Consider the following 48564-nt stretch of genomic DNA (forward strand, 5'->3'; position numbering starts at 1 on the left):
CAATCTGGAATGAATTTTGGCTACGTTACTGTGAACGGAGTGAACAGTAACACAATTATTTTTTTAGAATTGCTATAATCCCGGAGTACATTTCCATAACAAAAAATGCTATAATATCAGGGACAGCAAATTATAAAGATATCTATCAGGAGATTTAAACAGACAATGAATCAGAAAGCATATAAAGCACTTGAATATTATAAAATCATCAATATGCTGACAGACAAGGCTTCCTCTTCCATGGGAAAAGAAATCTGCCGGAAGCTGGAGCCATCCACAGATATTGATGAAATCCGACATATGCAGACTCAGACCAGAGATGCCCTTACCCGTCTTTTCCAGAAAGGAAATATTTCCTTTGGCAGCGTCAAAGATGTGCGTGGTTCTCTGAAACGTCTGGAAATCGGAAGTTCTCTGGGGATTGGTGAACTTCTTGCCATCTGCAGCCTTCTTGAGAACACCAATCGTGTCAAAGCTTATTCCAGAAGTGAGCGCGGTGATTCTCTCCCGGACTCTCTGGACGGGATGTTCGAGGCACTGGAACCACTGACTCCTCTTACAACAGAGATCCGCAGATGCATCCTCTCAGAAGATGAAATCAGTGATGATGCAAGCAGCAACCTCCGCCAGATTCGAAGAAACATGAAGATTACCGGAGACAGAATCCATACACAGCTCTCCTCTCTTGTAAACGGAAGTGCCCGCAATTATCTGCAGGATTCCGTTATTACCATGAGAAACGGACGCTACTGCATTCCGGTCAAGGCAGAATACAAAGGACAGGTTCCGGGTATGGTACACGATCAGTCCTCCACAGGTTCTACTTTATTTATCGAACCTATGGCAATCGTAAAACTAAATAATGACATCCGCGAGCTGGAACTGGAAGAACAAAAAGAGATTGAAGTGATCCTTTCCACCCTGAGCCAGCAAACTGCAGAACAGACCGACTCTATCCGCGCAGATCTTAATATCATGGTACAGCTTGACGTCATTTTTGCCAGAGCATCCCTTGCCATGGATATGAATGCAACAGAACCAATCTTCAATGATGAAGGACGCATCCGTCTGAAACAGGCACGCCACCCTCTCATTGATAAGAAGAAAGCTGTTCCCATTGATATCCGTCTCGGCGATGATTTCGACTTGCTTGTTATCACCGGTCCGAACACCGGTGGTAAAACTGTATCTTTAAAGACTGTCGGACTTCTCACTCTCATGGGCCAGTCCGGTCTTCATATTCCCACACTGGACCGCTCAGAGCTTGCACTGTTTGAAGAAGTTTATGCTGATATCGGTGATGAACAGAGTATTGAACAGTCATTAAGTACATTCTCCTCACATATGACCAACGTGGTTTCTTTCCTGAAAAAAGCCAACCGTCACTCTCTTGTCCTTTTCGATGAGCTTGGTGCAGGTACAGATCCGACAGAGGGTGCTGCCCTTGCCATTGCGATCCTTTCCCATCTTCATGAACAGGGAATCCGCACTATGGCAACCACCCATTACAGTGAGCTGAAGGTATATGCACTCTCCACCTCAGGTGTAGAAAATGCCTGCTGCGAATTTGACGTGGAAACGCTCCACCCGACCTACCGCCTGCTGATCGGTGTTCCCGGGAAAAGTAATGCATTCGCCATTTCTTCCAAGCTTGGACTTCCGGACTATATCATCGATAAGGCCAAAGAACAGATCAGTGAACAGGATGAATCTTTCGAAGATGTTCTCAGTTCCCTGGAAAGCAGCCGTATAACTATTGAAAATGAACGCCGCGAGATTGAACAGTATAAACAGGAAATTGCCTCTCTGAAATCCGAAATGGAATCCAAGCAGGAGAAGTTGAACGAGCAACGAGACCGCATCATCCGTCAGGCCAATGAGGAAGCTCATGCAGTTCTCCGCGAAGCCAAGGAATATGCAGACCAGACTATGAAGATGTTCCACAAATTCCAGAAAGACCATGTGGATCTCTCTGCTGTGGAAAAAGAACGCCAGAATCTGCGCAAACATATGAATAAAGCAGAGAAAGGCATGACTCAGAAAACTGCTGCAAAGAAACCGAAGAAGGAACTCACAGCCAAAGATATCTCCCTCGGCGATGCAGTTAAGGTTCTCAGCATGAATCTGAAAGGTACTGTCAGCAGCCGTCCGGACAACAAAGGTTTCCTCTTCGTGCAGATGGGTATCATCCGTTCCAAGGTTCACATCTCTGATCTGGAACTGATCGATGAAGCAGAGATCACCACCCCAACCATGCAGCGTACAGGTGCAGGTAAAATCCGCATGTCAAAAGCAGCCCATGTATCCACAGAGATCAACCTGCTTGGCAAAACGGTAGATGAAGCAGTTGCAGAGCTTGACAAATATCTGGATGATGCTTATATCGCTCATCTGAAATCTGTCCGTATTGTTCATGGTAAAGGAACCGGTGCTCTAAGAAAAGGTGTACACAATTATCTGAAGCGCCAGAAGCATGTGGAATCCTTCCGCCTTGGAGAATTCGGCGAAGGAGATGCAGGTGTTACTATTGTAGAATTTAAGAAATAGGAGGGACCGCCATGGTTTCCAAACAGAAAATCCTTATTGTTGATGATGATAACAATATCGCAGAGCTTATTGCCCTGTATCTTACCAAAGAATGCTTCGAGACAAAAATCGTAAATGACGGAGAAGAAGCGTTAAGGGAATTTGCCTCCTTCCGCCCGGATCTGATCATTCTGGATCTGATGCTTCCCGGAATTGACGGTTATCAGGTATGTCGTGAAATCCGACATACCTCTGATGTTCCCATCATTATGCTTTCAGCAAAAGGCGAAACCTTTGACAAGGTTCTCGGACTTGAACTGGGTGCAGATGACTATATGATCAAACCCTTTGATTCCAAGGAACTGGTTGCCCGTGTACGTGCTGTCCTGCGCCGTTTCCAGGTTAAACAGCCAGCGCCTTCTTCCAGTGAAAAATGTGTTACTTACCCGGATCTGACCGTTAATCTGACAAACTATGCAGTCACATATATGGGTCGTCAGGTTGATATGCCGCCAAAGGAACTGGAACTTCTCTATTTCCTTGCAGCATCACCAAACCAGGTATTTACCCGTGAACAGCTTCTGGATCATATCTGGGGTTACGAATACATCGGTGATACCCGTACTGTAGACGTTCATATCAAACGTCTTCGTGAAAAGATCAAAGACAATCCTCACTGGTCCATTGCCACCGTATGGGGAATCGGATACAAATTTGAGGTAAAAAATCCATGAAACAGCATCATCTTTCCACAAAATTCCTGAGATTTTATATTCTCATCGGAATTTTGGGATTTTTCCTCATAACCCTCGGCGGTTCTTATATGGTGGAAAAGCATCTGGAACACTCTTTAAGTGCCGCACTCTATACAGAAGCGCACAATATTGCATCTAACGAAGCAGTTAAAGGCAATATCTCTTCCAGTACAGTAGATACTCTTCAGGAACACTTATGTGCAATTTCCGATTTTCAGGATGCTGTATTGTGGATCATCAACAGTAACGGTGAAATCATTGTAAGTACACAGAAAAATATTGATGTCCGGGATCCAATCCCACTGGAAGAATTCGATGCTTCCAAATGGGGAAGCAACTATTATCAGATTGGAAAGTTTTATGGTTTCTTTAAAACAGATCATTTGAGTGTTATTGCCCCGATCACCTCTGATATGGAAACCAAAGGTTACGTGGCAATCCATTATTCGATGACAAACCTTTATCAGAGCCGAAGCAGTATTCTTTTTATCATGCAGGTAATCTTTCTCCTGTGCTATGCAGCCACCAGTCTTCTGCTCTGGGCTTACAGCCACTACATACGTAAGCCCCTGGCCAGGATCATGAAAGGTGCCAGTGAATATGCAGGAGGTAATCTTGCATATAAAATAGACGTTACTTCTGATGATGAAATGGGATATCTTGCCAAAACTCTGAATTATATGTCCGATGAACTGAACAAAAACGGAGAATATCAGCGTAAATTCATTGCAAATGTCTCTCATGATTTCCGTTCTCCCCTTACCTCCATCAAGGGATATGTCAATGCCATACTGGACGGTACCATCCCCTATGAGATGCAGGAACGGTATCTGAAGATCATCGCTTTTGAATCTGAACGTCTTGAAAAACTCACCCGCAGTCTTCTGACTCTGAATGAACTGGATATGAAAAAACGGATGATGCACATTCAGCGTTTTGATATCAATGATACCATCAAAAACACAGCAGCTACATTTGAAGGCATCTGCACCAGCCGCCAGATCCGTCTGGAGCTGCTTCTCTCCGGACATGAACTTTATGTCAGAGCTGATATGGAACAAATTCAGCAGGTTCTTTACAACCTTCTTGATAATGCCATTAAATTCAGCAATGATAATTCCTCTGTTCAGATTGAAACAACTGTAAAAAGCGGTAAGGTCTTCGTTTCTGTAAAAGATTACGGAACCGGCATTCCCAAAGAAAGTCTGGGCAAAATCTGGGATCGTTTCTACAAAATTGATGCATCCCGCGGAAAAGACCGTAAAGGCACCGGACTTGGACTTTCTATAGTCAAAGAGATCATCAATGCACATAACCAGAATATTGATGTGATCAGTACAGAAGGTGTGGGAACCGAATTTATCTTTACTCTGGAGAAAACGAAATAAATTTCTTTCACTTGAAAAATATTGTCTTAAATATACCTGTAACAACCCTCTTACCTGGAGCGTGTCTGAGAGGACTGCTATAAAAAATACCGTAACAAAAGTATATATCATTTACTTTTATTACGGTATTTTTTTTATTCTATGGCAATCCTCGTAAATAATGCATTTAAGACATTTCACCCACCTTAACTAAACGGTGTTCTCAGCATTCTGTCTTCATTTACGAGATAGATTCCTCTCGGTGTGATCCTGATTTCAGGAATCACAGGAAGTGCCATAAATGACAAGGTGATAAACGGATCAAATCCTTCTTTCACTCCCATCTCATGGGCCTTCGGAATCATTTTTGCAAGTGCTTCGTTTACACTCTCGTAGCCGGCATCGCTCATCAGTCCCATGACAGGAAGTGGTAAGGTTCCATAAATCTCTCCATTGCATACCAGAGTATAACCACCTTGCGTCCGCATCATTTCTTTTACAGCAACAGCCATATCACGATCATTATCTCCTACTACAATAATATTGTGGGAATCATGAGAAACACTGGAAGCAATAGCTCCGCCGCGGATTCCATAGCCTTTTATAATGCCCACTCCCATCTTGCCCGTATTCTTATGACGCTCTATTACTGCAATCTTCTGATATTCCCCGTCCGGAGCAAAATATTTCTCACCATCCGATTCTATCCATGGAACCTCTTCCAGAACATCCCTTGTCACAATCTGTTTCTCAAGCATCTGAATCACTCTTGCCTTTGTTCCCGGATGTTTCAGTTTCAGACGTTCCTCACTGAAACCTGATACATGAACTGTATTTTTCAGATATGGAGGACATGGTTTCAATTCTGCTTTCTCATCTTTAATGATCTTCTTACCACAATGATATACATCTACAACATTCAGATCTGCCACATTATCCAGAATGACAAAATCTGCCTGTCTTCCGGGTGCGATCATTCCAAGTCTGTATAAACCATAACATCTTGCAGGCTGGATCGTTGCCATCTGCAGTGCTTTCTCAACAGGAAGTCCAAGCTGTACTGCACGCTTTACATTATAATTGATATGCCCCTCTTTACGGATTTCTTCAATATGCTTATCATCAGTACAAAAGCAGAAACCTGACGTATCTGTATGGTGTTCCACAATCCCCTTCACAATAGCATCCAGATTTCTCGCTGCACTTCCCTCACGTATCAGTACCTGCATTCCATTTCTTGCCTCAGCCATTGCATACTCATAATCCACACACTCATGATCTGTATCAATTCCGCCAAGTACATATGCAGCCAGATCCCCAGGTGCCAGAAACGGTGCATGACCATCCTTCACTCTGTCCTGAAACAGCTGGAGCTTTTCATGCATGGCAACACTTCCGTTAATCACAGAAGGCGCATCCATTACTTCACCCAGTCCCAGAATTCTCGGATGTTCCAGATATCCTTTCATTTTTCCTGCTGTAAGAATACACCCGTTATCATCCACATGAGTCGCCGGAACACAGGAAGGCATCATCACATATACATTCGCCGGTGCATCTTCTGTCTGATCCAGGATATAATCAATTCCATCCGTACCGGATACATTTGCAGACTCATGAGGATCTACAATAAATGTTGTAGTTCCACACTGTGCAGCCTGCCGGACCAGCTCACCCGGCGTCACCAGAGTAGATTCCAGATGCAGATGACTGTCGATAAATCCCGGACAGATTACTTTTCCTTCCAGATCAATCTCTGTCTCTCCTTCGTATGTACCGACTCCGATCACAATTCCATCTGCAACAGCCACATCACCATCAATAAATTCTCCTGTACCAGAGCTGAACACACGCCCATTTTTAAACACCAGCTCAGCCTTCTCAATACCTCTTGCCATCTGCGAATACCTGCGATACATCTCAAGTTCCATAAAAAAACCTCCCTTCACACCCTTGAAAGCCCTCCTGCGCCACACATTCATTATTACAGTAAAGCTTCCAATATATTATCATATTTACTTGTTTTTTCAGACTTTTTTATTGTCCCAATCATTTTTTTCTATATATTTCATTATATATTATCATCTGTCTTTTTAATTTGCAACCTGTTTTTTCTTTACCAAAGCAACTTTCCATCAACTTTTAACGGCTTTACAAAAAGGCTGCCGGATATCTCCTGCAGCCTTTTCATATCACTTACATCTCTATATTTACATCATATAATCTTTGATCACATCATGATCTCTGAGTACTTTCTCGACCACAGTTCCCTTAACAGCTTTCAAAAGCGGTTTCTTCAGCATATCCAGTGGTCCCGGAAGTTCGATCTCCAGTGGAGATTTTCCATCCATCAGCTTCACACTGCTATCCAGTAATTCTCTGATATCATAAACACTGCCCCATACTTCCGGCACACCTCTGTCAACACCAAGAAGTCCATATACAGCCTCCATAGCAGTTCTTACGGAATATTCAGTAGTAAATACAGTATCTCTTGGTGTATCGGCAAACTGTCCGAGGAATGCGAAGTTTACACAGCCATCCGGAATAACATCAGGTCTGTCACCCTTTGTTCTCGGCATAAAGAATGCTGTAATATAAGGCATCATGGTCGGTACACAAACTGCACTGTTCTCAGCCATGTCTTCAATCTGGTCAACCGGAACACCAAGATGATAGAGCCACTCTTCTGTGATTTCCTTACCTGTACACTCCTTCATAGGCTTCTTGATATAATCACCAGGTACATCTGTAAACAGACCATATACCCATACACAAACCTTGTCTTTGTCCTGATCCTTGAACTGTCCCTGTCTGTTGATCGTCCAGCTTAATAACCAGCTGGAATCCTGACAGCTTACAATACCGCCTGTAACAACCTTGCCTGTTCTCGGATCACGTTTGCAGATATCTGTAATATAAGGAATGATCTTATCATCCAGAGTAGTCACTGTTGCTGACTCCCAATTTGTCTTAGCAATATCAGAACAGAATTTCTCAGGATGTCCGAAGGACGGATCCTGTTTTGCGATATTTTTCCAGAGACTCCAGCATCCACTTGTACGAACTTCTGCATCTCCGTTCGGTGCATGATTCTGATCGCCATAGATGGTTCCCTCTGTACAGCTTCCGTTTGTCACAAATACAAAGTCGTTTTCTGTAAGAACAATTCCCTTTTCTACGCCATTCACCTTACACTCGATTGCTTTTGCAATCTTCTTATTGCCTTCAAACTCAAAGAGTACGTTTGTAACCTCTGTATTGAACTGGAATTCAACGCCTGCTTCTTCCAGATATTTCTGCATTGGAAGAATCAGGGATTCATACTGATTGTATTTAGTAAATTTCAGGGCGCTGAAATCCGGAAGTCCGGAAATGTGATGGATAAATCTCTGGAAGTACAGTTTCATTTCCAGTGCACTGTGCCAGTTCTCAAATGCGAACATGGTTCTCCAGTATAACCAGAATGTGGAATCAAATACTTCATCGTCAAATACATCTTCAATTGTCTTGTCATAAAGATCTTCATCCTTTGTCATGAACAGCTTCATGATCTCCATGCAGCCCTTCTGGCTCAGATTGAATTTACCGTCTGTATGAGCATCCTTGCCTCTCTCTTTTGTTGCACGACAGAGAGAATAGTTGGGGTCTTCCTTATTCAGCCAGTAATATTCATCAAGTACAGATACACCAGGTGTTTCAATGGATGGAATACTTCTGAAAAGATCCCATAAGCACTCGAAATGGTTTTCCATCTCACGTCCCCCACGCATCACATATCCGCGGCTCGGATCAAAAATACCGTCACATGCACCGCCTGCAATATCCATTGCTTCCAGAATGTGGATATTCTTTCCGGGCATCTGTCCGTCACGTACAAGGAAACAGGCTGCTGCAAGAGAAGCCAGTCCGCTTCCTACGATATAAGCATGTTTATCATCTACGCCTTCCGGCTTTCTCGGACGTGCAAATGCTTCATAGTTACCGTTTGTATAATAAATTCCCTTACTGTTTTTCTCATATTTTCCACGTTCTGTATTGCGATATTCACTTGTATTATGAAGTGCGTCATAATCTTCTTTTTTCTTTGTCTCAGCTGTTTTATACTTCTTTCCTGCTGCCACTGCTGCCACGCCTGCTCCAACTGCCAATGCGGATACAAGTCCTAAACCTTTATTTTTACTCATAATACACATCCACCTTTCTTCAATTCTTCTTTAGAAGTTCTTTCAGCTCTGTGATTTTAAATGCTTTTCGTTCTCTCTGCTTTACCCATTTCCCGTCAAGACATCTTCATGACTTTTACATTCTTATCTGTATGTTTCCCATATCATAAGCATTTCATCCGTCTGAATGATTTGTTTGTTGCTATGGCTGTATATTAACAGTTAAAATATGATTCTACAATTTACAAAAGCCGCCGAATGATAAGTTTTTTATCACCCTGCGGCTTTTGTAAAGAATTTTTATATGATTATTTTTCCATATTATTTTTCTGAAAGTTATGAATGGATGTAGTCACTGTATCGTGAAGCGTCAGATCCATCATTCTTACCAGATCTTCAATATTTTCTTTCATTCCTTCCCTGATCCACTCAAGCATGATTCCCACAAAACCATATTTATAGAAGTCTGCAATAAATTTCTTATCCTCTTCTGTGATATTCAGACCCTTGCTTTTTTCTTCCACCACACCCACGATCAGATCATAGGTTAATTTAAAAAGATAATTTTCTATCCGCTCCCTGTCCACATTTCTGTAAACATTCATAATAAACGGTTTGTTTTCCAGCACTGCCTCAAATATCTGGGTCAGCCCTTCTGTCCAGGACTCAGAAGTCTTTTTGCCCTGAAGGGCTTTTGTCCCATCTTCCACACAGGACCATTCAACCAGATCATAAATATCCTTGAAATGATAATAAAAAGCCATGCGGCTTATTCCACAGTCTGTGGTAATATCTGTTATCGTGATCTTGTCCAGAGGTTTCTTCAGAAGAAGCCGTTTCAGGGATTCTTCCAGAGCTGCTTTTGTGGTATTTGGCATATAACTCCTCCTGTCTGCTTACTGTGATTATTTCCAGTCGTAGTTTCTCAGGTGTCCTTCCAGATTCATGTGGTCAAAATTATTCTGGCGCAGTGCCTCGTACAGAACAATTGCTACGGAATTGCTCAGGTTCAGAGAACGGATATCTCCGATCATAGGGATTCTTACACAGGTTTCCTGATTATTGACCAGAATGTCCTCCGGGATTCCTGCGCTCTCTTTTCCAAACATAATGTAGCAGTCTTCTTCATAATGAACATCTGTATAAGTCTGAGGTGCTTTTGTTGTTGCATAGTAAATTTTTGCCCCGGGATTCTTCTCCAGAAAGTCCTCAAAGTCCAGATATGTAGTTACATCCAGATCTTTCCAGTAATCCATTCCTGCTCTCTTTAAGGCTTTCTCACTTAAGGAAAATCCCAGAGGCTCGATAAGATGGAGCCTGGTTCCTGTTGCCACACAGGTACGGCCGATATTTCCTGTGTTTGCAGGAATCTCCGGCTCGTGAAGTACAATATTTAATTTTGCCATTTTGTTTTTATTCCTCTTGTTATTAATCGTCTGTCTTTTCTTAGAAAATTGTCTCTTAAGTTTCCTGCAGTTACTCTTTGAGAAGTTGCTGCAGTTCATCCTCTGCCGGGCGTTCCAGATATCGGGCACTGCCGCCACTGTAGAGAAGTCGGTCATTGCCACTGTTTGTCTGACCGATGACCTCTGCCATAAATCCCTCATTGCGAAGTCTCTGTACCAGTGCTTCACCTCCGCGGATTCCAATCAATACTGCTCCATCTGCCTGAAGCTTATATGGATTCAGGTCAAAAATCTCGCACACTTCTATGGTCTCCTGACGAATCGGTACCTTACGGAAGTCTGCTTCCAGTCCTACTTCTGAAGCTTCTGCCATCTTCCAGAGCGCACTTAAAAAACCGCCCTCGCCCATAGCATATAATGCGCTGGCATCTGCCTCCTGCGCAATTTTCCAGACAATACTGCCGGCTCCATAAGCATCCCAAAGTGAAACGCAATTCTGAATAAAACCGGCAGAGAATCTCTCTGCCAGTTTGTCCTTTTTATTTTTTGCTATTACAGAGGTTCCTTTCAAAGCCACCGGGCATGCCACTACCAGTTCATCTCCCGGTTTCAGGCATCCGGTTATTTCTGCCCTCAGAGCCTCCATTGCCGCCTGTCCCAGTCTCATTCTTTTCCTCCGAAAATTTATTATACGATCAGAGACAGAACTGTCGGCACTACCATTGCCAGTACCAGAATGATTGCAATAATTGCTGTGATCACTTTACGGTTCTTTGGATTAAACATTCCCATTTCTCTTCACCTCTTTAATCTCTGTTCAGGTTCTCAAACACATCTTTCGTCACATCTGTCACATGAGCATTGTTAGTCAGCGGATCACGGTCTGCATAGTTAAACAGCAGCACTGTTCCATCTGCAAATACTTCCACATGTGCATTCTTTGCCACTTTTTCCCGTTTTCTGAAGTCCCATACCTGTCTCTCAAAAGGCTTCTGATCTCTGGCAAAGCCAGGACGGCTTTTCAAGTTTTCTCTCAGATAGAGATCATATACCATCTGGTCTTTTACCTGATCCATGGAAATCTCCGGCACATCCTCCAGAAATTCCAGCAGGATCTCATATCTTCTCATTCTTGTGTGAGAAACATCACCATAGCCCTTTTCCATGTAAAAGCTGCCCAGTCTCTCATAAATCGAGAAAGCATCCTGGAAAAAGTTTTCCAGATATTCAAGTGTATTCTGGAATTGTCCACTATTATAATACACTTCCACCATATTTTCCACAGTTTTCAGCTTCAAAACATGGTCATAATCCAGCCACTTCGTGGAAAGTACCTCATAAGGCTCCTGTGTTTTGTATACAATGCCATATTCCTTGCACATCTCCATCATATGGGAACCCTTTAACACCTTCAAAAAGCCCAGCTGAAGCTGCTGTGGTTTCAGTGCATAAACATCATTAAAGGAATGCCGGAAGCTGTCGTAATCTTCATAGGGAAGTCCTGCAATCAGGTCCAGATGCTGATGGATATTTCCAAAGCTATGGATTCTGTCAACAATTCCTTTCAATTTTTCAAAATCCATAGTTCTGTGAATTGCCTTAATCGTGTCCGGATTTGTTGACTGTACTCCGATCTCCAGCTGAATCAGACCCGGGCGCATGGTGGACATTTCCTGCAGTTCCTCTTCTCTTAACAGATCTGCTGAAATCTCAAAATGGAAGTTTGTCACACCATTATCGTGTTCATTAATATACTTCCAGATTGCCATTGCATGGTCATGTTTACAGTTAAAGGTACGGTCTACAAACTTTACCTGCGGAACCTTATTGTCTATAAAAAACTGCAGCTCTTTCTTTACTGTCTCTGTATCTCTGAAACGCAGTTTCTTATCAATGGAAGAAAGACAGTAACTGCAGGAGAAAGGACATCCTCTGCTGCTTTCATAATAAATGATCCTGTTCTTAAACTCAGACAGATCTTTGTAAATGAACGGAATACTGCTTAAGTCCATGATCTGGCGCCATCCATTATGTATGATCTGATCTCCGTCTCTGTAACAGATTCCTGTCATATCTTTCAGGTTCTGCGGATTTTTTTCCACATAATATCCGGCAAGTTCTTTAAATGTTTCTTCACCTTCTCCGACCATAACACCTTTAAATTCTGAGTTTTCTGTCAGGAATTTCTCCGCATCATAAGAAACTTCCGGACCGCCGGCCCAGAAGTCGGCGCCCGGAAGAATCTTTATCAGATCTGCCATCAGTTCTTTTACAAAAGAAAGGTTCCAGATATAACAGGACACGCATACCACATCAGGATGCTCCAGATAAATATCACGCATGATATCATCTTTCTGCTGGTTGATGGTATATTCCTTTAATACAATATGATCTGCGTAATCAGATGCATATGCCTGCAGATCATAAACAGCAAGATTAGAATGAATATATTTTGCATTGCATGCCACTAATAAAATCTTCATAAATCTTTAGCCTTCCAATGCACTCTTAAGCTCTTCTTTGGACGTAAGACCTACGAAGCGTTTCACTTCCGCACCGTCTTTGAACAGGATCAGTGTCGGAATGCTGACTACACGAAACTGCTGTGCAAGTGCCATATTCTGATCTACGTCTACCTTACCCACTGCATAGCCTTCTTCAGCCAGTGCTTCTACAATTGGTCCCTGACGCATGCAAGGTCCGCACCATGTTGCCCAGAAATCAATCAGAACCGGTTTCTCAGATTTTAATACTTCTGTTTCAAAATTTGCTGTTGTAATCTCTTTTGCCATGATTTATATCTCCTTTGCTTATTCTTTATAAAAATTTGTAATGTAAGTTCTCTGGTTTTATAATATCAACACTATAACTCTGTTAGATTTTCAGTTTTTATTTTAGATTTTTTGCTTTAAAGATCTTACATACTTCCCTGCATTAATACCTGCCTGTGCTCCCTCATATACAGCTTTCGCCACTTGAAGAAGTCCGCCTGTACAGTCACCTGCCGCATAGAGTCCCGGGATGGTTGTTTCCATATTTTCGTTAACTTTAATGTTTCCTTTTTCAGTAAGTTCAGCTCCCATCTGGCGGGCAATCTCAGTACTGCCTGCAGTTCCCATTGCAATAAATACACCCTCTGCAGGACAGAAATCATTTGCCTGCTGACCTGCTTCTGCCTTTATTTCCTCTGCCTGCACATCAGGTTCAAGACGGATTCCGGATACCAGATCATCGCCCTCTACAGACTGGATCTTCATTGTGTTTACACTGATATTTTCTTCAGGTGTAAATTTCGGTTCTTCACCGTTTGTATAAATGGTTACTGTAGAAGCAGTATTTGACAATTCCTTTGCTTCATGCATGGCGAAATCACCGTTTCCCAGAACTGCTACATCCTTGCCTCTGTAAAAGAAAGCATCGCAGATTGCACAGTAGCTGACACCTTTTCCCTCAAATTCTTTAACACCCGGGATCTTCGGTGCAGCGCGCTTACTTCCTGTTGCAAGAATCAGACTCTGAGTCTCGAATTCACCTTCTGTAGTTTTTACCACAAAAGTATCAAACCCGCCGACTCCCAGAACCTGTGCATCCAATATTCGTACGCCCAGTGCTTTCGCCTGAGCGATTCCTGTATCATATAATTCCTGACCGGACAGCGGATGTTCCAGTCCGTAATAGTTTTCTATTTTCTCTGCTTTTTCCAAAGCACCGATCCCATTATTGATCACTAGGGGATCCAGATTTCCACGAACTGCATAAAGCGCAGCGGAAATTCCTGCAGGTCCGGCACCTATGATTATCACTTTTTCCAAATTCTGTCACCTGCTCTCTGTTATTGTTTTCAATATACTGTGATATATCATCGTTACTGTTCACTCTGTTCTCAGTAACTTATTATCAGCTATTGTTACTATACTACGTTTTCTGAAAAAAATCCATGATTTTATTTGGATAATTTTTGTATAATTTATCTTTTTATAAGTATCCTATCTGTCATTGCAGCTGTTCGATATAAAAAGCCATTTTCAATTATAATTTCTCATAATTGAAAATGGCTTTACACGTCTTATTTTTATCCAACCAGCGGATATTTGTCTGTAAGTTCTTTGACAATAGCTTTTGCTTTCTCCTGGCTGCCTTCTTCTTTTAAGGTCATAGCAATTGCTTCTGCAATCTTGTCCATATCTTCCGGTTTCATGCCTCGTGAAGTAACTGCTGCTGTTCCGAGACGTACACCGCTTGTAACAAATGGAGACTGTGGATCATTTGGAATTGCATTCTTATTGCAGGTAATGTTTACTTCATCAAGAAGATTCTCCATCTGCTTTCCTGTAACACCCAGACTTCTGAGATCTACAAGCATCAGATGATTGTCCGTACCACCTGAAACAATATCAATGCCTCGCTTCTGAAGTCCTTTGCAAAGTGCCTGCGCATTCTCAACGATCATCTTTGCATAGTCCTTAAATTCCGGCTGAAGTGCTTCTTTAAAACATACTGCCTTGGCAGCGATCACGTGCATCAGAGGACCGCCCTGGATTCCCGGGAATACTGCTTTATTAAAGTTAAATTTCTTTGCATTCTCTGCGCTGCTTAAGATCAGGCCGCCTCTTGGTCCGCGCAGGGTTTTGTGTGTGGTTGTTGTTACAACGTCTGCATAAGGAATCGGGCTTGGATGCTGTCCACCTGCTACCAGACCGGCGATATGCGCCATATCCACCATCAGATAAGCCCCAACTTCATCTGCGATCTCACGGAATTTCTTAAAATCAATAACTCTGGCATAAGCACTTGCACCTGCTACGATCAGCTTTGGTTTATTCTCAATTGCAATTCTTCTGACTTCTTCATAATCGATCACGCCGTCATCATTTACTCCATAATATACTGGCTTGAAGTAGGTTCCGGACATATTCGCAGGGCTTCCATGTGTCAGATGTCCACCGTGGTCCAGATTCATACCCATTACAGTATCTCCCGGCTGCAGCATTGCAAAGAAAACCGCCATATTTGCCTGTGCTCCGGAGTGCGGCTGTACATTTGCATATTCACATCCGAATAATTCTTTCGCGCGTTCAATGGCAAGAGTTTCTACCTCGTCTACGCAGGAACATCCGCCGTAAAATCTCTTCCCCGGATATCCTTCCGCATATTTATTAGTAAGAGGGCTTCCCATTGCTGCCATAACAGCTTTACTTACCCAGTTCTCTGAAGCAATCAGCTCAATATGGGAATTCTGGCGTGCAAGCTCCGCCTCGATCAGATCTGCGATATCCTTGTCTGTCTTTGCTACGTCGTCGATTGAATACATCTTCGTGCTCCTCCTTTGTTATACGCTCAGTAATTATTCCGATTATAACCAATTCTATCCATCATGTCAATCACCAAAAGACATTTGTCCGCGCACCAAAATATTTTATGATATAAATTAGGATACCACATATTATGTTTCTCTGCTGAGCTCTGTAGCAAATAACAGATTCGATTCCATCAAAACGCTTTTTTTATCTGTTTTACCAGTGCATCCACATCTTCCGCTTTCACAAGAAATCTCTCGGTTCCATTGATTTCCAGACTATCATAAGTATCATCATATGTATAATATTTCAAAGTTACTTCCGGAGCTTCTTCTGTGTTTCTGTGGAATGTTACAGTCAGCACTTCTTCCTTATCTGCTGCATCTTTTGTTTCTTCGACTTCCGAATCAAGCATTATACTTTGAAGCGCCTGATACAATTCAGTAAATTTCTCTTTCTTTACAGTTTTCTTTCCGAATTTATAATCGCTGCCGTCCAGCTTCATGGTATAGGTTTTCTTTCCAATGCTCATATCCACACTGTCAAGTGTATCAATATTTACCAATGCCGGAATCTTCAGAATCAAATTAAATGGTTTCAGCTCCAGAAGACTGTTCACTGACTCTTTTGAAAGCAGATAAACAGCCTCTTCGTATCCTTTTACACATGCATAATAGTCACCATTCTCATCTGTATTTCCTATAAGAATTGTTGCTGTTGCATCTGCATCCTGCGTTTCTTTTGCTGTGTCATCGTTAACTGTATTTACAAAATCTACTGTAAAATATGTCTTTGTGTTATCCAGTCCGGTATCTGTATTTGCTGCATCGACGCCGTTGCTGAGATCAAAAGCAGCCAGCACTCCAAACATTTCATACATATTCTCTGTGTTTACTGTTGCAGTCTCATCATACGGATTGGTAATTTCCCAGTAGTCGAAATCCATCTTATAATCTGCCGGTTCCTGTTTGATCTGAAATACTTCTTCGCCGTCCTTTACAATGGAAAATCTGCGGATGGAATAGACAGACATTCTTGGATGTTCTACAGTTTTTAAATCTGTATTTTCTGTTTTATCATCTGTCTGATCAGCAATTTCTTCTTCCACAGCTGCATCTTCTGCTTTTGGCTCTTCTGCAGTCTCAGAGTTTTGTTCTGCTTCATCTGCCCATACAGGACAGGATATAACTGCTGTGCCTGCTGCACCGGCAGTAAACATGGCTGTCATTCCAAGAAGTAATATTTTTTTAATTTTGTTTTTCATGTCTGTGTTCCTCCTGTCCATATATAATATGGTTTTTATTTTATGTTACTTTTCGCAATTGAAACAGAATACTTACTCCGTTCGGTTAAAGTGCAATTTCTACCTCAGCAGGCTTATGTCCTGTCAGTTCTGCACTTCTTGTATCCGGCTGGGATACTCCTGCAAATAAACGGAAATGTTTTCCTGCGATGTAACGATTTCCATCTTCATCAACTATATTCATTGCTTTATTAGAAATTGTAAATTCTACAGATTTCTCTTCTCCCGCTTTCAGAGATACTCTCTTAAATCCGCAGAGACTGTAGTTACGAACTGCAAGCGGAGAATCAAGGTCTTTGATATACACCTGAACAACTTCATCTGTATCTACTGTTCCATTGTTCTTAACAGTTGCTTTTAACATGATATCGGACTCTGCTGATACTTCACCGACAACCTCTGCTTCTGTTACGCAGGTATCACTGTATGTAAGTCCGTATCCAAATGGATAAAGTGCCTCTTTTTCCATATAACGGTAAGTTCTGTTTTTCATAGAGTAATCTGTGAATTCCGGCATTCCTTCCAGGTCTTTATAGAAGGTTATCGGAAGTTTTCCTGATGGAGATTCTTTTCCGAAGAGAAGATCTGCTATTGCACGTCCGCCTCTTGCTCCCGGATACCATGCAAGAAGGATTCCATTACAGTTATCCTGCGCATAATTCAGGTCAATCGCACTTCCTGCCATCAGAACTACGATGGTAGGTTTTCCTACTGCTGTTACTTTCTCGATCAGTTCTTCCTGTACTTTCGGAAGATGAAGATCAACTTTGTCCCCGGATGCATCACTGTTTCCGGTATCTCCTTCTTCTCCCTCCAGAGTCTCATCAAGACCTACGCAGAGTATGACTACATCGCTGTTTTCCGCTGTAATTACTGCCTCAGAAATTCTGTCCTGATCCCATGCCAGATTTTCAACTTTGTCTTTATATAAATCACATCCCTGAGAGTAAAGGATCCTTACATCGTCACCTGCTTCTTCACGGATTCCTTCAAGAACAGTAATATATTCTGAAGATGTTCCATGATAATTTCCAATAAGAGCTGCACGGCTGTCTGCATTCGGGCCAATGACACCAATAGTATTTACTTTTGTTTTATCAATCGGAAGAACTCCATCATTCTTCAGAAGTACGCAGCTCTTTCTTGCCATCTTAAGAGCTTCATCAATGTGCTCTTTGCACTCTACCACACTATACGGTATCTTATCATATTCACTTCCGTCAAACAGGCCCAGCAGATATCTGGTTGTCAGCAGTCTTACTGCGGATTCTGTAATTTTCTCTTCTGTTACCAGTCCATCCTGATAAGCTCCCATCATATGAAGATATGTATTTCCACAGTTCAGGTCACAGCCTGCATTTAATGCCATAGCAGCGGACTGTCTTGGTGTGGAAGTTACCATGTGATGTTCATGAAAGTCACGGATTGCCCAGCAGTCAGAAGTATAATGACCTTCGAATTTCCATTTTCCTCTCAGGACATCTTCCATAAGATATTTATGTGCACAGCAGGGTTCTCCGTTTGTCCTGTTATAAGCACCCATTACAGCCTCAACATCCGCTTCTGTTACAAGCGCTTCAAAAGCCGGAAGATATGTTTCCCACATATCCTTCATGCTTGCCTGTGCATCAAATTCATGTCTGAGCGATTCCGGACCGCTGTGCACTGCATAATGCTTTGCACATGCTGCCGCTTTCATTACAGGTCCATCACCCTGGATTCCTTCTACGAATTTCACGCCAAGTCTGGACGTCAGATATGGATCCTCACCATAGGTTTCATGCCCTCTGCCCCATCTCGGATCTCTGAAAATGTTTACATTGGGGGACCAGAAAGTAAGACCCTTGTAAATATCTCTGTCTTCTTTTGCAGAATATGCATTGTATTTTGCTCTTCCCTCAGTTGCAATGATATCGCCAACTTTTTTCATCTCTTCATCGTCAAATACTGCAGCCATCGCAATTGCCTGTGGGAACATGGTTGCCACACCTGCTCTGGCCACTCCATGCAGTGCTTCATTCCAGTAATTGTATGCCGGAACACCCAGTCTTTTCACGGGAGCAGCATCGTATTTTAACTGGGAAGCCTTCTCCAGAAGCGTCATCTGTGATACCAGTTTTTCTGCTTTTTTTCTTGCTTCTGCTCTTTCTTTTCTGTGATCTTTCATTTCAGATCCTCCTGTTTATATAATTTGATAATTATTCAGCAGGTATTAACAAAGCCTCAGCGCAGCCCGCTACTCCTGCATTATGTATTCTGCATTTCTTCTCTGTATTTCGTCGGAGATTTTCCTGTATGTTTCTTAAATGCCAGTGAGAAATAATTCGTATCTCTGTATCCTACCATCATAGCAATCTTTCCAGTCTTGATGCTGGTAGTTTCCAGAAGGCTCTTCGCCTTCTCAATCCTCTTTCTGACAATGTATTCATTACATCCTTCACCTGTAATCCGCTTAAATAATCTGGAGAAATAATTCGGTGTGATATAGAGACTTTCCGCAATGCTGGAAACCGAAATATCCTCTGCAAGATGCTCATCTATATAGTGTCTGGCATTGGAAATGGTATAATGTACATCCTCTTCATCATTTTCAATGAGCTGCTCAATAAACATTCTCGTAATCTCACAGGCCTCTTCTTTTCCTGCTGATGACAGACTCTTGGAGAGTGCATCCAACTTTCCTTCTTCCACCTCACACGATACTTCCATGTAGGAAAAAATCAAAGAGGAGGCAATCTCGAAACAACATCTGCGCACAGCAGAAGGGGAAAGATTATAGGATTCTGTTGCCTTAATAAAGGTATTAAATGCCTTTAGTACATAATCTGGAGTTCCTATATTGGAAATCATGATATTTCGCAGTTCTGCATAGATTTCCCAGAAGATTTTCTTCTTGTTCTGAGCCCCCATCGTCTGTATAATGTCCTGAATATTCTTTTTTTCATGTTCCAGAAGATATCTGGCATCATTGTAGGAAATTGCCAGATTTTCAAATCCTTGCACAGCACTTCCAACCGTAATCTTTGGTTTATATTCAAATTCATCCTTCAGCACATCCGACAATTCTTCAATCTGTTCCAGAACGCTGTCGTCATCATCTTTTTCAAAACAGACAATCGCAATCGTACCGTCATCATCTACAAATGTGATTCCTCTGTTTTGGGAATCCACCATGCTCATGCAGACATTTTTAACAGTCATTGCACGGAATTTTCCGTCATTCTGCTGTTCTGTATACATTCCCTGTTCCAGAAGAATCAGGCTCATTTTCTGCTTAATATCAAACTGAAAATCTTTCTGGAGAATATACAACTGCATTTCTTTATCTGCTTTTGTATGCACCAAATTTCTCATGCACTGCTCCAGTCTCATCTGCACTACAGAGCCTTGAGAGCGCCATACTCTGGCCTGATTCTGCTCTTTGTTTTCCTGCTCTTTCAGTTCTTTTATCTGCTTTTCTATCGCATTGAAAAGATCATCTTCATCAATCGGTTTCAGGAAGAAATCCTGCACCTGAAGCCGCAGGCTCTCTCTTGCATACTCAAAATTATCAAAGCCTGTAAGCACGATCACACGCAGTTCAGGTACTGATTCTCTGGCCGCTTTAATCAGTTCCAGTCCTGTCATTTCTGTCATCTGGATATCTGTAACCATAATTTCAGGACCTTCTTCTTTAAGAATCTTCAAAGCCTCGTTTCCTGACGCAGCAGTAAATACGTCATCTACTCCCAGTTTCTTCCAGTCTATGGCATTTTTCATCCCCATGCGTATCATCTTTTCGTCATCAACAATCAGTACTCTATACACACGTCCACTCGCCTCCCGCTGTGTTCTTTTTGATTTCTGTCTGATATGGCAGATGGATCACGACAGTTACTCCACCCGAATCATTCTTCTGGTAATTAAGACCATATCCCTCCCCAAAAAGAAGTTCAATCCTCTTGTTTACGTTTCGCACTCCATATCCGAAGGAATCCTCGTATCTGGAGAGCTGTTCATTCATTTCATCTATCTGTTCCTGACTCATTCCTGTGCCTGTATCTGATACCTTTATGATAACTTCATCCTCATTTTTATATGCTGTAAGATAAAGTGTACCTGTTTTTCCCTCTTTTACTTTCATTCCATGATAAATGGAATTCTCTACCAGTGGCTGCAGGGTCAGCTTCGGTATCAGGCTTTCTTCCACCTGAGATTCTACAACAATCTCACTTCCGATAATGTTGTCGTATCTCATGTTCTGGATAATCATATAATTCCTGATATGCTCTACTTCTTCTCTGATCGTGATCACGTCATGTCCTTTGCTGAGACAGATCCTGTAATATTTCGCCAGCGCCTTTACCATTGTGGAAATCTCTTTATTTCCTTCGGCAATCGCCTGCCAGTGGATACATTCCAGTGTATTATAAAGAAAATGCGGCTGAATCTGCGACTGAAGGGCATTAAAACGGATCTGCTCCAGCTGATGCTGTTCCAGTTTTACCTGTTCCATCAACACCTCGATTTCATCCATCATAGAGTTAAAACCAATTGCAAGCTTTGTGAAATCTTCACCCATATTGTCAACATTGATTCTTGTTCTCAGGGAACCTGTTGCAACATAATCCATATTAGATACTACCTTATTAAGGGGCTGATACATTTTCCTGACCAGTGCTCTTATAATAATGCTTACTATGATCAGCACTATGATCAGAACCAGAATCACAACAACCATTATATGGAATCCTGATTCCATCAGTTTATAAAAAGAAATCGAACTGACTACATAATAATTCCAGTTCTTAATCTTCTGGCATACATACATATTCCCATTCTTTGTAAATATCTGTATCCCTTTTTCCATCTCATCTATATAATTTACGTAACGGCCTGTCTCCTCTTTATCATTCGAAAGCAATATCATTCCACCTGTGTCAACTACTCTTGTTTCTGCTGAAGAATCTCCTACAGCCAGCATCCTCTGTACTGCCGGATCATCGAAATTCATGCACAGAAGCCCTCTTGCATCAGATACTTTTCTGGTATCATATAATGGATAATACAGACTCAATGTATATCTGTTCCCTTTATAATAATCGTTATAATAATCGTTATTATAGGAAACTTTCAGCGTTCCTTTCTGCGCATATTTGCTTCTCTCATATGCCTGGGGATACACTTCTTCAAACTGCGTAACTGATAAAGAACCCTTTCCTCTGTAGTAGTAACTTTTATAATCCGAACTGACAATGGCAGCAAAGTTCAGACTCTCATACATATTATTCAGATTCTCCAGCTTGCTGTAAACTGCATCAATGTCTGCTGTCTTCAGCTCATTTTTCTGCACCTGCCTGCAGTAATTCTGCACAGAATCATCCATGATCGTACCCAATACGATTTCTTTATATGAATCCATTGATCCCTTAAAAGATTCCGCAACTGTATTATTCTGCATCTGCAGAAGTTCTACAGACTGCTCTTTCATCGATGCTATAGAAAAAGTCAGAGAAACACCTGCAACCGTCAGCGTTACAATAAGAATACTGACGGTCACAAGTAAAAGTATTTTTTTATCAAATTTCCAGTGGCTGAATTTTGTTTTCCATTTGTTCATGTTGTCTTTCCTCATCTGTCACATAATTTCACATATACCCACATGATCAGGGGGGGATTTTACCTCCCCAATATCATACCATGTTCAATGGTAAATGGATACAACAGATTCTGCAGAAAGAATCAACCCTTTACAGCACCTGCAGTCATACCTTTTACCAGTTTATCCTGGAAAATAATAAACATGATAACCATTGGTAAAAGTGTTAATGTAAGAACCGCCATGATCATTGGTGTATTCATAGAATACTGTCCCTGAAATTCCCAGATTGCCAACGGCAGGGTACGATTCTGGGCAGACTGTGTCAGTGTATTTACAAATGAGAATTCATTCCACATATTTACACCATTGTAAATTGCCAGTGTCGCCATTCCGGGTTTGGAAAGCGGCAGGATCATGGAGAAAAACATCTGAATCTTTCCACATCCGTCAATTTCAGCAGATTCTTCGATTTCTCTCGGAATCTCTTTCATAAAGCTGGTCAGGATAAATACGGAAATCGGAACTGCGAATGCGACATACGGTCCGACCAGTGACCAGATTGTATCATAAAGTCCTGTTGACTTTGACATTTTGAATACAGGGATCAATGTAATATGTACAGGAATAGACATACAGGCTACAATGATCGCATAAATCGGCTGTGCCATTTTAAACTTAAATCTTGCCAGAGGATAAGAAGCGCATGCTGAAATAAACAGCAGCAGGATCAGGGAGATTGCAAGAACGATCACACTGTTCTTGAAGTAATTTGCAAACCCTCCTGTAAGTACCTCAGTGTAATTGGACCAGTTCAGTTGATCAGGAAGCTGGAATACACCCTTGGTAAGCATCTCAAATTTCTCTTTGAATGAGTTCAGCACCATGAATATAAAAGGTGTAAATGATACAATTGCTGCACCGATAGCAAGAACAAAAGCAATGATCCAGGCTATGATGCTTTTTCTTCTACTTTTCTTATAGCTGTCCATTCCTTAATCCTCCTGTTTTCCGTTTATAAGTTTCATAGTAATCATAGATACCATTGTAATCAGGATAAACATACCTCCTGCAATGGCTGAGCCATAACCCATGTTAAAGTTCTTGAATGATTCTTTGTACATATAGGTTGCCATCAGCTCTGTAGCAGTACCAGGACCGCCACCTGTCATAACATAGATCAGATCGAAGTATTTCAGAGATCCAACCATTGAAAGGATAGCTGCACTCTTAATTGACGGAATAAGAAGTGGAAGTGCAATCTTCCAGAAATACTGTCCTCTTGTAGCACCATCGATTCTTGCTGCTTCAAATACATCATATGGGATGTTTGTATAACCAGCCATAAAGTAAACCATGTAGAATGGTGTAAACTGCCATGCAATGATAAGAATAACTGTGAGCAATGCTAATTTTGGATTACCAAGAAGGTCAATGTTGCCCCCTCCGAACCATCCGGAAATTGTGCTGACAATACCTCCGTTTGTTGCAAGTGCGTATGTGAAAAGGAAACCAATTGCAACAGAAGACATAAGCATTGGAATAAACCAGATAACCTTGAAAATTGTAAGTTTCTTACCGCCAAAGTCAAGGAATGTTGCCATTGCAAGTCCTAACGGAATCTGGATAATGATAGATAGGATCATGATAATAACGTTGTTCTTAAATGCTATCCAGAATTTTGTATCTTTGATCAGTTTTGCCCAGTTTGCAAGTCCTACCATCTTCTTGTCTGCGGAAATACCATTCCACTGGTATCCGCTTGTAATAAATGTATCAATAATCGGATACGCGATAAATACTACTAATAAAATGATAACAGGTGCCAGAAAAAGTGCTGCTGTCTGACGTGTTTTTCTCTGTCTTAACTGAACCAGAGATATCCCTTTTTCATTCATTTTGGTGCCTCCTTTTTAATACTTTCTGAGATTTGATCATCTGACCTAACGTATGCCAGAGTATGTTTGAAAAATGCTTTCGGAATATGTTAGAGATATATTTCTGAGATGGTTTTTATATATTTTCTGACATGCTGTCTGATATGTAATTTGACATTGAAATGATTTTTCAAGCACGCTCTGTGTACTCACATATTGTTTTTCAAGATAAAGGGTTCTGCACTTTCAGCATGTGCAGAACCCTTCTTTTCTACCCTTACTCAGGTCAGAATGAATGCCTGCTTTCCTTTAAAGATTATTCAGCATCATCTGCTGCTGCATCATCTGTAGCTGCATCATCTGTAGCTTCTTCTGCAGTATCATCTGCTGCGCCGGAATCAGATTTGGTACTTAAATATTCGTCCATTGCTTTCTGCATTTCTTCCTGTGCTTCCTGAGGAGTCTTTGTCAGACCAAATACTTCCTGTAAGCCATCAAGATGTGCAGATGCAACAGATGTCGGCAGATACTGGTCATACCACAACTGGATAGAAGATGCTTCCTGAGCTGCATCAAAAATTTCCTTTACAACAGGATCTGAAATGTGGTCTCCTGCATCTTTTACAGGAACAATCTTGTTGTTAGAATATGTAATGTCTGCAACTTCATCAGATAAATGATCTGTTGCACATTCAAATGCTGCTGCAAGTTTATCACCTTCACAGTTGAAGCAAATGAACTGATCACCTACAGTACCGATCTGGATTGTAGGATCAGCATCGGAATCATCAATTGCAGGGAATGGGAACCAGCCGATCTTCTGATAGAATTCCTCACTGTCAGTCTGGAATGTTCCTGCATACCATGAGCCACAGAGAAGCATACCTGCTGTCTCCTGATACATTAACTGTTTTGCCTGTCCGTCATCTTCGCTTAAGGAGTTTACGCCATCCGGGAAGTATCCGTTTTTAACCCACTCCTGAATCTTCTCACCTGCTTTGATGAAGCAGTCATCTGTGAATTTGCCGCTTCCTGCAACTGCATTCTGGAATGGTTCCAGTCCGCCATAACGTGCTGCCAGAGACATGAAGTACATGGAACCTGTCCATTTGGAAGCATTAGCAAGTGCAAAAGGTGTAATTCCGTTTTCTTTTAATGTTGCACAGATATTTTCCAGATCAGCTAATGTCTTCGGTTCTTCAAGTCCGTACTGTTTAAACATATCTTTGTTGTAGAAGATACCTGCCAGAGAAACATTCAGATATGGGATTGCATATACATGTCCGTTGTAGCTTCCCTGTTCAATAGCTGCATCCAGAAGTTTATCTTTAACATCGGACTGATCAAGAAGATCATCAATCGGCTGAGCAAATCCGGAATCAATATATTCATACATCGGACCACCGGACCAGCTTGAGTACATATCAGGACACTCACCGGAGCTCATCGCGATAACAAGTTTTTCCTTGTATGTATCGTTCTGGATAGCTACCTGATTTACAGTATAGCCTGACTCTGTTTCTTTGTTAAACTTGTCTACTGCTGCAGTAACAATATCTTTGTCCGGGCTCTCTACCGCGATATTCCAGTAAGTAATTTCTTTGTCGTCAGCTGCAAATGCAGTTGTCTGCGCTGCCATCGGTACCACCATAGCTGCTGTCATGGCAAGTGCCATAATCTTGTACATTCTTTTTTTCATTTCTTGTTTCCTCCTTTTTTATTCACTTTGTATATTTAAGTGTATTTATCATAGCATTCCATTCACATAATGCCCATAAAATATTCTGTCCAAAATCTATAAATTTCTGTCTTTCCGTTTTCTGTGTGCAGAAAATTATAGATATCTGTACTGGAATCTTTCCAAAAATGTCTTCTGAGAACCAGCAAAAATTACTTTCAAATTTTAATTTTTTTATTATTTTTTGACTATTTTTCCATTATTTGCTTTAATATAAAAAGGAAGTCCCACCTACTGCTCATTACATTTTACAATTAAAGCAGAGGACTTACCTGATTCAGTTAACCTTTCAATCTATAGGAGGTCGTTTACATATTATGAGAAATTTTGAATATTATACACCAACACAGATTCTCTTTGGCAAAGATACCCACCTTCAGGCAGGTTCCCTGCTGAAGAAGTATGGAGCAAAAAAAGTTCTGATCCATTATGGAGGTCAGAGTGCTGTCCGTTCCGGACTGATTGATGAGATCACTTCTAATCTGAAAGAAGAGGGTCTTGAATACATCACCCTGGGTGGTGTCATTCCTAATCCACTTCTTTCCAAAGTCCGCGAGGGAATCGAATTATGCCAAAAAGAACATGTAGACTTTATCCTTGCTGTAGGAGGAGGAAGTGTTATTGACTCTTCCAAAGCCATCGGCTATGGCGTTGCCAATCCGAACAATGATGTCTGGGATTTCTGTCTGAAAAAAGCTGTTCCAACCGGCTGTCTGCCCATTGGTGTCATCCTTACAATTGCAGCTTCCGGAAGTGAAATGAGCAGTTCCAGTGTTATCACAAATGAAGAAACAAAAGAAAAACGTGGATGTGCAAAGACAGATTACTGCAGGCCGAAATTTGCCATCTTAAATCCACGTCTCACCTACACACTCCCACAGTATCAGACAGAAAGCGGATGTGTAGATATCCTCATGCACACCATGGAGCGATATTTTGTAAATATTGAAACTATGGAGATTACAGACAGTATCAGCGAAGCTCTGATGCAGACAGTCATTTACAATGCCCGTATTCTTATGAAAGAACCAGACAATTACAGCGCCAGGGCAGAAATTATGTGGGCAGGAAGCCTTTCCCACAACGGTCTGACCGGATGCGGTACAGGTGGTGGTGACTGGGCATGCCACCAGCTTGAACATGAACTGGGAGGTGTCTACAATGTAACTCACGGAGCAGGTCTGGCAGCTATCTGGGGAAGCTGGGCACGATACGTCTACGAGGTGAACCCTGAACGTTTTGCTCAGTTTGCCACCAATGTATTTGACATTCCATGTGGAACTGATTATAAAGAAACAGCCCTTGCAGGAATTGAAGCAATGGAAAATTTTTTCCGGTCTGTAAAAATGCCCACCAGTTTACATGAACTGGGTCTGGATCTCACAGATCAGCAAATTCATGATCTTGCATTCAAATGCAGTTTTGAGGACACTCGCACCATTGGAGTCTTTAAACAGCTCAATATGAGAGATATGGAAAAAATCTACCTTATGGCAAGATAAAATAAATTTTTGTTATAATTTTCTCTTTTTTCGCAAAAATCATAAAAATTACTTGCATTCAAACAATCGATATGCTATTATAAGGCCTGTGATACACAACAGTTCACAGACCAAATGCCCAGATAGCTCAGTTGGTAGAGCAGAGGACTGAAAATCCTCGTGTCGCTGGTTCGATTCCGGCTCTGGGCATTTTTTATTTTCTTTTTTGCTCACGGCTGGTTAGAAAAAGCCTGGGCATTTTTTATTTTCTTTTTTTGCTCACGGCTGGTTAGAAAAAGCCTGAGCATTTTTTATTTTCTTTTTTTGCTCACGGTTGGTTAGAAAAAGCCTGAGCATTTTTTTATTTCATTTTTTAATATTGTCTTCTCTCACTTTCAGCAGTATAATTTTTCCAGAGTATGTTTGAAAAATGCTTTCCGCAAGATGTGCATCACAATTTGTGGGAATGATTTTTCAAACACGCTCTAAGACTATCATGAAATTTTGTATCAATATCATCACAATTTTCCCAATATTAATACAATATTTTATTGAAGCAATATTTCACATAAGAAAGGAACTAAACTCATGAGTGACTTTAAAGTCGAGACTAAATGTCTCCATTCCGGTTACACTCCGTCTAAGGGTGAACCATGCGCACTCCCGATTTATCAGAGTACCACTTATAAATATGATACTACTGATGAAATGGGACAGCTCTTCGATCTTAAGGCAGAAGGATACTTCTATACCCGTCTGCAGAACCCCACAAATGATGCTGTAGCAGCAAAAATTGCAGATCTGGAGGGTGGTGTTGCCGCTATCCTTACCTCTTCCGGACAGGCTGCCAACTTCTATGCAGTCTTCAATATCTGCGAAGCAGGTGATCATGTTGTGGCGGCTTCTACTATTTACGGAGGAACCTTTAACCTCCTGGCTGTTACCTTCAAAAAGCTTGGCATTGACTGCACTTTCGTTGACACCGATGCTAGCCCTGAAGAAATTGCAGCTGCCTTCCGTCCTAATACAAAGGTACTTTTCGCAGAGACCATCGCAAACCCGGCCCTGGTAATTCTTGATATTGAAAAATTCGCAAAGGTTGCTCACGAACATGAAGTTCCGCTTATTGTAGACAACACCTTCGCTACACCTGTAAACTGCCGTCCTTTTGAATGGGGAGCTGATATCGTCACCCATTCCACAACCAAATATATGGACGGACATGCTGTGCAGGTTGGCGGAGCTATCGTTGACAGCGGTAACTTTGACTGGGATGCCTATGGACATAAATATCATGGACTGACTGAACCGGATGAATCTTATCATGGTGTTATTTATACTAAACAGTTTGGAAAGAAGGCTTATATCACAAAGGCAACCTCTCAGTTAATGCGTGACCTGGGCTCTATCCCGTCTCCTACAAACTGCTTCCTGTTAAACCTGGGACTTGAAACTCTTCCTCTCCGCGTGGAACGTCACTGCTATAATGCACAGAAGATTGCCGAATTCCTGAATGCCCATGAGAAAGTATCTCACGTAAACTATGCCGGACTTCCTGATGACAAATACTATGCACTTGCTCAGAAATACATGAACGAAGGCAGAACCTGCGGTGTTATCTCCTTTGAACTGACAGGTGGTCGAGAAGCTGCAGTCCGCTTTATGGACAGCTTAAAGCTTGCCACCATCGCAACGCACGTAGCAGCATCCAAAACCATGATCCTGCATCCTGCAAGCCATACTCACCGCCAGATGAACGATGAACAGCTTGTGGAAGCCGGCGTATCACCGGGAATGATCCGTCTCTCCGTTGGTATTGAAAATGTTGAAGACATAATTGCTGACATCGAACAGGCATTAAAAAACGCTTAAAAATCAAATTCAAAAAATCCGACAAAACTTCTGAAATGATTTTATCATTTTCTGGTTTTTGCCGGATTTTTACTATTTTATCCAAAAATATTCTTCAGAATTTTTACTCAAGCAGATATACGTCTGTATAATATACGCCTTTATCTTCCCCTTCCTGATGAGTGGCAACATAAATATCAATACAATTATGTTTAATCGCACCGCCACAGTCCTCAGCCACATAAACCTGTCCATTGATCACAACTTTCGAACCATATGGAATCTGTGTAGGATCTACAGCAATCGTACGATTCGTCGTAGCCGTCACACCTGTGGAGGTAACCCCATTCGCCCAGGGGCCACAGCAGATACTACATGGACAGTAATGTGTGATCTTAAACGTTCCAAGAGGTTTCAGTGTTGCATCAGAAGACACAGCAATAGGAGTTCCTACCTGAACACCACTGACAGCCGCTCCTTTTGAAGCAGTTACACCATCCACAGCCTCTGCAAAAACGCCTTTGCCTTCACTTTTATGAATTGTTCCTGCTTCTTCACCGTCTACTTTAGCGACCTTTGACTCCTCTGTTTTCTCCTCTGCTGCTGTATTCTCCAGAACACTGGTAGGAATATATCCAATGCCTCTTTTTCCATTCTCTTTTTTATAGTAAATCTGACTCCAGATGCCATTTACTGTAGCCAGGCGCTTCACTTCATCCTCCTGAATGACCTCACCTACTACCTGTCCATCCTTCTTTCCCGGATAATCCAGAATATCACTGTCCTTCAGTGCTGTAAAAGTTCCCTTTGCCTGAGCAACCTGATCACTGTCATTGATATGTTTTGTGGGCACATAGCCACTGATCTTTTCCGTACCCTTTTTGCTCTTTTTCTCATAAGTCACTTTACTCCAGCCATTATCACATACGGCCACTCTCTCTACACCGGTACCAAGATACACTCTTGCAAGCTTCTTTCCGTTTTTCCCTGGCATAGAACGTATATAAGTCGCCTTTGCAGAAACAGAAACCTTATCTGACTTGGCAACTGCAGTTACCTTCTCTCCACTTCCATTATCAATCTCAAAGGTCTGCGGTGTCTTATTATCCTGCTTATAAGCATTAATTGTCCCCTCATAATCCAGAATATCCGCAGAAACTGTTGTTGATAAAGTAAGCATACTACAAACTAATAATGCTAAAATTTTTTTCTTCATAAACTGAGCCTCAACTCCTTTATCGTCTCTCTCCGTCTGTCCTATCATAGCACACCCCCTCCCAATTTGCAATTTTCCACCCCATCCTTCACGGAATCTTCATAAACTATATTGCTTCTATTATTTCTATATGCTATAGTAAAATTATCAGAATTCTATTCTGCCTTACGAAAGATAAGATAAAATATAAATATTTTTTCGTAAAGGAGTGTGATTTTATGACTGCTGTTAAAGAACGTATTATAGGTGCTGTATCAATTATGAGTGATAAAGATGCTAATATCTTCTGGCATATTATTCAAAAACATTTTAAACTGCCTGATACATTCGCAGATATAGAAAAAGTTGAACCCGATGAAACAGATTTAATAATGTTAAAGGAAATCGAAAACAACCCTGACTGTCACGAATTCATTTCTCAGGAAGAATTAATGAAAGAACTTAATATGTAAGTATTGTTCCCTGAAAAGTGCCAATTTCAGCACTTTTCAGGGAGTCATAATTTTTCAATAAAACCATCATAAAAAATTTCAAAATAAATAAAAAAACATTTGACAAACTCCACTGCATATAGTATCATATATTTTGTCGCTGAGGTAATCACTCAACTGACATCATAAATGCGATAGTGGCGTAGTTGGTAACGCGCGACCTTGCCAAGGTCGAGACCGCGGGTTCGAGCCCCGTCTATCGCTCTTAAAGCATCAGCTAAGGCTGATGCTTTTTTCATCCCCTTCTATTAACTTTCCATAACTATAGCAATTCCATATCTGCGAATAACATCTATAGCCAATATCCTTGATTAACATCCCTGAGTCAAGCGTATATTCGCAATCCGCTTCGCTACGCGGCTCTACACCAGCGCAGGACATTATATGTTTTTGCCCGCATTTGCAGGAGTCTTAGAAAAAGTTAGCGCCAGGAAATCTGCGTTATGTAAAAAAATTTCACTGTCTGAGCCACATTTGCGGCGAGTTTGAAATTTTTTTACATGTTTTTAGCAGATTTCCTGGCGCTTAGTTTTTCTTAGGCTCCGAAACCGCGGACAAAAACATATAATGTCCTGCGCGTCCCCATACCAGCACCTTAGTGATGGAACAATCTGATACCAGTAAAACTCATCACCATTCCATATTTATTGCAAGTCTCGATCACAGCATCATCACGCACAGATCCACCCGGCTGCGCAATATACTTCACGCCACTCTTATGAGCACGCTCAATATTATCACTGAATGGGAAGAATGCATCAGATCCCAGTGTAACATCCGTCATCTGATCCAGCCATGCACGTTTCTCTTCTTTTGTAAATACTTCCGGTTTCTCTGTGAAAGTTTTCTCCCACATACCATCAGCAAGTACATCCATATATTCATCCCCGATATAAACATCAATGGCATTGTCACGTTCCGCACGTGAAATTGTATCTTTAAATGGCAGATTCAGCACTTTCGGGCACTGGCGAAGGAACCAGTTGTCTGCCTTCTGTCCTGCAAGTCTTGTACAATGTACACGTGACTGCTGTCCTGCACCAACACCGATAGCCTGTCCATCTTTTACGAAACATACAGAGTTGGACTGTGTATATTTCAGGATGATCAGAGAAATCTTCATATCTCGTTTTGCTTCCTCTGTAAGCTCTTTATTCTCTGTCACAATATTGGAAAGCATTGCATCATCGATTTCAAGCTCCTGACGGCCCTGCTCAAAAGTTACACCAAATACTTCTTTGTGTTCCAGCGGAGCCGGTACAAAGTTCTCATCGATCTGGATCACATTGTAATTTCCTTTTTTCTTCTGCTTCAGGATCTCCAGCGCTTCCTCTGTGTATCCAGGTGCAATAACACCGTCAGATACCTCTCTCTTGATCAGAAGTGCTGTATCTTTATCACACACATCAGAAAGAGAAATAAAATCACCAAAAGAGGACATTCTGTCAGCACCGCGAGCTCTTGCATAAGCGCATGCTAATGGTGAAAAATTCTTCCAGTCCATATCATTTACCCAGTAGATCTTTGCCAGAGTCTCTGTAAGAGGAAGTCCTACAGCAGCACCGGCAGGAGATACATGTTTAAAAGATGTAGCAGCAGGAAGTCCTGTTGCTTTCTTCAGATTGGATACCAGCTGCCAGCCATTAAAAGCATCCAGGAAATTGATATATCCCGGTCTTCCGGAAAGGATCTTTACCGGAAGCTCAGATCCGTCTGCCATATAAATTTTTGCAGGTTTCTGATTCGGGTTACAGCCATATTTTAATTCGAATTCTTTCATTATATAAATCCTCCGTATGAACCAAATAAGTATTTTAAAATTAATTCCTGTAAATAATTTCTTACTGCGAAAGCATCATCTTATGTTCACAATAATCTATGAGCACTATCTGTACTCAGTAAGTGACTATTATTTATTCTTATTAATGATCTTGCTTTCGTACTTACCTGTCTCAATATCAATATATCTTACAAACAGAGATACTTTGTTATCTTCGTTCAGGCTGTTCCAGAGAAGTTCTGCAAACTCATCCATATCATCCGGAATTGCTACCAGTTTCGGTTCGCCTTCAAAGCTTGGAAGTGGATTTCCGTCACATTTATAAGTATGGATGAAATGTCCCTCTCCTGCAATGGCATTCTCGTATGCAAATGTGTATCTGTTACATGCATCCGGATTTCCGTTGTTGCTCTTGAGAATTGACATTGCATAGTTGAATTTTCCGTTCTCTACGTGCATAACACCGGAGATACGAGGTGTATAGTTCGGACCGTCCGGCTCGAATTCTCTGCTTCTTAAGGACTGCTCAAAAGTAAGCTGATGATCCATTCCCTCATAAATGGTATCTGTCTGATCTCCGTTAGTTACGATTGTTTTGTTTCCCAGTACACGTACAGGTGCATAGATGATCAGACTCGGATCTGTAAGTTTGGACGGATCAAATGCCTGGGTACGGATTCCCTCACCATCCTCTACAAATACTCTGTTTCTGCTGTTCTCGCTTCTGCCCATGATGAAATAAGCTGTCACTGCTTTCTTACCGTCTGCGGAACGTCCAATCACAATTCCTCTGCCAGGATAGGAATTCTCTTTCAGTTCTTTTTCCAGTGATAACATTTCCATAATTTTTCTCCTTTTCGTTAAAAATAAGGTTAAAAAAAGCCTGGGAAACCTATTTATTCATTGAATAATTTCCAGGCTGCCCAGGCGGTCGGCTCATATACTCGCTGCACTCCCTGTAGGTAATCCTACTTCCGCCAGTCATGCAGGCACTGTCGTGAAAAAAAATCACACGTTGTTATTATAGTACAATACTTCTTTGTGGATTTCAAGGCAAATTTTTTTGTACTGTGCTGAATTTTCGTTTTACTGAACATCCTGCAAACCATAATCAACATCAATCTGCGCCGCAATATCCGATTTCATCTGTATCCATGCATCCGGATTCTCCACATAATATTTCGGACAGTTTTTTCCGGTAACATCATAATGCCGGATCACGTTCTCTGATGTAAGCCCAAACCGCACGCACAACCACGCAGAAAGCTTCACTGCCGAATCATAAGTTGCCTCATTAAATTTCCCCGTCTCATCCGGATGACAGCACTCGATGGACAAAGTATCTACATTACGTGAGTTCGTCGCATAGGACATCTCTGACGTAGGAATACACTGCACCACTTCCCCATCCAGCCCCACTACAAAATGACTGCTCACCTTTGTGTCATGAGTAGTCGCCAGATTCTCAAAGTAGTTCCTGTTTGCAATGGCTGTTGCCCCCGGATTTGCAGTATAATGAATGGCAATATACTGTACACTCTCAATAGGAATCTGCGGTCTGGAATATTCATTCGGTGTCAGCAGTTCCACATCTATGTACGGCGCCCCTTCTTTTTGCCATTGTTCCGGTCCGCCTGAAGAATCCGCATTATCTGTTCCTGACTGTTCCGCATCAGAAATCATCGTGTCAGAATTATGTAAAAAGTCCCCAATACTCCATCCATTTTCACTGGCCCGATTTATTATGATCCACCCGATCAGAACTATGATCACGAGCAGCATAAGGCTCATAAGAATTCTCTGATTTCTCTGCCTTACTCTGCTGCTCTTTCGTCTTTTCGACCTGCTGTTTTTCTTTTTTACTGCAGTTTTCCCTGTTCTGGTATCTGTTTTTTTCTTTTTGTTTGTATGCTTTTGCATTTTTACCTTCTCTTACGGGATTTTACTCCCTGCCAAAAATACCCCGGCCGGCATGCCTGGAAATCTTATTTCTTTCCATCAGCAGCCAGCCGGGGCATATATTACACCTGAAATTTATTATTTGTCATCTACGCTATAGTTCGGAGCTTCTTTTGTGATATGAATATCATGTGGATGAGATTCCTTAAGAGATGCAGCAGAAATCTTGATGAATCTGCCTGTTTCTTTAAGCTTCTCAATAGTTTCTGCTCCACAATATCCCATACCGGAACGGAGACCGCCCATGAGCTGGAATACAGTATCCTCAACATGTCCTTTGTAAGCAACACGTCCTTCTACGCCTTCCGGAACAAGTTTCTTCGCATTCTCCTGGAAGTAACGGTCTTTACTTCCGTTCTCCATAGCTGCGATAGATCCCATACCGCGGTATACTTTATATTTTCTGCCCTGATACAGTTCGAATGTTCCCGGGCTCTCGTCGCATCCTGCAAACATGCTTCCCATCATGCAGACATTCGCACCGGCTGCGATTGCCTTTGTGACATCTCCGGAATATTTGATACCACCGTCTGCAATGATCGGGATTCCGTATTCTTTTGCAGCTTCGTAGCAGTCCATAACAGCAGTGATCTGCGGAACACCGATACCTGCAACAACTCGTGTGGTACAGATAGATCCAGGTCCGATACCAACCTTAACTGCATCTACACCGGCCTCGATCAGAGCCTTTGTCGCAGCACCTGTTGCTACGTTACCTGCGATTACCTGCAGTTCCGGATATGCTGCCTTGATCTCGCGTACAGCCTTCAGAATGTTCTCTGAATGTCCATGTGCAGAATCAATTACGATCACATCTACAGATGCCTTTACAAGTGCATCAACACGTGCAAGTACATTAGCAGTGATTCCTACCGCAGCACCGCAGAGAAGACGTCCCTGCTCATCCTTTGCAGCCAGAGGATATTTGATCTGTTTCTCAATATCTTTAATAGTAATTAAGCCTTTTAAGTTAAAGTCATCATCTACAATGGGTAATTTCTCTTTACGTGATTTTGCCAGAATCTTCTTGGCATCTTCCAGTGTAATTCCCTCTTTGGCTGTAATCAGTCCCTCAGAAGTCATGCACTCTTTAATCTTCTTGCTGAAATCTGTCTCAAATTTCAGATCACGATTAGTAATGATTCCGACCAGTTTTCTGCCCTCTGTGATCGGCACACCGGAGATACGGAACTTTGCCATTAACTCATCTGCGTCCTTAAGTGTATGTTCAGGAGATAAATAGAAAGGATCTGTGATAACACCGTTCTCAGAACGTTTTACCTTGTCTACCTCTTCTGCCTGCGCTTCAATGGACATATTCTTATGAATAATACCAATACCACCCTGTCTCGCCATAGCGATCGCCATGCGATGCTCGGTTACTGTATCCATTCCTGCACTCATCATAGGAATGTTCAGTTTAACCTTCTTTGTTAAGTAAGTTGTGACATCTACCTGATTCGGAATTACCTTTGAATATGCCGGAACTAACAGCACGTCATCAAAAGTAATGCCTTCACCAATGATAGTACCCATTGCATTTCCTCCCTTGCGTATATGAAATTAAATTACTATTGTAATGTAAAAAGGAACCAGCAACTGGTCCTTTTATTTTCAACAAGTGTAACAAAAATCAGATTCTATGTCAATCCAAAAAAACTTTGCTCGGTGCTGAATTTTTCATAGCCTGTGCAAGTGCCTCATCCGGTTCCAGGATGATCTTGCATAAATTTCCGTCCAGTCTTGTGATAACACCAAAGCGTTTATGCTCTGGATTTCCTGATGAAAAGTCCAGTACTTTCATGTTCTGGTTTCCGTTGTAATAGTCCATTCTGTGGGAATCCAGCGGTGCTGCCAGATCTGCTTCTGATAATTTGAAGCTCTTTACTTTCTTTCTTTTTGTCTTTGACATGATCATGTCGATGTCAAAATCGCCATTGATAAACAGATATTCATATTCTACATCTGTTTTCGGGATTACAAAATAGCATGCAATTCCAAGCGCTACGGCAATGATCAGTGCCAGCGGTGTGATGATAAGTCCGGCAAATACTGCCAGCACTGTCAAAACGATCAGACCGTATTTGAGCAGGCTGTCTTTAGCCGTCTTATCTTTCTTTACCAGTAATTCTGAATACAAGTCGCCCATTGTTTCGTCTCCTTTTCATTTGTTCAGCTGTTGAAAACAGCTTTTTTTGCACAGCATATTTAACAATTATATTTTATTCATCATGCTGTTTTTCTGCATTATATCACAAAACGGAACCATCGTCTATGACGACGGTTCCGTTTCACATATTCCACCTGTACTATGTACTATTGTTACTGTTCACACACCACTGTTCCGCGAGGTGTTTTGGCATGAATATGCCAAAATCCCGAGACATACAAGCCAAAATTCCATTGCCGCAGGCAATCTGGAATGAATTTTGGCTATGTTACTGTGAACGGAATGAACAGTAACATACTATTTTTATCTGAGCATACTGCAGTATAATTTTATCGTTTATTAAAAATTACATCATTCCCATTCCCGGGTTAGCAGCCGGTGCAGGTGTGTCTTCTTTGATAATTGCAACAGCAGATTCTGTTGTAAGTAATGTAGACGCAACGCTTGTAGCATTCTGAAGAGCACTTCTTGTAACCTTTGCAGGATCAAGGATACCTTCGCTTACCATATCTACATATCTTTCGTTCAAAGCATCAAAGCCGATTCCCGGTTCGGATTCTCTTACTTTGTTGATGATTACGGAACCTTCAAGTCCTGCATTTGCAGAAATACGGAACAGAGGAGCTTCCAGAGCTTTCAGGATGATATTTGCACCTGTCTTCTCGTCACCTTCCAGAGTTGCTGCAAGTTTTGCAACTTCTTTGGATGCGTGGATGTAAGCAGATCCGCCACCTGCGATGATACCTTCTTCTACTGCTGCTCTTGTAGCTGCAAGAGCATCTTCCAGACGAAGCTTAGCTTCTTTCATTTCTGTCTCAGTGGAAGCACCAACACGGATAACAGCTACGCCGCCAGCCAGTTTTGCAAGTCTTTCCTGTAATTTTTCTTTATCAAATTCAGATTTTGTTTCTTCAATCTGTCCACGGATCTGAGCAACACGGTTTGCGATTGCATCTTTGTCACCCATACCGTCAACGATAACTGTGTTCTCTTTTGCAACTTTAACAGATTTTGCACGTCCTAACTGCTCCATAGTTGCGTCTTTCAGTTCCAGACCAACTTCTTCGGAGATTACCTGGCCGCCTGTAAGGATTGCGATATCCTGAAGCATTTCTTTTCTTCTGTCACCATATCCCGGAGCTTTGACAGCTACTACCTGGAAGGTTCCTCTTAATTTGTTTACGATCAGAGTTGTAAGAGCTTCACCCTCTACATCTTCAGCAATGATAAGAAGTTTCGCACCAACTTTTACGATCTGCTCCAGTAATGGAAGGATTTCCTGGATGTTGCTGATCTTCTTGTCTGTGATCAGGATATATGGATCTTCCAGATTTGCTTCCATTTTTTCCATATCTGTTGACATATATGCGGATACATATCCACGATCGAACTGCATACCTTCTACAAGGTCAAGTTCTGTGTGCATTGTCTTGGATTCTTCTACTGTGATAACGCCATCTTTGGAAACTTTTTCCATAGCATCTGCTACTAACTGTCCAACAGTCTCATCGCTTGCGGAAATAGATGCAACGTTTGCGATCTGTTTCTTGCCGCTGATTGTCTGGCTCATGTTCTTGATTGCTTCTACAGCTACATCTGTAGCTTTCTTCATTCCTTTTCTGAGGATGATCGGGTTAGCGCCTGCTGCCAGGTTTCTCATTCCTTCGTGAACCATAGCCTGTGCAAGAACAGTAGCTGTTGTTGTACCATCACCTGCTACATCGTTTGTTTTGGAAGCAACTTCTTTGATCAGCTGTGCGCCCATGTTTTCAAATCCATCTTCCAGTTCAATTTCTTTTGCGATTGTAACACCGTCGTTTGTAATAAGCGGAGCACCGTATGGTTTGTCAAGAACTACGTTTCTTCCTTTCGGTCCTAATGTTACTCTTACTGTATCAGCTAATTTATTTACACCAGCTTCAAGAGCTGCTCTGGCTTCTGCGCCGAATTTAATTTCTTTTGCCATGATAATATGACCTCCTGATTCAAATTTTGATCTCTATGAATTTTTTCTGATACTTAGCCGGTATTTCATGTTACATCCTGTAAATATTATCTTATAAGTATCTTCATTTATGTTTTCTATTTTGATATTGCTTATTTAACAATTGCAAGAATATCATTCTGTTTTACGATAATGTATTCTGTGCCATCCATCTTTACTTCTGTTCCTGAATATTTGGAGTAGATAACTTTATCACCTACAGCTACTTCCATTTTTACTTCTTTGCCGTCAACAACTCCGCCAGGTCCTACAGCTACAACTTCTGCCTGCTGTGGTTTCTCCTGTGCCTGTCCCGGAAGAACGATTCCGGATTTTGTTGTTTCTTCTGCTTCAACCTGTTTTAATACAACTCTGTCACCTAAAGGTACTAATGTCATGATCTATATCCTCCTTTATTCTCCAACTAAAGCTTTCCTGTTACCGTACTCTTTTCGTTATCGCAAAATATCCGGTAACTATTTCGGCACTCTGTCTGATTCTGCCGATTTTTGCTAGCACTCATTTACTTCGAGTGCTAATCACTGTCCTTATATTATTGAAAATGAGTCGATTTCGCAAGTGCTTTTATCATTATAAAATAATCTATATTCTCTTTTTTACTTATATATACTCTTTTTTTCTTTTGTTTTCTTAATTTACAAATAATTTTGTCATAACAAGTCCGGAGAGCTTTATTATGTTATAAGCATATTACGGAGTAATTTTCTTTAACATAAAATAAAAAGACCGTCCACCATACAGCAGACAGCCTTCTTGCATTCATTATTTATGGAAGCTTCTATATCAGGATTTCTTATTTCTCTGAGCTTTAATCTCTTCCAGTTCATCAAAGATGACTTCATTCAGCACTTTAATGTAGGTTCCTTTCATACCGGAAGATCTGGATTCGATCACACCGGCACTTTCAAACTTCCTCAAAGCGTTTACGATAACAGATCTGGTGATTCCCACGCGGTCTGCGATCTTACTTGCAACCAGGATTCCCTCATCTCCGTCAAGTTCATCAAAAATATGGATGATCGCCTCCAGTTCGGAGAAAGATAAAGTATTAAACGCAGATTTCACTACCTGCTGCTTTCTGTCCTCCTCAGCATTCTCTTCATGAACCGCTCTCATCATCTCAAGCCCTACAACGGTTGTTCCATATTCACTGACAATAATATCTTCAATGTCATATGGTTTCTCATAACGATACATAAATACAGTACCCAGTCGTTCCCCTGCAATATCTATCGGATTAATGATTCCCTGATAACTGCTTGATACATGTTCAAATCCCAGTGTCTGAAGATTTACATTCTCTTTTGTTGACAGGACACCCAGAAATCTCTCGTTTAACAGGGAATCTACATATCCGCCAACCTTGTCCTCGATCAGTTCAGTGATCTCCTCTACTCCCGGGCATAAACTGACACCCAGAACCTTTCCTTTTTTACTGAGAACCAGAATGTTGGAACTCAGTGTCTCCATCAGAACCTGACAGATGTCATTAAATACCACTTTGCTGGAACTGCTGTTATGCAGAAGTTTATTAATTTTTCTTGTTCTATCCAGCAGCTGAACACTCATATTGTCCTCCTTTCACCCTGTACATATCCGAAATCTTTCTGTCATTATTTCATAAATGAGCAGTCACTTTCTTTTGCTCGCAAGGAAGATTCAGACACACATGGTCATTAACATTACTGATACTTTGATTTTACACGTTTTAAAGTCAAATTACAAGACAAATTTTACTATTTTTTTATTTATTTTTGCTTTTCTGAAAATAGATTCCTTTTATAATATTATTCAATAAATATCATCATCAAAAGTTCAAAGGATTGAAGACAAAAAGTCAGAAAGTCACTGACTGTAAGACAAAAAACGGAACTGTTGCATTAATGAAATTCATTTTCAACTGCTGCAACAGTCCCATTTATAACATTTACAATCCGTTATTATTCTTTCTCGTCCTTTGCCTCTACATATCCACATGTCTCCTGGCTGCAGACAAGCTTATTCCCCTTTTCCACCATATAGCTTCCACATTTCGGGCATTTCTTTGCTGATGGCTTCTGCCAGGACATGAAATCACAATCCGGATTATCCTCACACCCGTAGTACTTACGTCCTTTTTTGGTTTTCTTAAGCACAATCTCTTTTCCACATTTCGGACATGCCACCCCGATCTTCTCAAAATATGGTTTGGTATTTTTGCATTCCGGAAATCCCGGACATGCAAGGAATCGTCCATGAGGACCATATTTGATCACCATATGTCTGCCACAGTTTTCGCAGATCACATCTGTCACTTCATCCTGAATATCAACCTTTTCAAGTTCTTCCTCTGCAGCATCTACATCCTTCTTCAGATCCGGATAGAAGTTGCTTACTACTGTCTTCCACTTTACAGTTCCTGCTGCCACACAGTCCAGAAGCCCTTCCATAGTCGCAGTGAAGTTTACATCTACAATACTCGGGAAAGCCTGTTTCATAATATTATTGACAACTTCCCCCAACTCTGTAACATACAAGTTCTTCTGTTCTTTTGCAACATAACGGCGGCTGATGATCGTTGTGATCGTCGGCGCATAGGTACTTGGACGTCCGATCCCCAGTTCTTCCATAGTCTTGACCAGAGATGCCTCTGTATAATGTGCAGGCGGCTGCGTGAAATGCTGTTCTGGTTTCAGTTCCTTAAGACTAAGCTTCATTCCTCTTTCAAGACTCTGATTCAGAACATTTCCTTTTTTCTGGTCCTCTTCATCTGTGTATACAGACATAAATCCGTCAAATATGATCTTGGAGGCAGAGACTGTAAAAATATACTGGTCTGCACCAATCTTTACAGATGTTGTTTCGTATTTTGCAGGAGCCATTCTGCTGGCCGCAAAACGTCTCCAGATAAGCTGATACAGTCTGAACTGATCTCTTGAAAGAGATTCCTTCAGTACAGCCGGTGTACGGCTGATGTCTGTAGGACGGATCGCTTCGTGAGCATCCTGGATCTTCTGTCCCTTTTTCACAGCTTTCTCAGACTTTGAAACATAATCCTCTCCGTACTGAGCAGTGATATATTCTCTTGCAGCAGCATCTGCTTCCTCCGAGATTCGGGTGGAATCTGTACGCAGATAAGAAATCACACCTACCGTTCCATTTCCTTTGATATCAATTCCTTCATACAGCTGCTGTGCCAGACGCATTGTCTTCTGTGTGGAAAAGTTTAAGGTCTTGGCTGCTTCCTGCTGTAAGGTACTTGTAGTAAAGGGAAGCGGTGCATTCTTGATCCTCTCGCCTTTCTTTACTTCATTGATCTCATATTCTTTATCTTTCAGAGAGGCCAGAAGTTTATCCATTTCCTCTTTGCTGTGGATATCCATCTTTTTATCTGTTCCATAAAACTTCGCCTGCAACGGTTTCTTCTCACCCTTCACCTGAAAATCTCCCTCCAGGCTCCAGTATTCTTCCGGAATAAACGCATTGATCTCATCTTCTCTGTCACAGATGATACGAAGCGCAACAGACTGTACGCGCCCCGCACTTAAGCCTCTCTTGACTTTTGCCCAGAGAAGCGGGCTGATGGTATAACCTACCATACGGTCAAGCATACGTCTTGCCTGCTGTGCATCTACCAGATCCATATCCAGGTCTCTGGCCTGTTTGATTGATGATTTTACTGCTGTCTTGGTAATCTCGTTAAAGGTAATCCTGTGCATCTTCTTCGGATCTTCTTTTAATGCCTGCATCAGATGCCAGGAAATTGCCTCTCCCTCGCGGTCAGGGTCAGTTGCAAGATAAATCTTATCTGCTTTCTTTGCAGCCTTGCGAAGCTTTGCAAGCAGTTCTCCCTTTCCTCTGATCGTTATATATTTGGGTTCAAAATCATGCTCAACATCAATTCCGAACTGACTCTTCGGGAAATCACGGACATGTCCGTTAGAAGCTTCCACATCGTAATTCGCACCGAGAAATTTCTTTATTGTTTTCACTTTTGCAGGTGATTCTACTATCACCAGATATTTCGCCATGCTACCTCTCCTAGTCGTAATCTGTTATTCTTCACAGTGTCCCTGAACGGGCACATTGCCTGACAGCGATATTGTTACATATGAAAATCGCCCTGCGCCGCAGAAACGTGAAGCACAATAATCATAAATCGTCAACTGTCTTTTACATAATAATGTCTCCCGCTCTCTCTTATGAGCCCCCGCAGTGTCAGTTCCACAAGACAGTTGCTTACCTGTGCCGGGGAAAAGCCTGTTTTTCTCACAATGTAGTCGGGATTTTTTGGTCGTAAATCGAGACAACTATACACCATATTCAAATCTCTTGCAAGTCCCAAGTTGTTTTTTTCACCGTTTTGTGTTACTTTTTCCATCGAAATTCCAAGTTCTTCCAGCATAATTTCCGGACAGTATGCAATCCCTGCGCCGTCGTAGATCAGCTTATGGCAGCCTCTGCTGAGTTCATCTGTCACTGCCCCCGGAATCGCATAGACCATCTTTCCCTGTTCCAGTGCAAATCCCGCAGTGATCAGCGAACCGCTGTTTTCTTTTGCTTCCACTACCAGAACCGCGTCTGACAAAGCACTGATGATCCGGTTTCGCGCCGGGAAATGCCAGGAAACAGGTCCTGAACCCAGTGGACATTCACTGATGATCCCGCCATTTTCCCATAAGATCCTCTCATAGAGTTTTCTGTTAGATTTCGGATAGCATACATCAACACCACTTCCAAGCACCGCAAATGTAGGCATCTTTCCTTCCAGTGCGCCTTTATGTCCTTCTGAATCAATGCCAAGTGCCATACCGCTGATAATCTGGACTCCAGCTACACTTAACGCTTTCGCATACCGGAATGCCTGCATCCTTCCATAAGGACTGCACATTCTGGCACCGATCACTGCCACCGTTCTTCTCTTAGGATCAGGAAGTCTGCCTTTTACATAAAGCTTTGCCGGCATGGAGGAATACTGCTTCATTATCTGAGGATATTCCGGATCTGATTTCTCAATACATCGTATCTGACCTGTACTGTATTCTTCTGTATGATTATTTTTCACATCAGTTCTTTCCATATAAAATACCTCACTGACCTTTATTTTATGACAGAATCTTTGTCAAATGCCCTGTACGAAAGTGCTTCTCCGATATGATGACCGGCAATCATTTCTTCCCCTTCCATATCCGCAATTGTTCTGGCTACCTTCAGGATCCTGTGATAGGATCTGGCACTGAATGCGATTTTTTCAAAAGCTCTTGCCAGAAGTCGGGATGCGCTGTCTGTAAGAGGGCAGAATTTATCGATCAGACTGCTCTTCAGCTGCCCGTTAAAATTTATTTTCTCATCTTTATACCGTTCTTCCTGGATCTTCTGTACTTTTTCCACTCTTTTTCTGATAGCAGCGGAATTTTCTCCCTTTCTTCCACAGTGAAGCTGTGAAAAAGAAACCGGCGGTACCTCAGTGCTGATATCAATTCTGTCCAGAAGAGGGCGACTGATCTTTCCCATATAATGTGTGATCTCACCTGCTGTACAGGTGCATCTGTTTAAATCCGGATAATAACCGCAGGGACAGGGATTCATCGCTGCACATAACATAAAATCCGCCGGAAAGTTATAAGTTCCGCTTGCTCTGGCTATCTGGATCACTTTATCCTCCATGGGCTGTCGCAGAAGTTCCAGACTTGCTCTGGAAAATTCCGGCATTTCATCCAGAAAGAGTACACCTTTATGCGCAAGAGTGATTTCGCCGGGTCTGGGATTACGCCCGCCTCCTGCAATTGCCTGCGGAGTACTTGTATGATGAGGGCTGCGAAATGGTCGCTCATCGATCAGAGGATGTTCTCTTGAAAGAAGTCCTGCAATACTGTAAATTCTGGTAAGCTCCAGCTTTTCTTCAAAACCAAGCCCAGGCATGATCGTCGGCAGTCTTCTGGCAAGCATGGTTTTGCCCGTTCCCGGAGGTCCGATAAGGAGAAGATTGTGAAATCCGCTTACTGCAATTTCCGCCGCTCTTTTTGCTCCTTCCTGTCCTTCAATGTCTGAAAAATCCATTCCCATATCTGTATTTATAATAGAAGGAATTTCTTCCTGTATTTCCCTCTTCAGATAGGGTTCCGGATTCTTAAGACACTCGACCAGTTCCCATAAATTTTTTACTCCTGCTACCGGCACATCCCTGATCAGTCTTCCTTCTTTCAGATTCTCATAGGGAACTACGCAAAAACGACTGCCCAAACTTCTTGCACACAACACAATCGGCAGGATTCCGGATATCCCATGGATTTCTCCGTCCAGACCGATCTCCCCTGCCATCATAACTCTGCTGACAACCTGAGGGCTGATCATCTCAAAAGCAGCCAACACTGCTGCTGCCACCGGTACATCAAAACCGGCGCCCTCTTTCTTCATGTCTGCAGGAGCAAAATTGACGGTAATTCTCTTTGGTGGAAACTGATAACCATTATTCTTGAGTGCTGTGCGTACCCGTTCCTGCGCTTCCTTTACCTGCGCAGAAGGAAATCCTACCATGATAAAGGAAGGAAGTCCGTTACTTACATCAGCTTCTACCTGCACAGGGCATACTTCCACCCCAAAAATTGCAGCTGATAATACACTTGCAAACAAATATAAACTCCTTTCTTCCGGCATAAATCTCCCCCGATATTTATGCTCACCAAAAAATATATAACAATTCGTTACTGTTCACTCCGTTCACAGTAACGTAGCCAAAATTCATTCCAGATTGCCTGCGGCAATGGAATTTTGGCTTGTATGTCTCGCCAAACAGCGGACGACTGAATAGTTACATCACTTAAATTGTATTGGAAATTATTTCAGAAATCAGATTAGAAAAAAGATTATTTTTATAATAGACCATTTTGCTCTGTTTTGCAACCGTTCATTTTGTTCTGTTTTATACTTTTTTCAGTACATAATCTGCGAAGGCTTTTCACAGATCATGTTTGGGAGTACACTACAAAACAGAGAGGTGAACTATATGAAATTTCAGCGTATTCAGGATTTACGTACAGATGCTGACATGTCACAGAAACAGCTCAGCGAAATTCTTCACATCAGCCAGCGTTCCTACTCTCACTATGAGACAGGTTCACGCAATATCCCGGTTGAAATGCTTATCAGACTGGCAAATTATTACGATATAAGTGTTGATTATCTGGTAGGACGCACTGATAAAAAAGAGATGAATAAATAAGTAAAATCACTTTTTTTAATATAAAAGGATTCCTGTAACTGTTTATGTTACTGAATCCTTTTATATTTTTTGTATCTTTTATTCTTTTATCATAACAGTATCCACAGAAGGATGGACTTTTGCACCCTCCGCTTTTGTTTTTGTCTTAATATTCACATAAAGACGACCATTATCAAAGGTAAGATAACCCTTTGCTACATTTCCCAGCGAGTCTGTAAACGAGAATCTGGTTGCGTTTCCTGCTACGGATTTCTTTACTTTTGCCTTACAGGAAGCTGTCTTTTTCTTATTTGTCTGCCAATAAGTGAATGTAACCGACTTCTGACTGAGTTTCTTAATTTTGATCTTAACCCTGCCATTCTCACTGCGCCAGGTTCCCAGATAGTCCTCCGGGTTAAAAACATATGCCCTTTCCAGTACAGGTGTTGGTGTTACCGTAGGAATCGGCGTTGGGGTAGGTGTGGGTGTAGCTGCAGGTGTCGGTGTTACAGTGGGAACTCTTTCCAGTGCCGCGATTGCTTCTGCTTTTCTCTGTTCTCTGTCCACGTTCTTTCTGTGTTGGAGCAGCAGAGTATCTGCCAGCATAAGCAGGATAAACAGGATAATTACAATTATCAGAAGTTTTATAAGTCTTTTTTTCTTTTTATTCCGTTTCTGTTTCCCATTGTTTGTTATCGACAAATCTGCATCTCCTCTTCTGTTTCTTGTTCGTTACTTATTCTTTTCCATCCCAGCAATAGGTACAGAGTTTACATGGTGAAATTCCAATGGAAGCTTTCAGATCATCAAGTCTGTGGAATTTCAGTGATGTGAAATTCAGCTCCTTACGGATTTCTTCCAGCATTTCTTTATAATTTGTTGAATTTGGATCTGCATAGTCTGCCAGGACTTTATCACTGACATTCTCTCCCTCGCGTTTGGCGATCACACGTCTTGTGATCAGATCCATCTCTGATTTTGAACGTGAGAAATTCAAATATTTGCATCCATAAAGTAAAGGCGGACACGCAGGACGGATATGTACTTCTTTTGCACCATTTCTGTAAAGAAATTCCGTCGTTTCTCTTAACTGTGTTCCACGTACAATAGAATCATCGATCATCAGAAGACTCTTATCCTTGATCAGGCGATGTACAGGAATCAGCTTCATTCTTGCGATAAGATTTCTCTGACTCTGCTGTGTAGGCATAAATGATCTTGGCCAGGTTGGTGTATATTTGATAAACGGACGAGCAAAAGGCACACCGGACTGGTTCGCATATCCGATTGCATGGGCAATACCGGAATCCGGAACACCGGCTACAATATCGGGATTTACTTCTCCCCTGTCTCTCCTGGCCAGCATATCACCGCAATGATAACGCATTTCTTCTACATTCACACCCTCGTATGCCGAAGTAGGATATCCGTAATATACCCAGAGGAAAGAACAGATTCGCATCTCTTCCCCTGGTTTCTGCAGGGTTTCCACACCGTCCGGAGTCACAGCAACAATTTCTCCGGGGCCCAGTTCTTTCAGGTCTTCATATCCAAGATTCAGGTATGCAAAGCTCTCAAAAGATACACAACAGGCATCTTCTTTCTTTCCCACGATCAGTGGAGTCCTTCCCAGACGGTCACGTGCTGCCAGAATCCCCTTTGGTGTCAGGATCAGCATGGTCATGGAACCTTCTATCACTTCCTGCGCATAACGGATTCCCTCAATCATGTTGTCTTTCTGATTGATCAGTGCAGCTACCATTTCTGTGGGATTTACGCTTCCTCCACTCATTTCCAGAAAATGAGTGCATCCGTTTTTAAAACAGTTGGCAATCAGTTCATCCATGTTATTGATCTTTCCAACTGTGGTAATTGCAAAGTTGCCAAGATGAGAGCGCACCAGAAGAGGCTGAGGTTCATTATCTGAAATACATCCGATTCCCAGATTTCCCTCCATCTCACCAATGTCACCATCAAATTTGGTCCTGAACGGCGCATTTTCAATGTTATGAATCACGCGGTCAAAACCACGTTTCTTATCATACACTGCCATTCCGCCTCTGCGTGTTCCCAGATGGGAATGATAATCAATTCCGAAGAAAAGGTCCAGAATGCAACTGGACTTTGATGCTACTCCAAAAATTCCACCCATTATCGTATTCTCCTTTTGTTCATCATCTTCAGGCAACTTTTATCATAATCCTCTTCGATAATCCATTTAAAAAGATTACTATAGCCCGTTTCATAACGTTTTCCTTCACTATAACAGTTCTTATCCTGCCAAATTGCTGTAAAAACAGTTATATCACACAACACTCCCATTATATAGAATGAAAATTTAGAAGTAAAGAGTTTTAATCTTATTTCGTTACTGTTCACTCCGTTCACAGTAACGTAGCCAAAATTCATTCCAGATTG

39 protein-coding genes, 2 tRNA genes and 1 riboswitch are annotated in these 48564 nt (G+C 41.7%); of the genes, 9 read left to right on the forward strand and 32 right to left on the reverse strand.

Annotated features, from left to right (window positions below):
• Window positions 1-165 precede the first annotated feature (165 nt).
• From LJE09_RS10870 to LJE09_RS10880, 3 genes are read left to right on the forward strand one after another with little or no spacing between them, the layout of a single operon-like run.
• Complete coding sequence (locus tag LJE09_RS10870) at window positions 166-2547, forward strand: endonuclease MutS2 (RefSeq protein WP_173681060.1); 2382 nt, start codon at window positions 166-168, stop codon at window positions 2545-2547.
• A gap of 11 nt (window positions 2548-2558) precedes the next feature.
• Window positions 2559-3260: a response regulator transcription factor gene (locus LJE09_RS10875; protein WP_025579807.1), complete on the forward strand. Its 702-nt coding sequence runs from the start codon at window positions 2559-2561 to the stop codon at window positions 3258-3260.
• Window positions 3257-4669 carry a sensor histidine kinase gene (locus tag LJE09_RS10880; RefSeq protein ID WP_118566110.1) on the forward strand — a complete coding sequence of 471 codons (1413 nt, stop codon included), beginning with the start codon at window positions 3257-3259 and terminating at the stop codon, window positions 4667-4669. Before LJE09_RS10875 ends, LJE09_RS10880 begins: the two co-directional genes overlap by 4 nt.
• A gap of 185 nt (window positions 4670-4854) precedes the next feature.
• Here the strand turns inward: LJE09_RS10880 and ade are convergent, their stop codons facing one another.
• From ade to LJE09_RS10960, 16 genes are all read right to left on the reverse strand, one after another.
• Window positions 4855-6579, reverse strand: a complete 1725-nt coding sequence (ade, locus tag LJE09_RS10885) for an adenine deaminase (protein WP_119243241.1) — start codon at window positions 6577-6579, stop codon at window positions 4855-4857.
• 279 nt (window positions 6580-6858) lie between these two features.
• Entirely contained in the window at window positions 6859-8835 is a 1977-nt protein-coding gene (locus LJE09_RS10890) for an oleate hydratase (protein ID WP_182434432.1), read from the reverse strand.
• A gap of 287 nt (window positions 8836-9122) precedes the next feature.
• The gene (locus LJE09_RS10895) at window positions 9123-9692 is read right to left on the reverse strand and encodes a TetR/AcrR family transcriptional regulator (protein WP_022380387.1); all 570 of its coding nucleotides are present in this window, start codon (window positions 9690-9692) and stop codon (window positions 9123-9125) included.
• Window positions 9693-9719: 27 nt separating this feature from the next.
• On the reverse strand, window positions 9720-10220 hold the full coding sequence (locus LJE09_RS10900; RefSeq protein ID WP_008705660.1) for a tRNA (cytidine(34)-2'-O)-methyltransferase: 501 nt from the start codon (window positions 10218-10220) through the stop codon (window positions 9720-9722).
• A 70-nt stretch (window positions 10221-10290) separates the two neighbouring features.
• Window positions 10291-10887, reverse strand: a complete 597-nt coding sequence (locus LJE09_RS10905) for an AIR synthase-related protein (RefSeq protein ID WP_022380388.1) — start codon at window positions 10885-10887, stop codon at window positions 10291-10293.
• 139 nt (window positions 10888-11026) lie between these two features.
• A complete protein-coding gene (locus tag LJE09_RS10910) occupies window positions 11027-12703 on the reverse strand; it encodes a B12-binding domain-containing radical SAM protein (RefSeq protein ID WP_055057234.1) in 1677 nt (558 codons plus the stop codon).
• A 6-nt stretch (window positions 12704-12709) separates the two neighbouring features.
• Window positions 12710-13012 carry a thioredoxin gene (gene trxA / locus LJE09_RS10915; protein ID WP_128866504.1) on the reverse strand — a complete coding sequence of 101 codons (303 nt, stop codon included), beginning with the start codon at window positions 13010-13012 and terminating at the stop codon, window positions 12710-12712.
• Window positions 13013-13114: 102 nt separating this feature from the next.
• Window positions 13115-14032 carry an NAD(P)/FAD-dependent oxidoreductase gene (locus LJE09_RS10920; protein WP_195981145.1) on the reverse strand — a complete coding sequence of 306 codons (918 nt, stop codon included), beginning with the start codon at window positions 14030-14032 and terminating at the stop codon, window positions 13115-13117.
• 260 nt (window positions 14033-14292) lie between these two features.
• Complete coding sequence (gene glyA / locus LJE09_RS10925; RefSeq protein ID WP_055057236.1) at window positions 14293-15531, reverse strand: serine hydroxymethyltransferase; 1239 nt, start codon at window positions 15529-15531, stop codon at window positions 14293-14295.
• A 179-nt stretch (window positions 15532-15710) separates the two neighbouring features.
• Window positions 15711-16781, reverse strand: a complete 1071-nt coding sequence (locus LJE09_RS10930; RefSeq protein WP_144136948.1) for a hypothetical protein — start codon at window positions 16779-16781, stop codon at window positions 15711-15713.
• 85 nt (window positions 16782-16866) lie between these two features.
• The gene (locus tag LJE09_RS10935; RefSeq protein WP_055053520.1) at window positions 16867-18987 is read right to left on the reverse strand and encodes a glycoside hydrolase family 3 C-terminal domain-containing protein; all 2121 of its coding nucleotides are present in this window, start codon (window positions 18985-18987) and stop codon (window positions 16867-16869) included.
• An 80-nt stretch (window positions 18988-19067) separates the two neighbouring features.
• Window positions 19068-20627, reverse strand: coding sequence for a response regulator (locus LJE09_RS10940; protein WP_008705673.1), 1560 nt, complete (start codon window positions 20625-20627; stop codon window positions 19068-19070).
• The gene (locus LJE09_RS10945) at window positions 20620-22419 is read right to left on the reverse strand and encodes a sensor histidine kinase (protein ID WP_008705675.1); all 1800 of its coding nucleotides are present in this window, start codon (window positions 22417-22419) and stop codon (window positions 20620-20622) included. Before LJE09_RS10945 ends, LJE09_RS10940 begins: the two co-directional genes overlap by 8 nt.
• A 122-nt stretch (window positions 22420-22541) precedes the next feature.
• The gene (locus tag LJE09_RS10950) at window positions 22542-23390 is read right to left on the reverse strand and encodes a carbohydrate ABC transporter permease (protein ID WP_008705677.1); all 849 of its coding nucleotides are present in this window, start codon (window positions 23388-23390) and stop codon (window positions 22542-22544) included.
• 3 nt (window positions 23391-23393) lie between these two features.
• On the reverse strand, window positions 23394-24296 hold the full coding sequence (locus LJE09_RS10955) for a carbohydrate ABC transporter permease (RefSeq protein WP_008705678.1): 903 nt from the start codon (window positions 24294-24296) through the stop codon (window positions 23394-23396).
• A 295-nt stretch (window positions 24297-24591) separates the two neighbouring features.
• Window positions 24592-25974, reverse strand: a complete 1383-nt coding sequence (locus tag LJE09_RS10960; protein ID WP_227295767.1) for an extracellular solute-binding protein — start codon at window positions 25972-25974, stop codon at window positions 24592-24594.
• A gap of 356 nt (window positions 25975-26330) precedes the next feature.
• Here LJE09_RS10960 and LJE09_RS10965 point away from each other — a divergent pair, with 356 nt between their 5' ends.
• Together LJE09_RS10965 and LJE09_RS10970 are read left to right on the forward strand one after the other, a co-directional pair.
• Window positions 26331-27515, forward strand: coding sequence for an iron-containing alcohol dehydrogenase (locus tag LJE09_RS10965; protein WP_144136949.1), 1185 nt, complete (start codon window positions 26331-26333; stop codon window positions 27513-27515).
• 116 nt (window positions 27516-27631) lie between these two features.
• Window positions 27632-27704 (forward strand) — tRNA-Phe (locus tag LJE09_RS10970).
• Window positions 27705-27860: 156 nt separating this feature from the next.
• On the opposite strand, the gene LJE09_RS19190 is transcribed toward LJE09_RS10970, so the two are convergent.
• The gene (locus tag LJE09_RS19190; RefSeq protein WP_368205757.1) at window positions 27861-27965 is read right to left on the reverse strand and encodes a DUF6783 domain-containing protein; all 105 of its coding nucleotides are present in this window, start codon (window positions 27963-27965) and stop codon (window positions 27861-27863) included.
• A 117-nt stretch (window positions 27966-28082) separates the two neighbouring features.
• On the opposite strand from LJE09_RS19190, the gene LJE09_RS10975 reads away from it, so the two are divergent.
• Window positions 28083-29366: an O-acetylhomoserine aminocarboxypropyltransferase/cysteine synthase family protein gene (locus LJE09_RS10975; protein ID WP_008705682.1), complete on the forward strand. Its 1284-nt coding sequence runs from the start codon at window positions 28083-28085 to the stop codon at window positions 29364-29366.
• Between the two features lie 103 nt (window positions 29367-29469).
• Here LJE09_RS10975 and LJE09_RS10980 read toward each other — a convergent pair whose 3' ends face one another.
• Window positions 29470-30609, reverse strand: coding sequence for a 3D domain-containing protein (locus LJE09_RS10980; RefSeq protein ID WP_227311324.1), 1140 nt, complete (start codon window positions 30607-30609; stop codon window positions 29470-29472).
• 170 nt (window positions 30610-30779) lie between these two features.
• On the opposite strand from LJE09_RS10980, the gene LJE09_RS10985 reads away from it, so the two are divergent.
• Window positions 30780-31013, forward strand: a complete 234-nt coding sequence (locus LJE09_RS10985) for a hypothetical protein (protein ID WP_008705688.1) — start codon at window positions 30780-30782, stop codon at window positions 31011-31013.
• Between the two features lie 170 nt (window positions 31014-31183).
• Window positions 31184-31256 (forward strand) — tRNA-Gly (locus tag LJE09_RS10990).
• Between the two features lie 391 nt (window positions 31257-31647).
• Here the strand turns inward: LJE09_RS10990 and LJE09_RS10995 are convergent.
• From LJE09_RS10995 to LJE09_RS11045, 11 genes are all read right to left on the reverse strand, one after another.
• On the reverse strand, window positions 31648-32832 hold the full coding sequence (locus LJE09_RS10995; RefSeq protein ID WP_008705691.1) for a phosphoribosylaminoimidazolecarboxamide formyltransferase: 1185 nt from the start codon (window positions 32830-32832) through the stop codon (window positions 31648-31650).
• A 129-nt stretch (window positions 32833-32961) separates the two neighbouring features.
• Window positions 32962-33675, reverse strand: coding sequence for an IMP cyclohydrolase (locus tag LJE09_RS11000; RefSeq protein WP_008705693.1), 714 nt, complete (start codon window positions 33673-33675; stop codon window positions 32962-32964).
• A gap of 71 nt (window positions 33676-33746) precedes the next feature.
• A riboswitch (ZMP/ZTP riboswitch) is annotated at window positions 33747-33827 on the reverse strand.
• Window positions 33828-33918: 91 nt separating this feature from the next.
• A complete protein-coding gene (locus tag LJE09_RS11005) occupies window positions 33919-34623 on the reverse strand; it encodes a peptidoglycan recognition protein family protein (RefSeq protein ID WP_082433172.1) in 705 nt (234 codons plus the stop codon).
• A 246-nt stretch (window positions 34624-34869) separates the two neighbouring features.
• Window positions 34870-36327: an IMP dehydrogenase gene (gene guaB, locus LJE09_RS11010; protein ID WP_008705695.1), complete on the reverse strand. Its 1458-nt coding sequence runs from the start codon at window positions 36325-36327 to the stop codon at window positions 34870-34872.
• Window positions 36328-36436: 109 nt separating this feature from the next.
• On the reverse strand, window positions 36437-36940 hold the full coding sequence (locus tag LJE09_RS11015) for a DUF6106 family protein (protein WP_022380754.1): 504 nt from the start codon (window positions 36938-36940) through the stop codon (window positions 36437-36439).
• A gap of 367 nt (window positions 36941-37307) precedes the next feature.
• A complete protein-coding gene (gene groL, locus LJE09_RS11020; RefSeq protein WP_025579650.1) occupies window positions 37308-38927 on the reverse strand; it encodes a chaperonin GroEL in 1620 nt (539 codons plus the stop codon).
• Between the two features lie 131 nt (window positions 38928-39058).
• A complete protein-coding gene (groES, locus tag LJE09_RS11025; protein ID WP_008705701.1) occupies window positions 39059-39343 on the reverse strand; it encodes a co-chaperone GroES in 285 nt (94 codons plus the stop codon).
• A gap of 406 nt (window positions 39344-39749) precedes the next feature.
• Entirely contained in the window at window positions 39750-40535 is a 786-nt protein-coding gene (gene codY, locus LJE09_RS11030; protein WP_008705703.1) for a GTP-sensing pleiotropic transcriptional regulator CodY, read from the reverse strand.
• A gap of 371 nt (window positions 40536-40906) precedes the next feature.
• Complete coding sequence (topA, locus tag LJE09_RS11035) at window positions 40907-42976, reverse strand: type I DNA topoisomerase (protein ID WP_008705704.1); 2070 nt, start codon at window positions 42974-42976, stop codon at window positions 40907-40909.
• A gap of 131 nt (window positions 42977-43107) precedes the next feature.
• Complete coding sequence (gene dprA / locus LJE09_RS11040; RefSeq protein WP_062807261.1) at window positions 43108-44025, reverse strand: DNA-processing protein DprA; 918 nt, start codon at window positions 44023-44025, stop codon at window positions 43108-43110.
• 20 nt (window positions 44026-44045) lie between these two features.
• Entirely contained in the window at window positions 44046-45602 is a 1557-nt protein-coding gene (locus tag LJE09_RS11045) for a YifB family Mg chelatase-like AAA ATPase (protein WP_227311325.1), read from the reverse strand.
• Window positions 45603-45951: 349 nt separating this feature from the next.
• Between LJE09_RS11045 and LJE09_RS11050 the strand changes: the two genes are divergently transcribed.
• Entirely contained in the window at window positions 45952-46167 is a 216-nt protein-coding gene (locus tag LJE09_RS11050) for a helix-turn-helix domain-containing protein (protein ID WP_020993399.1), read from the forward strand.
• A 78-nt stretch (window positions 46168-46245) separates the two neighbouring features.
• Here the strand turns inward: LJE09_RS11050 and LJE09_RS11055 are convergent, their stop codons facing one another.
• The 3 genes from LJE09_RS11055 to LJE09_RS11065 form a co-directional block, all read right to left on the reverse strand.
• Window positions 46246-46848, reverse strand: coding sequence for a hypothetical protein (locus LJE09_RS11055; protein WP_008705708.1), 603 nt, complete (start codon window positions 46846-46848; stop codon window positions 46246-46248).
• A 34-nt stretch (window positions 46849-46882) separates the two neighbouring features.
• Window positions 46883-48298 (reverse strand): amidophosphoribosyltransferase, encoded by a 1416-nt coding sequence (locus LJE09_RS11060; RefSeq protein WP_008705709.1) that lies wholly within the window; start codon window positions 48296-48298, stop codon window positions 46883-46885.
• A partial coding sequence (locus LJE09_RS11065; protein ID WP_207718644.1) for a hypothetical protein occupies window positions 48298-48564 on the reverse strand: 267 nt, incomplete at its 5' end. The genes LJE09_RS11065 and LJE09_RS11060, both read right to left, overlap by 1 nt.

The organism is Blautia sp. DFI.3.45, assembly GCF_020593505.1.
Taxonomy (GTDB): Bacteria; Bacillota; Clostridia; order Lachnospirales; family Lachnospiraceae; genus Blautia_A; species Blautia_A wexlerae.

Excerpts from the sequence above, each read along its gene's own strand:
- LJE09_RS11000 (WP_008705693.1), bottom strand. The coding sequence starts at position 33,675 with ATGGAAATGTTATCACTGGAAAAAGAACTGAAAGAGAATTCCTATCCT.
- trxA (WP_128866504.1), bottom strand. The coding sequence starts at position 13,012 with ATGGCAAAAGAGATTACAACAGCAAATTTTGAAACAGAAGTATTAAAA.
- topA (WP_008705704.1), bottom strand. The coding sequence starts at position 42,976 with ATGGCGAAATATCTGGTGATAGTAGAATCACCTGCAAAAGTGAAAACA.
- LJE09_RS10890 (WP_182434432.1), bottom strand. The coding sequence starts at position 8,835 with ATGAGTAAAAATAAAGGTTTAGGACTTGTATCCGCATTGGCAGTTGGA.
- LJE09_RS11050 (WP_020993399.1), top strand. The coding sequence starts at position 45,952 with ATGAAATTTCAGCGTATTCAGGATTTACGTACAGATGCTGACATGTCA.
- LJE09_RS10900 (WP_008705660.1), bottom strand. The coding sequence starts at position 10,220 with ATGGCAAAATTAAATATTGTACTTCACGAGCCGGAGATTCCTGCAAAC.
- LJE09_RS10955 (WP_008705678.1), bottom strand. The coding sequence starts at position 24,296 with ATGAATGAAAAAGGGATATCTCTGGTTCAGTTAAGACAGAGAAAAACA.
- LJE09_RS10930 (WP_144136948.1), bottom strand. The coding sequence starts at position 16,781 with ATGAAAAACAAAATTAAAAAAATATTACTTCTTGGAATGACAGCCATG.
- groL (WP_025579650.1), bottom strand. The coding sequence starts at position 38,927 with ATGGCAAAAGAAATTAAATTCGGCGCAGAAGCCAGAGCAGCTCTTGAA.
- LJE09_RS10985 (WP_008705688.1), top strand. The coding sequence starts at position 30,780 with ATGACTGCTGTTAAAGAACGTATTATAGGTGCTGTATCAATTATGAGT.
- LJE09_RS10995 (WP_008705691.1), bottom strand. The coding sequence starts at position 32,832 with ATGAAAGAATTCGAATTAAAATATGGCTGTAACCCGAATCAGAAACCT.
- LJE09_RS10945 (WP_008705675.1), bottom strand. The coding sequence starts at position 22,419 with ATGAACAAATGGAAAACAAAATTCAGCCACTGGAAATTTGATAAAAAA.
- codY (WP_008705703.1), bottom strand. The coding sequence starts at position 40,535 with ATGAGTGTTCAGCTGCTGGATAGAACAAGAAAAATTAATAAACTTCTG.
- LJE09_RS11060 (WP_008705709.1), bottom strand. The coding sequence starts at position 48,298 with ATGGGTGGAATTTTTGGAGTAGCATCAAAGTCCAGTTGCATTCTGGAC.
- groES (WP_008705701.1), bottom strand. The coding sequence starts at position 39,343 with ATGACATTAGTACCTTTAGGTGACAGAGTTGTATTAAAACAGGTTGAA.
- LJE09_RS10895 (WP_022380387.1), bottom strand. The coding sequence starts at position 9,692 with ATGCCAAATACCACAAAAGCAGCTCTGGAAGAATCCCTGAAACGGCTT.
- LJE09_RS10950 (WP_008705677.1), bottom strand. The coding sequence starts at position 23,390 with ATGGACAGCTATAAGAAAAGTAGAAGAAAAAGCATCATAGCCTGGATC.
- ade (WP_119243241.1), bottom strand. The coding sequence starts at position 6,579 with ATGGAACTTGAGATGTATCGCAGGTATTCGCAGATGGCAAGAGGTATT.
- LJE09_RS11045 (WP_227311325.1), bottom strand. The coding sequence starts at position 45,602 with ATGCCGGAAGAAAGGAGTTTATATTTGTTTGCAAGTGTATTATCAGCT.
- LJE09_RS10980 (WP_227311324.1), bottom strand. The coding sequence starts at position 30,609 with ATGATAGGACAGACGGAGAGAGACGATAAAGGAGTTGAGGCTCAGTTT.
- guaB (WP_008705695.1), bottom strand. The coding sequence starts at position 36,327 with ATGGGTACTATCATTGGTGAAGGCATTACTTTTGATGACGTGCTGTTA.
- LJE09_RS10880 (WP_118566110.1), top strand. The coding sequence starts at position 3,257 with ATGAAACAGCATCATCTTTCCACAAAATTCCTGAGATTTTATATTCTC.
- LJE09_RS10975 (WP_008705682.1), top strand. The coding sequence starts at position 28,083 with ATGAGTGACTTTAAAGTCGAGACTAAATGTCTCCATTCCGGTTACACT.
- dprA (WP_062807261.1), bottom strand. The coding sequence starts at position 44,025 with ATGGAAAGAACTGATGTGAAAAATAATCATACAGAAGAATACAGTACA.
- LJE09_RS11015 (WP_022380754.1), bottom strand. The coding sequence starts at position 36,940 with ATGGGCGACTTGTATTCAGAATTACTGGTAAAGAAAGATAAGACGGCT.
- LJE09_RS11005 (WP_082433172.1), bottom strand. The coding sequence starts at position 34,623 with ATGAGCCTTATGCTGCTCGTGATCATAGTTCTGATCGGGTGGATCATA.
- LJE09_RS10935 (WP_055053520.1), bottom strand. The coding sequence starts at position 18,987 with ATGAAAGATCACAGAAAAGAAAGAGCAGAAGCAAGAAAAAAAGCAGAA.
- LJE09_RS10960 (WP_227295767.1), bottom strand. The coding sequence starts at position 25,974 with ATGAAAAAAAGAATGTACAAGATTATGGCACTTGCCATGACAGCAGCT.
- LJE09_RS10965 (WP_144136949.1), top strand. The coding sequence starts at position 26,331 with ATGAGAAATTTTGAATATTATACACCAACACAGATTCTCTTTGGCAAA.
- LJE09_RS10875 (WP_025579807.1), top strand. The coding sequence starts at position 2,559 with ATGGTTTCCAAACAGAAAATCCTTATTGTTGATGATGATAACAATATC.
- LJE09_RS10905 (WP_022380388.1), bottom strand. The coding sequence starts at position 10,887 with ATGAGACTGGGACAGGCGGCAATGGAGGCTCTGAGGGCAGAAATAACC.
- LJE09_RS10910 (WP_055057234.1), bottom strand. The coding sequence starts at position 12,703 with ATGAAGATTTTATTAGTGGCATGCAATGCAAAATATATTCATTCTAAT.
- glyA (WP_055057236.1), bottom strand. The coding sequence starts at position 15,531 with ATGTATTCAATCGACGACGTAGCAAAGACAGACAAGGATATCGCAGAT.
- LJE09_RS10870 (WP_173681060.1), top strand. The coding sequence starts at position 166 with ATGAATCAGAAAGCATATAAAGCACTTGAATATTATAAAATCATCAAT.